The organism is Azospirillum sp. TSH20 (assembly GCF_003115935.1).
GTDB lineage: Bacteria > Pseudomonadota > Alphaproteobacteria > Azospirillales > Azospirillaceae > Azospirillum.
In genome coordinates this window covers 56821-114491 of record NZ_LGQU01000032.1, presented here as the reverse complement: position 1 = coordinate 114491, position 57671 = coordinate 56821, and the positions used below count along the sequence as shown (strand labels likewise).

The 57671-nt window shown below is 68.9% G+C and carries 46 protein-coding genes and 1 pseudogene (2 of these 47 only partly in view); 36 read left to right on the top strand and 11 right to left on the bottom strand.

Annotated features, from left to right (window positions below):
* The 4 genes from treZ to TSH20_RS09680 form a co-directional block, all read left to right on the top strand.
* Positions 1-1264, top strand: partial view of a malto-oligosyltrehalose trehalohydrolase gene (treZ, locus tag TSH20_RS09695; RefSeq protein WP_247871293.1) — the 3' portion only. The gene continues 731 nt to the left of window position 1, outside the view; only the last 1264 of its 1995 coding nucleotides appear in the window; its start codon lies off the left edge, out of view; its stop codon occupies positions 1262-1264.
* Positions 1265-1276: 12 nt separating this feature from the next.
* Positions 1277-3328 (top strand): amylo-alpha-1,6-glucosidase, encoded by a 2052-nt coding sequence (locus TSH20_RS09690; RefSeq protein WP_109074527.1) that lies wholly within the window; start codon positions 1277-1279, stop codon positions 3326-3328.
* Positions 3329-3920: 592 nt separating this feature from the next.
* Entirely contained in the window at positions 3921-4271 is a 351-nt protein-coding gene (locus TSH20_RS09685; RefSeq protein ID WP_109074526.1) for a hypothetical protein, read from the top strand.
* 139 nt (positions 4272-4410) lie between these two features.
* Positions 4411-4773 (top strand): hypothetical protein, encoded by a 363-nt coding sequence (locus TSH20_RS09680; protein ID WP_109074525.1) that lies wholly within the window; start codon positions 4411-4413, stop codon positions 4771-4773.
* A gap of 27 nt (positions 4774-4800) precedes the next feature.
* Here TSH20_RS09680 and TSH20_RS09675 read toward each other — a convergent pair whose 3' ends face one another.
* The gene (locus TSH20_RS09675; protein ID WP_109074524.1) at positions 4801-6438 is read right to left on the bottom strand and encodes a polysaccharide deacetylase family protein; all 1638 of its coding nucleotides are present in this window, start codon (positions 6436-6438) and stop codon (positions 4801-4803) included.
* Between the two features lie 310 nt (positions 6439-6748).
* Between TSH20_RS09675 and TSH20_RS09670 the strand changes: the two genes are divergently transcribed.
* Positions 6749-7135, top strand: a complete 387-nt coding sequence (locus TSH20_RS09670) for a DUF2934 domain-containing protein (RefSeq protein ID WP_247874449.1) — start codon at positions 6749-6751, stop codon at positions 7133-7135.
* A gap of 5 nt (positions 7136-7140) precedes the next feature.
* Here the strand turns inward: TSH20_RS09670 and TSH20_RS09665 are convergent, their stop codons facing one another.
* Positions 7141-8460, bottom strand: coding sequence for a L,D-transpeptidase family protein (locus tag TSH20_RS09665; RefSeq protein WP_109074522.1), 1320 nt, complete (start codon positions 8458-8460; stop codon positions 7141-7143).
* Between the two features lie 380 nt (positions 8461-8840).
* On the opposite strand from TSH20_RS09665, the gene TSH20_RS09660 reads away from it, so the two are divergent.
* On the top strand, positions 8841-9485 hold the full coding sequence (locus TSH20_RS09660; protein ID WP_109074521.1) for a DUF882 domain-containing protein: 645 nt from the start codon (positions 8841-8843) through the stop codon (positions 9483-9485).
* A 631-nt stretch (positions 9486-10116) separates the two neighbouring features.
* On the opposite strand, the pseudogene TSH20_RS09655 reads toward TSH20_RS09660, so the two are convergent.
* Positions 10117-10368, bottom strand: a pseudogene (locus TSH20_RS09655) (helix-turn-helix transcriptional regulator); the annotation flags it as partial.
* Positions 10369-10909: 541 nt separating this feature from the next.
* A complete protein-coding gene (locus tag TSH20_RS09650) occupies positions 10910-11629 on the bottom strand; it encodes a hypothetical protein (protein ID WP_247871285.1) in 720 nt (239 codons plus the stop codon).
* Positions 11630-11778: 149 nt separating this feature from the next.
* Here TSH20_RS09650 and TSH20_RS09645 point away from each other — a divergent pair, with 149 nt between their 5' ends.
* From TSH20_RS09645 to TSH20_RS09580, 14 genes are all read left to right on the top strand, one after another.
* Positions 11779-13251 carry a dynamin family protein gene (locus TSH20_RS09645; RefSeq protein WP_109074519.1) on the top strand — a complete coding sequence of 491 codons (1473 nt, stop codon included), beginning with the start codon at positions 11779-11781 and terminating at the stop codon, positions 13249-13251.
* A gap of 113 nt (positions 13252-13364) precedes the next feature.
* Positions 13365-14222 carry a transporter substrate-binding domain-containing protein gene (locus tag TSH20_RS09640; RefSeq protein ID WP_247874444.1) on the top strand — a complete coding sequence of 286 codons (858 nt, stop codon included), beginning with the start codon at positions 13365-13367 and terminating at the stop codon, positions 14220-14222.
* Positions 14223-14375: 153 nt separating this feature from the next.
* The gene (gene aroQ, locus TSH20_RS09635) at positions 14376-14825 is read left to right on the top strand and encodes a type II 3-dehydroquinate dehydratase (protein WP_014247329.1); all 450 of its coding nucleotides are present in this window, start codon (positions 14376-14378) and stop codon (positions 14823-14825) included.
* A gap of 22 nt (positions 14826-14847) precedes the next feature.
* Positions 14848-15297 (top strand): acetyl-CoA carboxylase biotin carboxyl carrier protein subunit, encoded by a 450-nt coding sequence (locus TSH20_RS09630; protein ID WP_109074517.1) that lies wholly within the window; start codon positions 14848-14850, stop codon positions 15295-15297.
* Positions 15298-15316: 19 nt separating this feature from the next.
* Entirely contained in the window at positions 15317-16657 is a 1341-nt protein-coding gene (accC, locus tag TSH20_RS09625; protein ID WP_109074516.1) for an acetyl-CoA carboxylase biotin carboxylase subunit, read from the top strand.
* A 498-nt stretch (positions 16658-17155) separates the two neighbouring features.
* Entirely contained in the window at positions 17156-19639 is a 2484-nt protein-coding gene (locus TSH20_RS36125) for a methyl-accepting chemotaxis protein (RefSeq protein WP_109074515.1), read from the top strand.
* Positions 19640-19850: 211 nt separating this feature from the next.
* A complete protein-coding gene (locus tag TSH20_RS09615) occupies positions 19851-22358 on the top strand; it encodes a PAS domain S-box protein (RefSeq protein WP_146205376.1) in 2508 nt (835 codons plus the stop codon).
* A complete protein-coding gene (locus TSH20_RS09610; RefSeq protein WP_109074513.1) occupies positions 22355-24016 on the top strand; it encodes an ATP-binding protein in 1662 nt (553 codons plus the stop codon). Before TSH20_RS09615 ends, TSH20_RS09610 begins: the two co-directional genes overlap by 4 nt.
* Positions 24016-24453, top strand: coding sequence for a response regulator (locus tag TSH20_RS09605; RefSeq protein ID WP_085089060.1), 438 nt, complete (start codon positions 24016-24018; stop codon positions 24451-24453). Before TSH20_RS09610 ends, TSH20_RS09605 begins: the two co-directional genes overlap by 1 nt.
* A 12-nt stretch (positions 24454-24465) precedes the next feature.
* A complete protein-coding gene (locus tag TSH20_RS09600; RefSeq protein WP_109074512.1) occupies positions 24466-25869 on the top strand; it encodes a diguanylate cyclase in 1404 nt (467 codons plus the stop codon).
* A gap of 18 nt (positions 25870-25887) precedes the next feature.
* Positions 25888-26874, top strand: coding sequence for a hypothetical protein (locus TSH20_RS09595; protein WP_109074511.1), 987 nt, complete (start codon positions 25888-25890; stop codon positions 26872-26874).
* Positions 26780-27328, top strand: coding sequence for a response regulator (locus TSH20_RS09590; RefSeq protein ID WP_199231946.1), 549 nt, complete (start codon positions 26780-26782; stop codon positions 27326-27328). The genes TSH20_RS09595 and TSH20_RS09590 overlap by 95 nt, the downstream gene beginning before the upstream one ends.
* 135 nt (positions 27329-27463) lie before the next feature.
* A complete protein-coding gene (locus TSH20_RS09585) occupies positions 27464-27868 on the top strand; it encodes a response regulator (protein WP_109074509.1) in 405 nt (134 codons plus the stop codon).
* Entirely contained in the window at positions 27865-28203 is a 339-nt protein-coding gene (locus TSH20_RS09580; RefSeq protein ID WP_109074508.1) for a hypothetical protein, read from the top strand. The genes TSH20_RS09585 and TSH20_RS09580 overlap by 4 nt, the downstream gene beginning before the upstream one ends.
* A 6-nt stretch (positions 28204-28209) precedes the next feature.
* Here TSH20_RS09580 and TSH20_RS09575 read toward each other — a convergent pair whose 3' ends face one another.
* On the bottom strand, positions 28210-28830 hold the full coding sequence (locus TSH20_RS09575) for a nitrogen fixation protein NifQ (protein WP_247871287.1): 621 nt from the start codon (positions 28828-28830) through the stop codon (positions 28210-28212).
* A gap of 109 nt (positions 28831-28939) precedes the next feature.
* Positions 28940-29401: a carbon monoxide dehydrogenase subunit G gene (locus TSH20_RS09570; RefSeq protein ID WP_109074506.1), complete on the bottom strand. Its 462-nt coding sequence runs from the start codon at positions 29399-29401 to the stop codon at positions 28940-28942.
* A gap of 138 nt (positions 29402-29539) precedes the next feature.
* Between TSH20_RS09570 and TSH20_RS09565 the strand changes: the two genes are divergently transcribed.
* From TSH20_RS09565 to TSH20_RS09540, 5 genes are all read left to right on the top strand, one after another.
* Positions 29540-29959 (top strand): secondary thiamine-phosphate synthase enzyme YjbQ, encoded by a 420-nt coding sequence (locus tag TSH20_RS09565; protein ID WP_109074505.1) that lies wholly within the window; start codon positions 29540-29542, stop codon positions 29957-29959.
* Between the two features lie 157 nt (positions 29960-30116).
* A complete protein-coding gene (locus TSH20_RS09560) occupies positions 30117-31703 on the top strand; it encodes a DegQ family serine endoprotease (RefSeq protein ID WP_109074504.1) in 1587 nt (528 codons plus the stop codon).
* 110 nt (positions 31704-31813) lie between these two features.
* Positions 31814-32494, top strand: a complete 681-nt coding sequence (locus TSH20_RS09555) for a response regulator transcription factor (protein ID WP_109074503.1) — start codon at positions 31814-31816, stop codon at positions 32492-32494.
* A gap of 228 nt (positions 32495-32722) precedes the next feature.
* Positions 32723-34153 carry an ATP-binding protein gene (locus tag TSH20_RS09545; protein WP_247871288.1) on the top strand — a complete coding sequence of 477 codons (1431 nt, stop codon included), beginning with the start codon at positions 32723-32725 and terminating at the stop codon, positions 34151-34153.
* Positions 34154-34405: 252 nt separating this feature from the next.
* Entirely contained in the window at positions 34406-35509 is a 1104-nt protein-coding gene (locus tag TSH20_RS09540) for an AI-2E family transporter (RefSeq protein WP_109074500.1), read from the top strand.
* 19 nt (positions 35510-35528) lie between these two features.
* Here the strand turns inward: TSH20_RS09540 and TSH20_RS09535 are convergent, their stop codons facing one another.
* From TSH20_RS09535 to TSH20_RS09525, 3 genes are all read right to left on the bottom strand, one after another.
* Positions 35529-37085, bottom strand: a complete 1557-nt coding sequence (locus TSH20_RS09535; RefSeq protein WP_109074499.1) for an MDR family MFS transporter — start codon at positions 37083-37085, stop codon at positions 35529-35531.
* Between the two features lie 85 nt (positions 37086-37170).
* Positions 37171-38922 (bottom strand): signal peptide peptidase SppA, encoded by a 1752-nt coding sequence (sppA, locus tag TSH20_RS09530; protein WP_109074498.1) that lies wholly within the window; start codon positions 38920-38922, stop codon positions 37171-37173.
* Between the two features lie 42 nt (positions 38923-38964).
* The gene (locus tag TSH20_RS09525) at positions 38965-39537 is read right to left on the bottom strand and encodes a peroxidase-related enzyme (protein WP_109074497.1); all 573 of its coding nucleotides are present in this window, start codon (positions 39535-39537) and stop codon (positions 38965-38967) included.
* Positions 39538-39704: 167 nt separating this feature from the next.
* On the opposite strand from TSH20_RS09525, the gene TSH20_RS09520 reads away from it, so the two are divergent.
* Positions 39705-40772: a response regulator gene (locus TSH20_RS09520; protein ID WP_109074496.1), complete on the top strand. Its 1068-nt coding sequence runs from the start codon at positions 39705-39707 to the stop codon at positions 40770-40772.
* 165 nt (positions 40773-40937) lie between these two features.
* Here TSH20_RS09520 and TSH20_RS09510 read toward each other — a convergent pair whose 3' ends face one another.
* Entirely contained in the window at positions 40938-43010 is a 2073-nt protein-coding gene (locus TSH20_RS09510) for a nitrate- and nitrite sensing domain-containing protein (RefSeq protein WP_109074495.1), read from the bottom strand.
* Positions 43011-43303: 293 nt separating this feature from the next.
* On the opposite strand from TSH20_RS09510, the gene TSH20_RS09505 reads away from it, so the two are divergent.
* From TSH20_RS09505 to TSH20_RS09485, 5 genes are all read left to right on the top strand, one after another.
* Complete coding sequence (locus TSH20_RS09505) at positions 43304-44578, top strand: LL-diaminopimelate aminotransferase (RefSeq protein WP_109074494.1); 1275 nt, start codon at positions 43304-43306, stop codon at positions 44576-44578.
* Complete coding sequence (locus TSH20_RS09500; RefSeq protein WP_109074493.1) at positions 44578-45882, top strand: homoserine dehydrogenase; 1305 nt, start codon at positions 44578-44580, stop codon at positions 45880-45882. Before TSH20_RS09505 ends, TSH20_RS09500 begins: the two co-directional genes overlap by 1 nt.
* Positions 45883-45975: 93 nt before the next feature.
* Positions 45976-46977 (top strand): class II fructose-bisphosphatase, encoded by a 1002-nt coding sequence (glpX, locus tag TSH20_RS09495; protein WP_199230844.1) that lies wholly within the window; start codon positions 45976-45978, stop codon positions 46975-46977.
* 210 nt (positions 46978-47187) lie between these two features.
* Positions 47188-47400, top strand: coding sequence for a DUF1127 domain-containing protein (locus TSH20_RS34920; RefSeq protein WP_158281976.1), 213 nt, complete (start codon positions 47188-47190; stop codon positions 47398-47400).
* A gap of 283 nt (positions 47401-47683) precedes the next feature.
* Positions 47684-48895: a hybrid sensor histidine kinase/response regulator gene (locus tag TSH20_RS09485; protein WP_109074490.1), complete on the top strand. Its 1212-nt coding sequence runs from the start codon at positions 47684-47686 to the stop codon at positions 48893-48895.
* 50 nt (positions 48896-48945) lie between these two features.
* Here the strand turns inward: TSH20_RS09485 and TSH20_RS09480 are convergent, their stop codons facing one another.
* Positions 48946-49263: a hypothetical protein gene (locus tag TSH20_RS09480; RefSeq protein ID WP_109074489.1), complete on the bottom strand. Its 318-nt coding sequence runs from the start codon at positions 49261-49263 to the stop codon at positions 48946-48948.
* 129 nt (positions 49264-49392) lie between these two features.
* Here TSH20_RS09480 and cutA point away from each other — a divergent pair, with 129 nt between their 5' ends.
* The 5 genes from cutA to pbpC all read left to right on the top strand — a co-directional run.
* Entirely contained in the window at positions 49393-49737 is a 345-nt protein-coding gene (cutA, locus tag TSH20_RS09475) for a divalent-cation tolerance protein CutA (protein WP_109074488.1), read from the top strand.
* Between the two features lie 109 nt (positions 49738-49846).
* Positions 49847-51085 carry a gephyrin-like molybdotransferase Glp gene (gene glp, locus TSH20_RS09470; protein ID WP_109074487.1) on the top strand — a complete coding sequence of 413 codons (1239 nt, stop codon included), beginning with the start codon at positions 49847-49849 and terminating at the stop codon, positions 51083-51085.
* On the top strand, positions 51082-52023 hold the full coding sequence (locus TSH20_RS09465; RefSeq protein ID WP_109074486.1) for a LysR family transcriptional regulator: 942 nt from the start codon (positions 51082-51084) through the stop codon (positions 52021-52023). The genes glp and TSH20_RS09465 overlap by 4 nt, the downstream gene beginning before the upstream one ends.
* Positions 52024-52226: 203 nt before the next feature.
* Positions 52227-57440 carry an alpha-2-macroglobulin gene (locus TSH20_RS09455; protein ID WP_109074485.1) on the top strand — a complete coding sequence of 1738 codons (5214 nt, stop codon included), beginning with the start codon at positions 52227-52229 and terminating at the stop codon, positions 57438-57440.
* 3 nt (positions 57441-57443) lie between these two features.
* Positions 57444-57671, top strand: the start of a protein-coding gene (gene pbpC, locus TSH20_RS09450; protein ID WP_247871289.1) for a penicillin-binding protein 1C. Its footprint extends 1857 nt past the window's final position; the window shows 228 of its 2085 coding nt (coding positions 1-228); it begins with the start codon at positions 57444-57446; the stop codon falls past the right edge of the window.

Sequence of the window (57671 nt, the reverse complement as noted above, 5' to 3'; positions counted from 1 at the left end):
CAACTTCGACGGCGCCAACTCCAAACCGGTGCGGGAGTTCTTCCTGTGCAATGCCGCCTTCTGGATCGAGGAATACCATCTGGACGGCCTGCGGCTGGACGCCACCCAGTCGATCCATGACGCCAGCGAAGGCCGCGGTGAACCGCACATCCTGGCCGAGATCTCCCGCGTCGTGCGCAAGGCCGCCGGCGGGCGCGCCACCATCCTGGTGGGCGAGAACGAGCCGCAGCACGCCAGCATGGTGAAGCCGGCCGACGAGGGCGGCTGCGGGCTGTGCGCCATCTGGAACGACGACCTGCACCATTCGGCGATGGTGGCGCTGACCGGCCGGAACGAGGCCTATTACACCGATTATCGTGGCACTCCGCAGGAGTTGGTGTCGGCGATGAAGCACGGCTTCCTCTACCAGGGGCAGTGGTATCGCTGGCAGGGCAAGCGGCGCGGCATGCCCGCCTTCGCCATGCCGCGGCCGGCCTTCGTCAATTTCCTGCAGAACCATGACCAGATCGCCAACTCCGCCCGCGGTTTGAGGCTGCATGCGCTGACCACGCCGGGGCTGCTGCGGGCGATGACCGCACTGATCCTGCTGGGGCCCGGCACGCCGATGCTGTTCCAGGGGCAGGAGTTCGCCGCCGGCGCCCCCTTCCTCTATTTCGCCGACCACAAGCCGGATTTGGCCAAGCTGGTCGAGGCGGGCAGGGCGGAGTTCCTGGCCCAGTTCCCCAGCATCGCCGAGCCGGCGATGCGGACCGGGCTGCCCAAGCCGCAGGCGGAGGACAGCTTCACCCGCTGCAAGCTCGACCACCGCGAGCGGGAGGCCAACGCCGCAGTCTGGACGATGCACTGCGACCTGCTGCGCCTGCGCCGGGAGGACCCGGTGTTCGCCGCCCAGCGCGTCGGCGGGCTGGATGGCGCCGTGCTGGGCGAGGAAGCCTTCGTCCTGCGCGTCTTCGGGGAGGAGGAGGGCGACGACCGGCTGGTCCTGGTCAATCTGGGCCGCGACCTGACTCTCCGCGCGCTGGCGGAGCCGCTGCTGGCCCCGCCACTCGACGGGGCATGGACGGTGCTGTGGTCCAGCGAGGAGCCCGTCTATGGCGGCTGCGGCACGGCGGCGGTGGAACAGCCGGACGGCGCATGGCGGTTGCCCGGCCATGCGGCGCTGGTTCTGGGCCCCGCGCGCGATTTTCCGACGAAAAGCGACGATAGCGGAGGCAACACAACCCCGGTCATCATGGTTTCCCAAGGGTCGGAAACCGATAGCTGAGCGTAGGTCCCCATGGCTGATTTCGTCCGCACCCTGTCGCGCGAGGTTCTGAACACCGGTCCGAAAGGTGCCGAAACCCGTGAATGGCTGGTCGCCAACGGTCTCGGCGGCTATGCCTCCGGGTCGGTATCGGGAGCGGTGACGCGGCGCTACCACGGACTGCTGATCGCGGCATTGCCGGCCCCGCTCGGCCGCGTGCTGATGCTGAGCCAGTTGAGCGACGTGGTCATCGACGGCGACGGCCGCAGTTTTCGCCTGAGCTGCCGCGATACCGGTGGCGATCCGGCGGGCGGCGAAGCGGGGGAGGAGGGGCAGACCGCCGCCCTGCAGGAATTCCGCATGGAGGCCGGACTGCCGGTCTGGCGTTTCCGCGCCGGCGGGGCGGTGATCGAAAAGCAGGTCGTCCTGCCGCACGGCCAGAACATCGTCCATGTCACCTACCGGGTGATGGAGGCGAAGGCGCCGGTGCAGCTGCGCCTGCGGCCGGTGATGGCCTTCCGCACGCTGGAATCGGCGGTCGATCGGCCGCTGGCCGGCGCCTATCGCATCACCGCGGCCGGGCAGCGCTACGAGGTTTCCGCCGGTCCCGACCTGCCGGTGCTGCGCATGGCGATCGAGGGCGGCGATTTCCCGATGACGCTCGACGGCGGCATCCGGCGCGACGTCTATTACCGGGTGGAGGACGAACGCGGCTATCAGGCGCGCGGCTCGTTGTGGACGCCCGGTTATTTCAGCGGCGAGGTCGGTCCCGGCCAGAGCATCACCTTCGCCGCGGCGACCGAGGACTGGTGGCGGCTGGAGGCGCTGCCGCCGGCCGACGTGCTGGTGTTCGAGACGGAGCGCCGCCGCCGCATCATCCAGAACGCCCATCCCGCCCTGCGCGACGGGGCGATGGCGGAACTGGTGCTGTCCGCCGACAGCTTCCTGTTCGTGCCGGCCGGCCGGGTCGCCGACCAGATGCGGGCGCGGGCCGAAGGCGACGAGGTGCGGACGGTGATCGCCGGCTACCACTGGTTCACCGATTGGGGCCGCGACACCATGATCGCGCTGGAAGGGCTGACGCTGGCCACCGGGCGGCATCTGGAGGCGGGCTGGATCCTGCACACCTTCGGCCATTACATCCGCGACGGCCTGATCCCCAACATGTTCCCCGACGGCAAGGACCGCGGGCTGTACCACACCGCCGACGCGACGCTGTGGTTCTTCCACGCGCTGCACCGCTATCTGGGCGCCACCGGCGACCGCGACACGCTGCGCCTGCTGCTGCCCAAGCTGCGCGAGGTGATCGACTTCCACCGCCGTGGCACCCGGTTCGGCATCGGCGTCGATCCGAAGGACGGGCTGCTGCGCCAGGGGCAGGAGGGCTACCAGCTGACCTGGATGGACGCCAAGGTCGACGACTGGGTGGTGACGCCGCGGCGGGGCAAGGCGGTGGAGATCAACGCGCTGTGGCACAACGCCCTGCGGCTGATGGCCGGCTGGCTGCGCGAGGAGGACGGCGAGGCCGCCGCCCGTCCGCTGAGCGAGTTGGCCGATCAGGCCCACGCCTCCTTCAACGCGCGCTTCTGGTGCCCGTCCGCCGGCCACCTGTTCGACGTGGTGGATGGCGAGCATGGCGACGACATCGCCTGCCGGCCCAACCAGATCTTCGCCGTCTCGCTCGACCATCCGGTGCTGGAGCGCGAGCGGTGGGAGCCGGTGGTGGAGACGGTGCGCAGCCGCCTGCTGACCCCGGTGGGCTTGAGGTCGCTGGCGCCGGGCTGCCGCGACTACAAGGCGAAATATTTCGGCGACCTGCGGGCGCGCGACGCCGCCTATCACCAGGGCACCGTCTGGGGCTGGCTGATCGGCCCCTACGTCGATGCGTGGCTGAAGCTGCACCCGGAGGACAAGGCGGGGGCGCGGCGGCTGCTGGAGGGCTTCCTGCCGCATTTGGACGAGGCCGGCATCGGCACCATCAGCGAGATCTTCGACGCCGAGGCACCTTTCACCCCGCGCGGCTGCATCTCCCAGGCCTGGAGCGTGGCGGAGGTTCTGCGCTGTTGGGCGAAGACGGAGAGCTGAAGGGTTCAGGCGGTTGCGGAGACCCCACCTTTCCGAAGGTCATAGGGCGGCCGATCAGGGCCGCCCCACCCGCAACGATGGTGGAATGCCCTTGGGAGCAGTTGTCAACAGGGCACAACAGGGTGTGAAATCGCAGGGTCTGACGGAATGTGACAGATTTCGGTTGACACGCGGCCAGGGCTCCAAGAGCCAAAAAACAGGGTTTTCTTTTATAAATCAGGCGCTTACGTTATTTGCCTGATTTTTGGGCAAACACCGTAGCCCCCTTGAATCGCCTAGCGCGAATCGGGACTGCCCACGGCTTGCCCACACAGTTATCCACAGCCTCTGTGGAGACCGTCGGCTTTGCCGGCGGCCATGCCTCCCGTCGTGCCTGCTGGCCAGACCTATACTTTCGATGCCCATGCTTTGGGCCGGGGCAGGGGTGGGGCTCTGCGCAAGGGGGTAATCGTATTGGATTTTAGCCAGGCCGGAGAAAGCATCCTATAGTTCCCGCATCGGTTCTCTCGGTACTCCGACTGGCGGTAATCCGGGCGGATCTTCGAAATGCGGCCGTACGGAGTGCGGAGAGACAGCCAGAGCGGAGGTGCCAATGCGGAGCGTTGTGCGGGGCGTCGCCGGCATGCCGTACCCGGCGGGCCGGTCGGGATGGGCGGCGGAGGATGCCGCTGCGGCCGGCACTGCCGGGCGTTCGCGGCGTGGCACCCTTGGCCTGCTGCCGGCCGTCGTCGGTCCGCTGCTGGCGGTGTCGGTGCTGGGGGCGCTGATCCTGCATCTTCTGGCCGGGCTGGTGGCCCGGCTTCCCGCCTCCGATGCGCTGGGAGCCTTGTCGGTCATGGTCGGGATGGCGGTGGTCCTGGTGACCCTGCTGCCCTTCGCGCTGCTGTCCGTCAGGCGGGCGCAGCGGGCTTGGGCCGCCATGCAGGAGTCCGTCCGCCGCTGATGCGCTTCCCCAGGATTCCCCAGGATTCCTCCCGATCAGGTTTCCGTTGCTCCACGAAGCATGTCCGCGTTTAATCGCGGGTGAGGGCGGCATTCGCCCTTCCTCCCGGTGATCCGGGGCGGTTTTCCGGGGGCGCGGGATGGGGCTTTTCGATTTCCTGAAGGTCGCGGTGAAGGACAAGAAGCCGTCCAAGCCCGCCGGCCGCATGCCGGTCAGCGTCATCCAGTGCGACGGTAAGAGCTTTCCCATCGTGTCGCTGACGCCGAAGGGCTTCGTTGCCCGCGGCTTCGACGGGTCGCTGATCGTTGGTCAGAACGCCAAGGTGTCGGTGCGGGTCGACGATCCGGCCGGCAAATTCACCTTCAACGCGACCGTCGCGGTGGTGGAGATCAAGGGCGACACCATCGGCGCCACCTGGACGATCCTGCCGACGGAAGTCGATGCGGTGATCCGCCAATACGCCCAGAACCGCAAGAAGCAGGACGGCAAGCCCGCCCGGTAAGGGCCCCGGTAAGGGCGCAAGCGGCCCTTACTGGCGGTCCGTGGGCGTTCCGGCCACCGGCGAGGGCATGCCGGCGTTGACGATCTTCGGCAGTGCCAGGACGCGCGCCCGTTCCAGCCATTCCGACAGGGTGACGAATTCGCAGCCCTTGGCCTTCAGTTCCGCGATCACGCGGGGCAGGGCCTGCGCCGTGCTGGCATAGGTGGAGTGCATCAGGAAGACGTTGCCCGGCAGGCCGCCCAGCTTGATCTGGCTGACGATCTTGTCGGCATTGCGCACCTGCCAGTCGCGCGTGTCCACCGACCACAGGACGGAGCCCATATGCTCCTCCCGCGCGATGGTCAGCAGATCGTCCGAATAGCGGCCGTAGGGCGGGCGGAACAGCACCGGATTGGCGCCGAACTCGCGCAGGATGCGGTTGGTCTCCGTGATCTCGTAGCGGGCCCCGGCGGCGTCCATCTTGCGCAGGTCGGAATGGGTCAGGCTGTGGTTGCCGATCTCATGTCCGCCGGCGACGAAGTCGCGGATCAGATCCCCCTGCCGTTCGGCGATGCGGCCGACCGGGAAATAGGTGGCGCGCACGCCTTCGCGGTTCAGGATGTCCAGAATCTGGCGGGTGACCGTGCGGTGCGGCCCGTCGTCGAAGGTCAGGGCGCAGAGGTTCCAGTTCTCCCGCTTCAGCGTCGCCGGCATCACGTCGTAGCGTGAATCCGGCATCACCGAGCGCAGCCGGCCCTTGCGGCGGCTGTGCTGCTCGATGTCCGCCATGGTGCGGGCATCTTCCTCGTTGTAGATGACCAGACCGTCGGCCGGCGGCAAGGCTGCGGCGACCGACGGCGGCGGCAGCGGAGCGGCGTTGGCGGAGCCGATCGGCGCCAGGACGGAGGTGGTCGTCGTCGTCACCGTCTCGCGCTCGACGGCCGGCTGCGGCGGCTTGTTGTCGGGCAGCGGCGGGGCGACGGCCACGGTCACGGCCGGCGGCTTGGTCGCGGGCGACGGAACGAAGGCCGATTCCGCCGGCGATGCCGCCTGAACGGGGGCAACGTCGGGAGCGGGCCCAATCTTTTCGGAAGCAGTCTTTTCGGAAGCAGTCTTTTCGGGAGCAGTCTTAGCCACCGTGACGGGCGCCGGCGTCGCCGTCGGGGCCGGGCGGTCGACGACGAGGCAGCCGAAGCCGGCGCCGACGATCCGCCGGCACAGCGCCCGTGCATCGGTGCCCTTGGCGACCTGGGCGTAAAGCGCCACGCCGCCGGCCTCGCTCTTGCCGTCCAGCAGCATGACCGAGGCGGTCATCCCGGCCGTCAGATCATGCTCGCGCCGCTGCAGGTTCTTCCAACTCCACCAGGCGTCGCCGTCGCCGGAATAGATGCCCAGCTGCAGGACCGGGCCGTCGGGTATGGCTGCGGCTGGGGCGGCGGCCGGGTTCGGCGCCGGCGCCTTCTGCTCGACCTTGGCGACGGGCTGGCGTTTGGCGGGCGATTCGGCGGCGTGGGAGGGCAGGGCGGGCAAGGCGATCGCGCAGGCCAGCAGGGCGACCTTGAGCAGCCCGCCGGAGCCCTGGCCGCGCGCCGGCAGGACCAGCGCGAGGCCCCGGCCCCGGCGGCTGTCGGCCACCCGGAGGCTGGAACTGTGGGATGCGGCGTTCGGCCAGGAAATGCGCAACATATCGGTCCCGTCGCTTGGCCCAGCCACTATCTGCGGACCGCCGGTTGATGGCGGTGCAATATCATCCCGATGGGGTTAATTCAAACGACAAGCGGCGAAAATGTGGCGGCTCCGCCGCTTTTCACAGGGGCGTTGCCGTTCGGAAACGGTGCCGCCACCGGGCATGCCCAAGGGGTGGGCAAAGGCGGGTGGAGAGGCATGCCGGAACCGGCGGGGGAGCGGCGGGGTTCATTAGGGGACAGGCGGAGCGGCCGGGCGCCGGAACAGGCGCCGTGGGCCGCGTCCGCAACCCCCTCTGGAAGGCCCACCCGTGAAGGAGAAGACCCGTATGGCCGAGGATTTGGAAAGCCGCATCCGTCGGCGCGCGCATGAGATCTGGGAGCGCGAAGGCCGGCCGGAAGGCCGCGACGCCGCCCATTGGGAACTGGCCAGCGAGGAGATCGCGATCCAGGACAATTACCGCGACACGCTGAAGCCCAACCCGGCCGGCGGTCCGGAAGCGACCGCGATGCGCACCGAGCCGGTGGAGCCGGTGCTGAGCATCGCCAATCAGGGCGAACAGCCCGGCCTCGCCGACCAGGGCGACGAGATGGGCATTCCGATGCGCGGCGACCGTGATGCGTGGCCGACGCCGGAAGAAGCGGCCTCCACCGCCGTCCCGCCCAACCGCAGCAAGAAGACGCGCCGCCGGGGATAGCCCCCTCAGACGCGGGACTTTTCCGCCGTGCCGCCGGCCGTCCCCTCTGCCGTGCCGCTCCTGCCCTCGGGCATGGCGGCGCGGCCGGTGTCGGCCGGCGTTACCGCCGGGGCGGTTGCCGGCGCGACGGCCGGAAGCGAGCCGGGCGCCGGCTCCACCGCCGGGGCCGATGCGCCGACCGGCACGTCGTCCAGGCGGTCGTAGATGTCCGGATGCAGGCGGACGGCGCCGTCGGCCTCGACCGTGGCGATCCAATAGACGAACTGAACCGGCATCGGCGTGGGCAGCTTGACCCACTGCGGCTGCGGCTTGTTCAGCATGCGGTCGATCCGCGCCGGGGTCACGCTGGTTCCCTGCAGCAGCAGCTCCGCCAGCCGGCGCGGGTCCTCCAGCCGGACGCAGCCGGAGCTGATGGAGCGCAGCTCGCGTGCGAACAGCCGCGGCTCGTTGGTGCCGTGCAGATAGATGTCGTAGGGGTTGGTCAGGTTGAAGCGGAAGCGGCCGAGCGCGTTGTGGTCGCCCGGCTGCTGCACGATACGGACCCGGCCGGGCGAGACGTCGTGCCAGTCGACCGTTTCCGGCGCCACCTCCTGCCCGTCGAGATAGACGATGGCGTTCTGGATGCCGGGCACGCCCTTCGCCCGCAGCATCGGCAGCTTGTCTTCCTTCAGGACGGTGGGCGGCACGGTCCAGGTCGGGTTGACGATGATGTGGGTGATGCGGTCGGTCAGCAGCGGCGTCTCGCGCGACGGCCGGCCGACGATGGCGCGCATCGTCAGCTCCTCCTCCCCGCCGCGCACCAGCGTGGTGGTCTGGTCGGTCAGGTTCACCACCAGGACATTGTCCGGGGCGGTGTCGCGGAAGCTGCGCATCGCGACGGCGCTCTGCCGCATCAGAGCCGCGGCCTCGGCCGGCGTGCGGTCCAGGGCGGCGCGGGTGCCGGCGCCGATCAGACCGTCCGGCTTCATCCGCTGGGCGAGCTGGAAGGCCTTGACCGCACGATCGATGTCGGTGGTGAAGAGGTTCGACACCTTGTCCGCCGGCAGCAGGCCGAGTTCGACCAGCCGCTGCGACAGCCGGCCGACGCGCTCGCCGCTGCTGCCCAGCTTCATCAGGCCGCCTTCGCCGATCCGGGTCGACGGCTGCACCGGGTTGCGGTCCAACTCCACGGCGGCGGCGTCCAGCCGGTCGGCCCATTGCGTCAGCGTGTCGCGGTAGGGCAGGGCGTCCGCGGGGCCGACGCCGAGCAGCGCCAGAGCCGATGCGGCAGCGAGCGCCAGCATGGCCAGCTTGCGGGGCTTGCGGAGGTCGGCGGAAACGGTCATGTCGGATACCCTCTGTCACAGTGGGCCGGCTGTGCGTACGAATGAACGCGCCGCGGCCCTTTCGAACAATTTATGCAACGCAATAATGGAAGGCGAGGCGTGCAGCGCGAAATTCCGTCGATCATTCTCCCGGTGTGATCTTCCTGCCGCCGTCCTATGACCCGCCTATGCAAGAAGGTCACAGTGCAAAATTTTTTGGTTGCCTCGACCGATGACCTTCCTTATACGGATATCCGTCCGGAGACGATTCACACCAGACGGGACGCTTCGGACCAGCGTTGGTCATAAGGTTATACCAGCCGCGGGCGCCAAGCGACCCGCCAAACGCCGAACGGCCACAGCGTAGAACGGCCAAAAACGTAAAACGACGAGGTTCGGGGATGCATTTGGGGGATGACGAGCGTGCCGCTCCGGCCATCGGTCGGCGCGGGTTCCTGGGTTTTGCCGCCGCGGCGGTAACGTCGGCCCTTCCGGCCGCTTCGGGATTGATGACGGGGGTCGCCACCAGCGTGGCGACGGGTGTGGCGACGGCGCCGGTCCTTCTGGGGTCGGGCAGCGCGGAGGCCGCTCCCCTTGCCGGCAGTGTCCGGCGCATCAGCCTGCACAACATCAACACGCAGGAGCGGTTCGACGGCGTCTATTGGGCCGACGGCCATTACAAGCCGGATGCGCTGCGCAAGCTGGACGTGCTGCTGCGCGACCATCGGGCCAAGCAGGTCTGCCGTTACGATCCGCGCCTGTTCGACCTGCTCGCCCGCGTTCACCAGAGCGTCGGGTCGGACGATCCGTTCGAAGTGATCTGCGGTTACCGCTCCCGCCGCACCAATGCGATGGCGCGGCGCCGGTCGCGCGGGGTGGCGAAGGAAAGCTATCACACCCGCGGCATGGCCATCGACATCCGCCTGCCCGACACCCAATTGCGCGCCATCTCGGAGTTGGCGAAGTCGATGCAGTCGGGCGGCGTCGGTTATTACCCGCGCAGCGGTTTCGTCCATCTCGACGTCGGCCCGGTTCGCAGCTGGTAGGCATCGGATTATCGGCTGTCTCAGCCGACACCCCGGATTCGCCATTCCATGGAAAACCATTCCAAGCAAAAAGGCTCCGCATCGACCGATGCGGAGCCTTTTTGCTATGCGGATGATGTGCCGGCGGCCTGCCGGTCGCCCTGTAGCCCTGCCGCCTTCAGCTTCGCGGCGACGGCTTGGTCGCACGAAGGATGTCGGTCGGGTCCCAAACCGCGCCATGACGGCGGCGCGCCTTGCTCTCGCTGGAGCTGTCGGCGGATTTCACCGGCTTGACCCGTGGCGCATCGCTGCGGACGGTGCGGCCGGCCTTGCGGGCGCTTTCCCTCTCCGGGGCCGCGGCGACGATTTCGCTGCCCGCCAGGCTGCTGCCGCCATTGGATGACTGCATCGGGTCCTGGGACGTCGAGGAGTCGGGATCGCCGTCCTCGCCCTCGTCGGGGCCTTCCGGCGGCTCCTTGATTTCCGGTGACAGGGCGGAGAGCAGCGACAGCATCTCGTCCGACACATGGGAGGGGGCGGCGCGCCACAGGCGCAGAAGCCGCGCCTCGCGCCGGCTGATCTGGGTGTCGTCGTCGTCCGACTCCTGAAAGCCGCCGCGGGAGCGGCGCAGGCCGCCGGCATCGTTGTAGGTGTCGAAGAAAAAGCTCACCGGAACATCCAGCACCTGTCCAAGACGGTACAGGGTTCCGGCCGATATGCGGTTGGAGCCGCGTTCGTATTTCTGAACCTGCTGAAAGGTCAGGCCGATCGCCTCGCCAAGTTTTTCCTGGCTCATTCCCAGAAGGGTCCGGCGCATCCGCACGCGCTGCCCGACATGGGCGTCCACGGACCAGGATTCCGGCGATCCGCGTCGTCCTCTTTTGCGCGCCGTCGGTTCACTCATGTCCATTGGTCTCCGATGCCCAGTCTTTCGCAGCCTCTCTTTGCGAGAATGAAAAGATTGTTCACACATTCCTTGGGGATGTTCAAGAGAAAACTTTTGAATATTGGTACACGGTCGCCATATTCCGATAGGCATCGATGGTGCCGCAGCATTCGCGAGAGTTGTCGTGTTACAGCTTTGTATTATTTCGCAGGCGATGAGGATCAATTGCCAGAAGGGCTTGTCCGATCCCTGCATTCAACCCTTTTGCGGAAATGCCGGAATCTTCCGGTTCGCCCAATGGTTGGGTCGACAGCTTTTTGTTTACAGGAATTCGACGATCGTGACCGGATAGGGTTTTTACCGCCACAAATGGTGATCAGAAAGCTTCTGGTTGTGGTAAATATTCGGACGATTGCAGAACAACTTCTGTTCGACAGGCCGATACACGGCGTCACGCACCGGCGGCCGGCCGCCAGGGGCCGTCATCGTTGGTCGGACCATCGTTAATACATAATTAACTATATTTGCGCGGCGCCGATCGGCATCCGACAGGGCGGAATCAGGGCCGCGAGGGCCGTGGAGCGTGACCATCCGTATCGGCCTTGCCCCCAATCGCCGTCCGGGCAGCAGCGGACCTGGAAGCGGGCGGCACCGCCCACGGGCCACCGGCGGCGGCAAACCCCTCCACATGGTCGCGCAGCTTCTGGACCTGCGACGGAGTGACGCTGCGGCCGAAGCGGGACTTCAGCAGGGCGGCCAGCGCGCCGCGTGTCGGGCGGACACCGTCGGCCGACAGGGTGCGGTAGGCGACGAAGGCCTCGGCATAGAGGCGGATGCGGTCGGGCCGCGCGCGCAGCTGCGCCGCCTGGGCGGAGGCGCAGCGGTTCAGGTGGTCGGCCAGCCGCTCCGCCGCCTGCGCCTGGGTCAGGTCGGGCAGGGCGGTGGCCGGCTGCTCCGGCGGTTCGGGACGGCCGATGGAGTCGCGCCGCCGCCGTCGCCGCTGGCGCTCGCGGTCGCCGGCGCGCAGCCGCTCGGCATAGGCCGGGTCGGCGGCACGGCGTTCGGTGCGGCTGCGGTTGGAGCGGGCGGCGCGCTCCGCCTCGCGCGCCTGCAGCATCGGGTCGCGCAGCAGGAATGCCAGTTCCTCCGCGGTCAGCCGATGCTCCTGCTCCGACCCGGAGGGCACGGAGGTGGAGGGGCTGTCGCGGTTGCCGTCGGTGTCGTCCATCGCGAGGAAACGCAACGGCCGCCCGCCATGTTCCCGCGCCCGGTCGGACACCCCGGCCGGAGTCTCCGCATGGATGATGAGGGAGATTTCATATCCGGTGCCGGTCCCGCCCGTGCTAGAGAAAGGCCGTCCTTGTTCGGGCCGCCGTCCTCTCTCCGGCCCGTCTTCCCGGCCCGTGCAACAGTGGAATTCGCCCGCCCATGACCCCCCGGCAAGCCCTTCAGCAGCGCCTTGCGGCCTTGGATGCCCATCTGCGCGCGGAAAACCCCAACCTGCTGCCGGTCCTTCCGACCTTCCGCGCCTTCGACCGCATCCTGGCCGGGCTTGGGCTGATCGACCGCCATGAATCGCTGACCACCCGCATTCCCTGGTGGCCGATGGTCGCGGTGCTCGGCACCTTCTCGGCCGGCAAGTCGACCTTCCTCAACGGCTATCTGGGCGAGGTGCTGCAGAACACCGGCAATCAGGCGGTCGACGACAAGTTCACCGTGATCTGCCACGGGCCGGAGACCCGCAAGGAGGCGCTGCCCGGCACCGCGCTGAACGCCGACCCGCGCTTTCCGTTCTACCGCATCGCCGACGAGATCGAGAAGGTGGCGGCCGGCGAGGGCAAGCGGATCGACAACTACCTTCAGCTGAAGACGCTGGCCGGCCCGCGGACCAAGGGAAAGATCTTCATCGATTCGCCGGGCTTCGACGCCGACGACCAGCGCCGCTCCGTCCTGCGGCTGGTGGACCATATCGTCGAGCTGTCGGACCTCGTGCTGGTGTTCTTCGACGCCCGCCATCCCGAACCGGGCGCCATGCAGGACACGCTGCGCCATCTGGTCGCCAAGACGGTCAACCGCGCCGACGCCCGCAAGGTCTGCTACATCCTCAATCAGGTCGACACCACCGCCAAGGAGGACAATCTGGAGGCGGTGTTCGGCGCCTGGCAGCGCGCCATCGCCCAGGCCGGGCTGGTGTCGGGCCGCTTCTACGCCATCTATGACCAGCGCTCCGCCGTCGACATCGAGGATGACGGCCGCCGCGCCCGCTACGAGGCGCGCCGCGACCACGACCTCGCCGAGATCCACACCCGCATCAACGAGGTGGAGGTCGCCCGCGCCTACCGCATCATCGGCTCGATCGACAGCCTGACCAAGGAGCTGGAGGGCGAGGTGCTGCCCAAGCTGCGCGAGGCGATGGCGACGTGGCGCCGCCGCGTGCTGACCGGCGACGTGGTCTGGGGCGTCCTGCTCCTGGCTCTGCTGGGAACGGTGGTGCAGACGGTGGGCGGCGGCTTCGGCGCTTTCCTCGGCTGGCTGTTCGAGAATGCCGACGGCGGGCTGCCGCTGCACCTGATCGGCACCGCCGTGCTGGTGGGCGGGCTGTTCCTGGCCGGGCACTTCAAGATCCGCCAGTTCTTCGCCCGCCGCATCGCCGCGTCCCTGAGCGACCGCTTCGGCGACGTCGACCTGAACCTGCGGGCGGCCTTCCTGAAGAACACGCGCTTCTTCCGTTCGATCTTCGCCAAGCAGCCGGCCGGCTGGGGCGGGCGGGCCCGCCGGGCGATCTTCGCCATCCGCGAGGCGACGGCGGTGCATGTCCAGCGCGTCAATGACCTCTACACCGACCCGGCCGGCCGCCGCGCCCGGGAAGCCGCGCCCGGCCCGGCCGCCGCGGCGGAATGACCGCGGGCCGCATAGGACCTCGGCCACCCTTTACAGCGCAACGGATGGGTCGTTAGATCTGCGCTCGCCCGCCGGACGGCGGCGCGGGACTCACCGGTGGACGACCAGTGGACTTGCGGGATTCGGCAGGCGGGGTGAGACGGGCGGCGCTGGGCGCCGTCATGGCCGGGCTGTTTCTGTGCGCGGCGCCGGCTCGGCCATCGGCGCTGGAAACGCAATCCGGCCCGGTGCCGGCGCCCTACACCGGCCTGGATCTGGTGACCGGCAATGACTACGCCCCCTACACCGGCGAGGATCTGCCGGGCGGCGGTCTGGTGACGGAGCTGGTCCGCCAGGCCTTCGCGGTCGGCGGGCGCCGCTACGATGTGCGCTTCATGCCGTGGAAGCGGGGCTATGACGGCGTGGTCCTGGGCCGTTTCCTCGCCACCTTCCCCTATGTCCGCACGCCCGAACGGGAGCGCGAGGTGCTGTTCTCCGACCCGGTGATCGAGGTGCGGCAGTTCGTCTATCTGTCGAAGCGGTCGGCGATGGAGTTCCATGACGGTGGGGCCGCCGGCAAGCCCGGCGGCGACTCCGGTGGCGTGACGGACTTCCGCGGGCGGACGGTCTGCCAGCCGGCCGGCTACGCCCTGCCGGCCGAGCTGGAAGAGCTGGTGCAATTGGGGCGGCTGACCCGGCACACGCCGTCGGACCTCGGCGCCTGCATGCGCATGGTGGCGACGGGCCGGGCCGACGCCCTGGTGATCGACGAATACAGCGCCGCCGCGGCGATCGCCCGTGCCGGTCTGGCCGAAGAAATCCGGGTATCGGAGCGGCCCTTCGCCGTGGTGACCCTGCATCTGGTGGTGGGGCGGGCCACGCCGGGGGCCGAAGCGATGGTCGCCGCCTTCAACGACGGGCTGAAGACGCTGAAACAGCAGGGGGTTTACCTTCGGCTGCTGGCCGCCCACACGGTTCAGCCTCTTCCCTGATTTCCCTCGGTTTTGCGCGGTCTTTGCGGCGACCGGGGCGATTTTCCGGTCCGATGCCGCGCTTTTCCGCGCCATAGGCCCCCGTCGCCATGGACAGGACGGTGCTTCGTGCTATAAACGCGCGGTTTCGATCATGGAAAAGGGGCGCGGGCCGTGGCCATCGACGCGTCGATTCTGGTCCTCAACGGGCCGAACCTCAACATGCTGGGCGTGCGGGAGCCGCAAATCTACGGGTCGATGACCCTGGACGACCTGGAGGCCGCCTGCCACGAGCGTGCCGATCAGCTGGGTCTGACCGTGGATTTCCGGCAGTCCAACCACGAAGGCGAACTGGTCTCGTGGATCCAGCAGGCGCGCACGGAGAATGACGGCATCGTCATCAACGCCGGCGCCTACACCCACACCTCGGTCGCGATCATGGACAGCCTGATCCTGTCGGAGCTGCCGGTGATCGAGGTCCATCTGTCGAACATCTTCAAGCGCGAGCCGGTCCGCCATCACTCCTACATCTCGCCGGTGGCGAGGGGGATGATCTGCGGGTTCGGGCCGCACGGGTATCTTCTGGCGCTGGACGCCATCGCGAACATCATCGACCGCGATTAAGGAAACGGGAACGACTGACATCATGGCGAGCTTCGACATCGACGGCGATCTGGTCCGCAAGCTGGCGGACCTCCTGCGTGAGACGGGCTTGAGCGAGATCGAGTTCGCCGAGGGCGAAAAGCGCATCCGCGTCACCCGCCCGACCGCCGCCCAGACGGTCGCCGTCCAGGCAGCCCCGGTCCTGGCGGCCGCCCCGGTCGTCGCCGCGGCGGCTCCGGCGGGCAAGCCGGTGAACCATCCGGGCGCGGTGACCTCGCCGATGGTCGGCACCGCCTATCTGGCGGCCGAGCCGGGCGGCACGCCCTTCGTCCGTCCGGGCGACGTGGTCAAGGCCGGCCAGACCATCATGATCATCGAGGCGATGAAGGTCATGAACCCGATCAAGGCCCCGCGCGGCGGCACCGTCGCCGAGGTGCTGGTGTCCGACGCCCAGCCGGTCGAGTTCGGCGAAGTTCTCCTCATCATCGAGTAAGCGGGGCATTCCCTTGGCGATGTTCGAAAAGGTCCTGATCGCGAACCGTGGTGAGATCGCTCTGCGCATCCACCGCGCCTGCCGCGAGATGGGGATCCAGACCGTGGCGGTGCATTCCACCGCCGACGCCGACGCCATGCACGTCCGCCTCGCCGACGAAAGCGTGTGCATCGGCCCGGCGTCCGCGCGCGACAGCTACCTCAACATTCCGGCCATCCTGTCGGCGGCGTCGATCACCAATGTCGACGCCATCCACCCCGGCATCGGCTTCCTGTCGGAAAACGCCCAGTTCGCGGAGATGGTGGAGGAGCACGGCTTCACCTTCATCGGCCCGACGCCGGAGCATATCCGGATCATGGGCGACAAGGTCACCGCCAAGAAGACGGTGATGGAGCAGGGGCTGCCGGTGGTGCCCGGCTCCGACGGTCCGGTGACGTCGCTGGAAGATGCGGAGAAGATCGCCCACGAGACCGGCTATCCGGTGCTGATCAAGGCGGCGGCGGGCGGCGGCGGCAAGGGCATGAAGGTCGCCCGCAACCCCGACCAGCTGAAGGAAGCCTATCAGCTGGCCCGTGGCGAGGCGCGCGCCGCCTTCGGCAACGACGAGGTCTATCTGGAGAAGTATCTCGGCCATCCGCGGCACATCGAGATCCAGCTCCTGGGCGACACCCACGGCACCTGCGTGCATTTCGGCGAGCGCGACTGCTCGGTCCAGCGCCGGCACCAGAAGGTGATCGAGGAGGCGCCGAGCCCGGCGCTGAACGCCGAACAGCGCGCCTTCATCGGTGATCTGGCGGCGAAGACGGCGGCGGCCATCGGCTATCGCGGCGTCGGCACGATGGAGTTCCTGTACGAGGACGGGCAGTTCTATTTCATCGAAATGAACACCCGCCTGCAGGTCGAACACACCATCACCGAGATGATCACCGGCATCGATCTGGTGCGCGAGCAGATCCGCGTCGCCGCCGGCGCGCCGCTGGGCTACGGCCAGTCGGACATCCGCTTCGAAGGCCACGCCATCGAATGCCGGGTGAATGCCGAGAACCCGGAGACCTTCATCCCGTCGCCGGGCAAGATCGACGGCTATCACGCGCCGGGCGGCCTGGGCGTGCGCGTCGATTCGGCTCTCTATGACGGCTACCGCGTGCCGTCGCATTACGACAGCCTGATCGCCAAGCTGGTCGTCCACGGCACCACCCGCAACGAGTGCCTGATGCGCCTGCGCCGCTCCATTGAAGAGTATGTGATCGGCGGCATCCAGACGACGCTGCCGCTGCATGACCGCATCATCGCCCAGCAGGCCTTCATCGACGGCAATTACGACATCCATTGGCTGGAACAGCTGATGGCGAAGTCCTGACGCCGCCGCGTCTATATTACATGCCCACAATGCTGCGGCGAACTGTCGCAGTGTTGAAAGCCCCTCCCTCAAGTCGAGAGAGGGGCTTTTCTTTTATGATGTTTCGCTGATACAGCCGGCTTTATTCTCCAGCCACCATCTGGTCTTTTGCAATCTGGCAATCCGGCGGCTCGCCTGCGCTTTTTCTCGCAAATTGCGACGCTGAATGCATATGACCGCCGCCGGGTGGCTGCAATCCCCAGTCCCCCCGGCGTTGCCGTCCATAGGGGTTTTCCCGGAAGTCCGCTTTTCGGTCAACCGCGCGAGCATGGCACACCTCTTGCTGACTTGATCTGCATCAGTGCGGGGCGGTGCCTACCCAGGGTAGACGAAACTCCATTCCGTTAGCTGTGCCGAACCATCGCTTTTTTCCGGCGATGGTGTGTTCCCCTGGTCCGCATCCTGGCTGCGCATCCCTTGCGCCGCCGAACCTGCCCCCTGCCCGACGAGGTTCCGTCCATGCGTCTCAATGAACCGATCACCGACCGCGAAATCGAGATGGAAGACGGCGTGCTGCTGGTGTCGCGAACCGACACGGGCGGCCGCATAACCTTCGTCAACAAGGCCTTCGTCGACATCAGCGGCTATGCCGAGGACGAGCTGATCGGGGCTCCGCACAACCTGATCCGCCATCCCCACATGCCGAAGGAGGCCTTCGCCGACCTGTGGGCGACGATCAAGGGCGGCCGGCCGTGGGAAGGGCTGGTGAAGAACCGGACCAAGACCGGCGACTTCTACTGGGTCCGCGCCAACGTCACCCCGGTGGTGGAGGACGGGACGGTGACCGGCTTCATCTCCATCCGCACCAAGCCGTCGCGCGAGCAGGTGGCGGCGACGGAACGGCTCTACGCCGACATTCGCGAAGGACGGGCGGGCCATCTGTCGGTGCGCGAGGGCCAGGCGATGGCGCGGGGCGGCGCTGCGGCGCTGCGGCGCTGGGTGGCCAGCATCACCGGGCGGCTGACCCTGATCTTCGCCTTCATGGTCCTGTCGATGCTGATTGTGGGCGGCGTCACGCTGCGCGGCATGTCCGACAGCAACGCCTCGCTGAAGACGGTGTATGAGGACCGGACGGTTCCCGCCGTGCAGATCGGCCAGATCCTGGACCATATGCGCGACAATGTGCAGACGTTGCAGCAGCTCATCATCGATACCCGCGACGGCACTGACTCCAAGGTGATCGCTGGCCGGGAGCAACGCATCTCCGGCAATGCCGCAACCATCGACCGGCTGTGGGCGGACTTTCTCACCACCCATCTGACGCCTGAGGAGAAGGAACTGGCGGAGCGTTTCGCCAGGCAGCGCGCCGCGTTCCTGAACGAAGGATTGAAGCCGGCGGTGGAGCTGGCGCGCCAGGGCGATTCGCTGCGGCTGGAGGTGATGGTCCGCGACCGCATCTATCCGCTGTTCCAGGCCGCCTTCCAGACCAACAAGGACCTGCTGCAGCTGCAGCTGACCGTTGCCCGTGGCGAATATGAGGGGGCGCTGGAGGATTTCCGCTGGCATCTGGTCTTCGCGGTGGCCGCCGGGCTGGCGGTGCTGGTGGCGGCGGTGCTCTGCGGCTTCATGCTGCTGCGCACCGTGCGGCGGCCGCTTGCCGACTTCTCGACCGATTTCGACGCCATCGCCCGCAACGACCAGACCCACATCATCGACCTGCCGACGGCGGTCGAGTTCCATCCCATCGCCGGGCAGCTGCGCGGGTTGAAGGCCCGGCTGTGCTACGCCGTGCAGGAGCGCGTCGAACGCGCCCGTCAGGCCGACGAGGAGCGGCGCCGCGCGCTGGAGTCCATGGCCTCCACCGTGGAGCGCGAAGCCGGCCGTGCGGTGGAGGAGGTGGCCCAGCGCACCGGCGCCATGGCCAACGACGCCGAAGGCATGTCCGGCTCGGCCGAGCGGGTCAGCATCAACGCCCAGACCGTGGCGTCGGCTGCGGGCCAGGCGCTGGCCAACGCCCAGACCGTCGCCGCCGCCAGCGAGCAGCTGGCCGCCTCGATCCGCGAGATTTCCTCGCAGATCGCCCATTCCAACGCGGTGACCCGCCGCGCGGTGGAAAGCGGCCACCACACCCAGGCCACCATCCGCTCCCTGTCGGAGACGGTGGCGAAGGTGGGCGAGGTGGTGAACCTGATCCAGTCCATCGCCGGCCAGACCAATCTCCTGGCGCTCAACGCCACCATCGAGGCGGCGCGGGCGGGGGAGGCCGGCAAGGGCTTCGCCGTCGTGGCGCAGGAGGTGAAGAACCTCGCCAACCAGACCGCCTCCTCGACCGAGGAGATCACGCGCCAGATCACCGCCATCCAGTCGGTGACCGATCAGGCGGTGCAGGCGGTGGAGGAGATCGGCCAGACCATCGCCGAGATCGACCACATCGCCGGTTCGATCGCCGCGGCGATGGAGGAGCAGTCGGCCGCCACCCAGGAGATCAGCCGCAACGTGGTGGAGACCTCCACTGCGGCGCAGGAGGTGTCGCACCGCATCGCCGCGGTGTCGGAGGAGGCCGACCGCACCGGCGAGCAGGCCACCCAGGTCAAGCACGGCTCCGGCGACGTCGCCCGCTCCATCGAGAGCCTGCGCATGGTGCTGGTCCGCATCGTCCGCACCTCCACCGGCGACGCCGACCGCCGGCGCAAGCCGCGCTATCAGGTGGAAGAGACGGGGACGCTGCTGATCGGCGGCGATCGACTGGCGGTGACCGTGCGCAACCTGTCCATCGGCGGCGCGATGATCGACCCGGTGACGGCGACCGACGGCGGTTCCCTGGCGGGCGCCACCGGCAAGCTGCGCTTGGACCGCTATGGCGCCGAGACGACGGTCGCGGTCAAGGCGGTGGAGCATAACCGCATCCATCTCGCCTTCGATGGCGAGACGATGTCGCGCGACTTCGTCCGGGCCGTCGAGATCGCCACGAAGGATCGTTCGCCGGTCGACGTGGCGGCCTGAACAGTTCCGGCAGTATCCAGCGCCTTACCAACAGTGGTCGACGCGGAACTTTGCGTGTATTCTCCATTCCCTAGGTTGAGGAATGCTCCCCTGTGACAATTTCGCAAGGGAGTCCTTAGGGGGTGAAGGAGTATTATTGGGCTTGTCGCCGGGATCCTGTGCTCGTTCACGCGTCCCGCCGCCTGCACGGAATCGAGGGCCGGCCCCATCCATGGTCAACACCACAGCCTTGTCCCCCCTGATGGAGTGTCCCGAGCAGGACGCTTCGCGTTCGGGACTGCTCCAGACCGTTGCCGGCCCCCCGAATGCAACGCCGTCGAACGCCGCGGCGGGGGCCGGACGGACGCCCCGCACCCGCCTGCGCTGGCGGCGCGGCCGGCAGGCGGCGGCGGTTCCGCGGCTGTATCAGGCGACCGACGCCGCCGGTGACGGGCTGTGGGATTGGGACATGGCCAGTGGCGCGGTGTGGTACAGCCCGCGATGGCAGACGATGCTGGGCTTCACGCCGGACGAGGTGCCGCCGCATGTCGAATTCTGGCGCTCCCGCGTGCATCCCGATGACCTGCCGCTGGTCGAGGCGTCCCTGGCGGCGCATCTGTCGGGCGAGCGCCCGGTCTATGAATGCGAACACCGGGTCCGCGCCAAGTCGGGGGCGTGGCTCTGGATACTCGACCGCGGCCGGGTGATGAGCTGGGATGCGGAGCGCCGTCCGTCCCGCATGATCGGCACCCATGTCGACATCACCGCCCGCAAACGCATCGAGGAGGAACTGGCCGAAAGCCGGCTGCAGCTGGACGCCATTCTCGACAACGCGCCGGTGGGCGTCCTGCTGGTCGACCGCGACCGGGTGATCCGCCGCGTCAACAAATCGGTGGCCGCCACCTTCCAGCACCGGCTGGAGGACATCGTCGGCTGCAGCGCCCGCGTCATCTACGGCGACGACGGGGTGTTCGAGGAGGTGGGCCGGCGCGCGTATCCCCGGATGGAGGCCGGCGGCCAGTTCGACGAGGAGGTGGCGATGCGCCGCGCCGACGGCGCCGGCATCCGTTGCCGTCTGATCGGCCGGTCGGTGAAGGCGGGCGATCCCGAGCGCGGCTATGTCTGGGTGGTGGAGGACGTGACCGTCCGCTGGCGCGCCGAACAGGCGCTGAACGACCGCGCCGGCTTCCAGCGCGTGCTGCTGGACACGGTGCCGGTGCCGATCTTCGTGCAGGACGTGATGGGCCATTACGTCGACGCCAACAGCGCCTTCGAACGCTGGATGGGCATCGACCGGCAGGCGCTGTTCGGCCGCACCGTCTTCGATCTCGCCCCGCCGCACATCGCCGAGGCCGACGAGGCGGTGGACAAGGCCCTGCTGGCCGACCAGAAGCCGCAGAGCTACGAGACGCAGTTGCGCTGCGCCGACGGGACGCTGCGCGACGTGCTGTTCTCCAAGGCGGTCTATTGCCGGACCGGCGGCAAGCCGGCCGGGATCGTCGGCGCGGTGATGGACATCAGCGAGCGCAAGCATGCCGAACAGGCCCTGCTGGAACGGCAGCAACTGTTCGAGCAGATTTTCGTCGCCAGCTGCGCGGTGAAGCTGCTGGTCGACCCGGCGGATGGGCGGATCGTCGACGCCAACCCGGCGGCGGCGGAGTTCTACGGCTATCCGCTCGACCGGCTGCGCAGCATGCATATCCAGGACATCAATGCCGCCCCGCGCACCGAGGTCGAGCGGGACCTGCATCACGCGGGCAGCGCCGGACAGCGGCATTTCCAGTTCCGTCACCGGCTGGCCTCCGGCGAGGTTCGCGATGTCGAGGTCTATATCAGCAACATCGTCGTGCATGGCCGCACCATGCTGATGTCGCTGATCCACGACATCACCGAACGCTGCCTGGCCGCCGACGCCCTTCGCCGCAAGACGCGCGAGCTTGAACGCTCCAACGCCGAGCTGGAGGCCTTCGCCTACGTCGCCTCGCACGACCTGCGCCAGCCCTTGCGCGTCATCACCAGCTATCTGACCCTGCTGGAGCGGGGCTTGGGCACGTCGCTGGACGAGGAGGCGCGGGAGTGCATCGACTTCGCCCGCGACGGCGCCCAGCGCATGGACCGGCTGATCGTCGACCTGCTGGAATATTCGCGGGTCGGGCGCAAGGCCAAGCCCTTCCGGCCGGTGCCGCTGGAGGAGCCGCTGCGTCTCGCGCTGCTGAACCTGGAGGTGGCGGTCCAGGACGCCGGCGCCACGGTGACTGTCGAGATGGCCGGCGTTGGTATGACCCCGACGGTGGCCGGCGACGACAACGAGCTGATGCGGCTGTTCCAGAACCTGATCGGCAACGCGGTGAAGTACCGCGAGCCCGGCCGTTCGCCCATCGTGCGCGTCGCCGTGGCGGCGGACCGGCAGGATGGCGTCGCCGTCTGGCGGATCGACATCCGCGACAACGGCATCGGCATCGCCGCCGAGGACCGCGAGCGTGTCTTCGGCATCTTCCAGCGGCTGCACCGCCGCGACGAATATGAGGGCACCGGCGTCGGACTGGCGGTCTGCAAGAAGATCGTCGAGCATCACGGCGGCCGGCTGTGGGTCGACGACCTTCCCGGCGAGGGGGCGGACGATCTGCGTGGCGAGGACGGGCGCCCTTGCGGCAGCCTGTTCCGCATGGTCCTGCCGGCCCTGGACGGGCAGGGGAAGAAGGGTGGAGAGCGGGGCGGGGAGGCCCCGAGCCCGCAATGACGATGCAGCCATCGCCCGCGCTGCGCCGGCCGCTTCCGGTGCTTCTGCGCCGGCTGCTGTCCGACGCACGGCGCATCTGGAAGCTCGCCGCCCTCCAGGCCGCGGTGACTCTGGTGCTGGTGCTGAGCTATCTCTGGATGGGCGACGTCTATGTCCGCGTCCTGGTGGCCGAATACCGCGCCAGCGCAGGGCTGACCGCCTCCTCGCTGGCCAGCACCCTGTCCAGCGCGCTGAACGAGCGTCTCGCCCTGGTCCGCGGCCTGACCGCCTTCGTCGAGGTGGCATCCGGCGCCGGCAACCTCGCCGACCAGTTCCCGCGCTATGCGGAGAGCCTGCGGCGCTCGGTGGTGGGGGTGCGCAACATTTCCGCCGCCCCGGATTTCGTCGTCCGCATCGTCTATCCGGTCGAGGGCAACGAGAAGGTCCTGGGCAACGACCTGCTGAAGGATTCCCGTCCCGGCTTCGCGGAGACGGTGCAGCGCGCCATCATCAGCCGTGACGTGACCATCCACGGCCCGGTCGACCTGCTGCAGGGCGGGCGGGGGCTGATCGCCCGCCAGATCGTCTATGGGCTGGATAAGGGAGGGCCGGTCAAGCCCTGGGGCGCGGTCGGACTGGTGTTCGATGTCGACGCCATCCTGAAGGAGGTGCGGTTCGACCGGGTGCCGCCGCATCTGACCTTCGCCCTGGTGACCGACTCCGGGCAGCGGGTGGCCGGCGACGCCCTGGTGATGAGGAACGACCCGCTGGTCGAGCGGATCAACCTGCCGGAAGGCCAGTGGGATCTGGCGCTGGCTCCGCGCAGCAGTTGGGAGGGGCTTGCCCATGCCGACCCGGCCTTCCGCGGGTTCCAGGCCGCCTTCCTGCTGCTGGCCCTGCTGACCGAGGCGATCACCTTCATGGCGGTCAGCCGCCGCTATTCGCTGGAAAGGCAGGTCGACCTGCGCACCGCCGAGCTTGGCCGCGCCAAGAACGAGCTGGAGCAATTCGCCTATGCCGCCGCCCATGACCTGCAGGAGCCGCTGCGCGCCATCGCCAGCTATGCCCAGCTTCTGGAGAAGCAGCAGAAGGGCAAGCTGGACGACGAGAGCGAGGGCTTCATCCGCGAGATCGTCGAGGGCGCCGGACGGCTGAAGATGCTGCTGCGCGACGTCCAGCTGTTCCTGGCGGAGGACCGGGTGCCGCTGGGCGGCGTCGTCGTGCCGGCGGGCGACGCGCTGAGGGCCGCGCTGAGCGCGCTGAAGCGGCGCATCGCCGAAGCGGGGGCCACCGTGACGGCGGCGGACCTGCCGGAGGTGCAGGGCGACGAGCGGCGCCTGCGCGAGATCTTCATCGTGCTGATCGGCAACGCCATCGAATACCGCCATCCCGACCGCCCGGCGGAGGTTCACGTCTCCCACCGGCGGGTCAATGGCCATGACGTGATCGACGTGCGCGACAACGGCATCGGCATCGACCCGCGCTACCGCGACCAGATCTTCGAGGTGTTCCGGCGCCTGCATTCGCGGGACGAGCATCCCGGCACCGGCATGGGGCTGGCCATCGCCCGCAAGATGGTGGAGCGGCTGGGCGGCCGCATCACCGTCGTTTCCAGCCCCGGCATCGGCAGCGTCTTTTCCATCCATCTGCCCACCCCCGCCTTCCGAGGATTCCCGTGATGCAGGACCTGACCACCCCCTTCGAGATCCTGCTGGTCGAGGACGATCCGGCCGACGCCGGCCTCGCCAAGCGCGCTTTGCGCGACGGGCGCATCCTGTGCAACGTCGGCCATGTCCGCGACGGGGTGGAGGCGATGGAGTATCTGCGCCGCCAGGGCTCCTTCGCCGGCGCCGCCCGCCCGGACCTGATCCTGCTCGACCTCAACATGCCGCGGATGGACGGCCGCGAGGTGCTGCAGGAATTGAAGGCGGACGACGAACTGAAGACCATTCCGGTGGTGATCCTCACCACATCCGACGTCGACCGCGACGTGAACGCCAGCTATCTGCTGGGCGCCAACAGCTTCATCACCAAGCCGATGGACATGGACGCCTTCTTCGATGCGGTGAAGAGCATCGAGGAATACTGGTTCCGTGTCGTCCGGCTGCCACGGTGAGGGAGGTCCGCCATGTCCATCGCCTTATCCGGCAAGCCGCTCTTATCCGACACTGCCGACCAGGAGCAGGGCCGCACCGCCATTCTGCTGGTCGAGGATGACGATGCCGACGCGCGTCTGGTCACCCGGTCGCTGACGCCCTATGCCCGCCGCGCCAGCGTTGCGCGCGCCACCTCGCTGAAGGAGGCGCGGGCCTGGCTGCACCGCAATGCCTGCGACGTGGTGCTTCTCGACCTGTCGCTGCCCGACAGTTTCGGGCTGGAGACGGTAACCCGCCTGCATGCCGACGCGCCGTCGCTGCCGCTGGTGGTGCTGACCGGCTATGACGACGAGGATTTCGCGCTGGATATCCTGGCCCACGGCGCGCAGGACTATCTGGTCAAGGGGCAGACCGACGGGCCGCTGATGTGGCGCGCCGTCCAGCACGCCATGGCCCGGAAAAGGCTGGAGGAGGAACTGCGCCTGTCGGAGGAGCGGCTGCAGGGCATCATCGGGCTGGCGCAGGACGCCATCCTGACCACCGACGCCAACCTGAACATCACCCTGTTCAACCGGGCGGCGGAAAGCTTGTTCGGCTATGACGCCGACGACATCCTCGGCCGTCCGCTGTCGCTGCTGATCCCCGAACGCTTCCGGCCGGACCATGACGCGCACATCGCCGACTTCAGCGTGTCGGAGACCCAGGCCCAGGTGATGACCAACCGCCGCGAGGTCCTGGGCCTGACCGCCGATGGCCAGGAATTTCCGGCGGAGGTGTCGATCGCCAAGCTGCACCACGCCCATGGCCTGCTGTTCACCGCCGTGATCCGCGACGTGTCGGAACGCAAGCGGGTGGAGAGCGAACTGCGCCGCATGGCGACCACCGATCCGCTGACCGGGCTGAACAACCGCCGCCGCTTCCTGGAGCTGGCCGAGGTCGAGATGGCGCGGCTGCGCCGCTATGGCCGGCCGGTGTCGGTGCTGATGCTGGACATCGACCGGTTCAAGGCGATCAACGACACCCACGGCCATGCGGTGGGCGACCATGCCCTGGTCAGGCTGGCGGAGGTCTGCCGCGACGAGCTGCGCGACACCGACCATATCGGCCGGCTGGGCGGCGAGGAGTTCGCCATCATCCTGCCGGAAACCCCGCTGGCTTCGGCAACCGAGGTGGCCGAACGGCTGCGTCAGCGTCTGGCGCTGGCCGAGGTGCCGATCGTCCCCGGCGACCATAGGCATGGATGCCTGCGCATGACCGTCAGCATCGGCGTCGCCATGTGCGGCGACGAGGAGTCCAGCATCGAACGCGCGCTGGGCCGCGCCGACCGGGCGCTCTACGAGGCGAAGGCGGCGGGCCGCAACCGCATCGTCGTCAGCGACGGCTATCCGGGCCCGGCCTTCGCCGCCGCGTCCGGCCCCATGTCCATCGCGAGCTGACGGCATCGTCGAGGAAAAATGACCGAAGGAACCTTGACCCAGCGGACCACTGAAATGGCGGCTGCAACGGCGAAGACCCCGGAGCCGGTTCTTCTGGTGTCCTCGCAGGCGGCGCTTGCCCGGCGCTACGCTCCGGTCTTCGGAGCGCCGGCGCGGGTGGAGACCGTGGCCGCGGCGCTGGACCGCCTGCGCGGCGGCGGTGCGGCGTCGGGCGAGACGGTGGTATTGCTGGATGCCCCCACCGTGGCGGCGGTCGAGGCGCTGGCCCGGCTGGACCCGGCACCGGCGGTGGTGGTGCTGCTGCCGGACGCTCTGGGTGGGGGCCAGGGTGATGCGCGGGATGAGGTCGCGGGCTTCATCGCGGCCGGGGCGCAGGACGCCTTGCCGGCCGGCGACCTCACTGCCGAGTGCCTGAGGGCCGCGGTGTCGGCCGCCCGCCGGCGGCAGATGCGGGAGAACCGGCTGCGCGTGGCGCTGGCCGAGGCGGAGCGGGCACGGGGAGAGGCGCAATCGCTGCTCGACGCCGCGGGGGACGCGGTGGCGGCGGCGCTCGACCCGATGATGGCGCTGACCTCCGCCGCGCTGGAATCGCCGCTGTTGCCGCGCCAGCAGGAGCGCCTGATCGCGGTCCAATTGGCGGGGGCCGCCCTGCGCGCCACCCTGTCGGCCCTGCGCCCGGTCGGGCGGGAGGCCGCCGTGGAGGAAAGCCTGACGCTCGCCGCACTGGCGGACGGCGTCGGGGCGGTGACGGTGGAAGGCGGGGCGGAGGAGTGCTTCACCGGCGATGCCGCCGCATTGCGGGCGCTGCTGTCGCTGCTGACGGCGGAGGCGGGGGCTTCGGTGTCGCTGGGGGTGCGCCCGGTCGACGACGGGGCGGAGCTGTCGGTGCGTCGACGGGGCGGAGCTGTCGGTGCGTCGACGGGGCGATCCGCGGCTGCGCCCGCTGCTGCTGGCGGCGATCCAGCCGGCGCTGCGGCGGCTGCGGGGGCGCCTGCTGCCCGATAGTCCGGAGAGCGGGGCGGGGGAGGGGATGGTCATCCGCATCCCCGTCCGCCGGATGGAGCGGCCGGCCGCCCTGTCGGTGCTGCTGGTGGAGGACAATCCGATCGGTCGTCTGGTCGCCGCCGGCTTCTTCAAGGCGCTGGGCCATGGCGTGACGACGGCGGAGGATGGGGCGCAGGGGCTGGCCGCCGCGACGGACAAGCGCTTCGACCTGATCGTGATGGACGTTCAGATGCCGGTGATGGACGGCCTTGAGGCCTCCCGCGCCATCCGCGCCCTGCCGGGGGAGGCCGGCCGCGTGCCGATCGTCGCGCTGACCGCCGGCACCGATGCCGAGGACGACGCGCAGTGCCGCGACGCCGGCATGGACGACTGCCTGCACAAGCCGCTGACCATGGATCGTCTGCGCGCGGTGCTGGAGCGCCTGTTCCCCGGCCGGGTGCAGGTCGGCGGATAGCCGCGGGCGGTGCAAATTGTCGAAAATTTTACAGAAGCAAAACCATATTCCACTCCATGGTAACCGAGCATCGGTTGCCGGCCGCCGGTTCGGACGGTATCAGTGGAAAGCGGTGATCTGGCCGGAGGATTGCGGATGGACATGCAGGTGATCGACTATTCCCGGCATCGTATCCTGGTCGTGGAGGACCAGCCCTTCGTCCGTCGCACCATCGTCCAGATCCTGGCCCAGATCGGTTTCCGCGACGTGGCGGAGGCCGAGGACGGTGAGACGGCGATGCGGGAATCGATCCGCGTCAACCCCGACCTGATCGTCTGCGACATCGACATGAAGCCGGTTTCCGGCCTGCAGTTCCTGGCCCGCCTGCGCGCCAGCACGGAGGCCGCCAACCCGCGCGCCCCTGTGGTGTTCCTGACCAACCACACCGAATCGGAGATCGTGAAGCAGGCGATGGCGCTGGGCGTCAACGGCTTCGTGGTCAAGCCGCCCTCCTTCTCCGCGCTGAAGGAGCGGGTGGACAGGCTGCTGGGGGGACGGTGAGACACGCCATCCTGCTCGCCACGCTGCTGCTCGCCGCCTGCTCCGGCGAGCCGTCGGAGGGCGACATGCGCAAGCTGGTGGAGGCGCACACCCGCCGCACGCTGGAGCGGCAGGGCAATGCCGGCTTCCGCGCCTTCGAGGACTTCCGCAAGCAGGGCTGCGTCGACGCGAAGCTGAAGGGCGGGCAGGACAATGGCGGCCAATATGACTGCTATTACGCCGCCACCTTCGTGCCGCAGCCGGGCCAGCCGCCGCTGACCGTCAACGGCAAGGGTCGCTTCCGCCGCACCGACAAGGGCCTGACCTTCGAGGATCTGGGCGCGCAGCCGCGCTGACTCCCATTACCCCCCACGTGCGAGGCGGGAGAGGGTGGACAGCGGATCGCCGGCCTCCTCGCCGAAGCAGACCTCCACGTCGTCGCACACCTCGCAGTTGGGGGACTTGCACAGCATCAGCCCCTCGCGCTCGCATAGCTGGCGATAGAAGAACTTCTTCCATTTCATGTCGCCGGCATTCATCGCCACCAGCGCCGGGAAATGCCGCTGGAACAGGAGGTTGAGTTCGCCGCGGTCGTGGAAGCCCATATCCTGCCAAAGATGGTTCGGCTCCAGCGACCGGCGGGCCAGGATGGCGGCGAGCCAGCGCTCCTCGTCCGCCCCCCGCGCGCCATGCTCGGCCAGGAAGGCGCGCAGGTCGGCCTCCTCGATGGCGTCCTCGCCGGCTTCGTCCCCGTCGGACAGGGCGGCGACCGTATCGGCAAGTTGCGGGGCGTGACGCGCCGCAAGCTCCGCCAGTTCCGCCTTGGTCAGCGCCAGCGCCTGGGTCATCGTCCGCACCGGATCGGCGGCGGCCAGCGCCAGGATCCGGCCGAAGATCATGCGGTCGGCGGCAACCTCGTCAGCAGCGGGAGTTTGGGCAGCGGTTTGGGCAAGGGCTTGGGCAGTGGGCTGGGACAGGACCACTCGGCATCTCCACCGGCAAAGAGCACCCGCGACGCCTGTTATCCTGACCCATCATGCTGCACCTGCGAAAGGCACTGCTCGCCTGCCGGCACTGCGGCATTGCGCCGCATCAGCCGGCTGGCCCGTCGATCTCCGCCGTGATCTCCGCTGCGAAACGTTCGAAGAAGCCGGCGAGCACACGGTCGGTTTTGGCCTGCACCAGCTTCACCGCCAGCCGGCCGACCGCGCCGCCCAGCGCCACCGACAGGCTGTAGGTCAGCAGGGTGCGCCCGTCCGCCTCTTCCAGCACCACCAGCGCCTCGCCCTTCACCGCTCCGGCCAGCCCGCCGTTGCCCTGGGCGACCAGCCGGTAGCGGTGGGCGCCGTCCTCCGGCTCCAGCCGCAGCCGGCCCGAGAAGCGCGCCTTCATCGGCCCAAGGGTGGTGCGCACCCGCGCGGCATAGTCGGTGGCGGACAGCCGCTCCATCTCTTCCAGAACCGGGATGCAGCGCATCAGCACCCCCGGGTCGCAAAGCGCCGCGAACACGCGGTCGCGCGGTCCGGGGACGCTGTGGGTGCCGGTGATGTCCATGCGCGCTCTTCCTTCCTTGCCGTCCCGGTACAACAGTTTTGCCGGGCCGAATCATCCCGGCCAATCCGTTCGGGCCATGACATCTGGTATTGCTTGGCCCTTGAGCCAAGCCAGTGAAAAAGACGGAGATCGAAAGCCATGCGACAAGCCGCCACGACGCTGACCGTCCCCACCCGCGGCGCCGGGCTGGTCGAGGTGACCGCCCAGGTGCGGCATTGGGTGGCGGAGCAGGGCATGGACACCGGGCTGCTGACGGTGTTCTGCCGCCACACCTCGGCATCCCTGACCGTCCAGGAGAATGCCGATCCCGACGTGCAGGCCGACCTGCTGCGCTTCTTCCGCCGTCTGGTGGCGGAGGACCCGTCGCTCTACGCCCACACCACCGAGGGGCCGGACGACATGCCCGCCCACATCCGCTCGGCCCTGACCGGCGTCAGCCTGTCGATCCCGGTGATGGAAGGGGAGCCGGCGCTGGGCACCTGGCAGGGCATCTACCTGTTCGAACATCGCGCCCGGCCGCACCGGCGCGAGATCGCGCTGCACCTGATCGGCGACTGAATCGCATCCTTGCCTGAAATATCTTTCATCCGGTCGCAAGGCGCCGGTGAAGGGCGGTTCCCTATGTTCAGGACAACAGCGGTGAGGCGGTGCGGCGGTCTGAAGGCCGGCCATCGCCTCCCGGAAGTCGGAATCGCCTGATTGGAGTGTCGCCGTCATGACCACCCTTCCTCCCACCCAGAGCCAGACCCCGAACCAGACCCAGCGTCCGGGCCGTTTTCGCCGGACCGTCGCCGCCCTGCTGCTGGGTTCGACCGTGCTGACGGCTCCGGCGCTGGCCGGCTGGGCGGTGTCGCAGGCCCAGCAGAACGGCGCCACGCCCCCCGCCGTCACGATGACGCAGGACACGCCTTCCACCTTCGCCGACCTCGCGGCGAAGGTCAGCCCCGCCGTCGTCAACATCTCCGCCACCCAGGAGGCCAAGGCCGACCCGCGGGCTCAGCGCGGCCCGCAGATCCCCGGCTTCCCGCCCGGTTCGCCGTTCGAAGAGTTCTTCCGCCAGTTCCAGGACCAGATGGGCCCGAATGGCGGCCCCGGCGGCGGCCAGGATGACCAGGAACAGGCGCCGCGCGGCAAGATGGGTGCGCTCGGCTCCGGCTTCATCATCGACCCGGCCGGCTATGTCGTGACCAACAACCACGTCATCGACGGCGCCAGCGAGATCACCGTCACCCTGCAGGACGGCACCGCCATGCCGGCCAAGCTGATCGGCCGCGACGCCAAGACCGACCTCGCCCTCTTGAAGGTGAAGTCGGACAAGCCGCTGCCCTCGGTCGAATGGGCGGACAGCGACAAGACCCGCGTCGGCGACTGGGTGATGGCGGTCGGCAACCCGTTCGGGCTGGGCGGCACCGTCACCAAGGGCATCGTGTCGGCCCGCGGCCGCGACATCCACAGCGGTCCGTACGACGATTACTTCCAGCTCGACGCCGCCATCAACCGCGGCAATTCGGGCGGCCCGACCTTCGACCTCAGCGGCCATGTGATCGGCATCAACACCGCCATCTATTCGCCCAATGGCGGCTCGGTCGGCATCGGCTTCGCCATTCCCGCCAACCTCGCCAAGGAGGTGGTGGCCCAGCTGAAGGACAGCGGCAAGGTCGAGCGCGGCTGGCTCGGCGTGAAGATCCAGGAGGTGACGCCGGATATTGCTGATAGTGTGGGGTTGCCCAGCGCCAAGGGCGCCCTGGTGGCCGACGTCACCGCCGACAGCCCGGCCCAGCGCGCCGGCCTGCGCCAGGGCGATGTCGTGCTGTCCTATGCCGGCAAGCCGGTCAACACCCTGCGCGACCTGACCCGCAACGTGGCGGAGACCAAGGCCGGCGATACGGTCGAGATGAAGATCCTGCGCGACGGCCGCGAAAAGACGGTTCCGGTGCGCATCGACCGCCTGTCCGACCAGCCGCAGGTCGCCTCGGCCGACACCGGCAACAGCCCTGCCGGGCAGGAGGAGGTCGCGCCGGTGAAGGGGCTGAAGCTCGCCCCGCTGGACCGGGCCGCGCGCAAGCGGCTGGGCATCGACGATGCTGTCCAGGGTGTGGTGGTCACCGGCCTGTCCTCCAGCGTCGATGTGCCGATCCGCCCCGGCGACGTGATCGAACGGGTCGGTGACGCCGAGGTGAAGAGCCCGGCCGACGTCCGCCACCGGGTGGCGGAGGCCGAGAAGGCGGGGCAGAAGGCGCTGCTGATGCTGATCAACCGCCAGGGCAACGAGTCCTTCGTCGCGCTGAAGCTGAAGGCGTGAGGCAAAGTCCGGTCTGTTCTTAACGCCGTAAGAGTCCCCTCTCCCCCCTGGGGAGAGGGGGCATCTTGTCGTGCTTGGCCGGGCTGTTTTGGGAGGCTACACTCGTGCTCATGAAGATTCTCGTCATCGAAGATGATCGCCAGGCCGCCAGCTACCTTGCGAAGGGGCTGAAGGAGGCTGGCCATGTGGTGGACGTCGCCAACGACGGGAAGGAAGGCCTGTTCCTGGCCGGGGCCGAGCATTACGACGTGATGGTCGTCGACCGCATGCTGCCCGGCCGCGACGGGCTGTCACTGGTCCAGGTGCTGCGGGCGGCCGGCAACGACACGCCGGTGCTGTTCCTGTCGGCGCTGGGCAGCGTCGACGACCGGGTGAAGGGGCTGAAGGCCGGCGGCGACGATTACCTGACCAAGCCCTTCGCCTTTTCCGAACTGCTGGCCCGGATCGAGGTGCTGGTGCGCCGGCGCGGCGCCGGCCAGCCGCAGACCCGCCTCAGCGTCGGCGACCTGGAACTCGACCTGCTGTCGCGCAGCGTCAAGCGGGCCGGCAAGGCGATCGACCTGCTGCCGCGTGAATTCTCGCTGCTGGAATATCTGATGCGCAACGCCGGCAGCGTGGTGACCCGCACCATGATGCTGGAGAATGTGTGGGACTATCACTTCGATCCGCAGACCAACGTGATCGACGTGCACATCGCCCGTCTGCGCCAGAAGATCGACAAGGACTTTCCCACCCCCCTGATCCACACCGTGCGCGGCGCCGGCTACAGCCTGCGCGCGGCGGAGGCCTAAAAGACTTTATGGAGTTTGGCTTTTGACGGCGGCGATTCCCCTCTCCCCCCCGGGGAGAGGGCAGGGTGAGGGGGAACCGCCTGCCGGACGCTCCTCGCAATGCATCCCCCTCACCCAACCCTCTCCCCGCTATCGGCGGACCGATGGTCCGCCTGTCGCGTCAGCGCAAACGAAGTTTGCGCGTGAGCGGGGGGGAGAGGGCCTCTTCTCGGAGGGGGAAAACCCTTGTTGAGGGGAGAGACGCATTCCGCCGGCCTGCACGGCTTCGTCGCCGCGGGCTTTCGGCTGGTGCGGGCCACGGCGTTCCGGCTGGCGCTGCTCTATCTGGCGATGTTCGTCCTGTCGGTCGGGCTGATCCTCGGCGTCGTCTATCGCACCACGGCGGGCTTCCTCGAACAGGAGATCGGCGAGACCATCGCGCTGGAGGTCGCCGGCCTGCAGGACCATTACCGCAATTACGGACTGTCCGGGCTCATCGACGTGGTGCGGACGCGCAGCGCGGTCGCCAACAACAACTCCATCTATCTGCTGACGACGCCGGCCGGGACGATCCTGGCCGGCAACCTGTCGGGCTGGCCGGCGGCGGTGCCCAACGCCACCGGCTGGACCCACTTCAAGGTCGCCGACTATGGCGGGGTCACCGACCGCCCGTCGACGGCGCAGGCGGTGACCTTCACGCTGCCGGGGCAGTTCCGCCTGCTGGTCGGCCGCGACATGAGCGAGATCGACCAGCTGCGCACCCGCATGTTCCGCTCGCTGGGCTGGATCCTGGGGTCCACCGCCCTGCTCGGGCTGGGGGGCGGGCTGCTGATGAGCCGCGGCGCCATGCGGCGGATCGAAGCGATCAACCGCACCACCCGCCAGATCATGAGCGGCGACCTGAGCGACCGCGTTCCCCGCTTCGGCGGCGGCGACGAGATGGACCGGCTGGCCGGCAACCTCAACGCCATGCTGGACCGCATCGAACGGCTGATGACCGGCATGCGGCAGGTGACCGACAGCGTCGCCCACGACCTGCGCACGCCGCTGACCCGCCTGCGCTCCCGCATCGAGCTGGCGCTTCTGCACGAGACGGAGGACCCGGAGGTCTACCGCAGCGTCCTGCAGGATACCATCGTCGAGGCCGACCGGCTGCTCGCCACCTTCACCGCCCTGCTGTCGATCGCCGAGGCGGAATCGGGCGCCAAGCGTCAGGACTTCGTTCCGGTCGATCTGGCCGAGGTGGTCGAACTGGCCGCCGACCTCTACGAACCGGTGGCGGATGAGCGCGGGCAGCGCCTGTCGGTGGCCATCCGCGGCAAGCCGACCGTCCGCGGCAACGGCCAGCTTCTGGCGCAGGCGGTGTCGAACCTGCTGGACAACGCCATCAAATACACGCCGGAGGGCGGCGTCATCACGCTGGTGCTCGACGGGTCGGCCCCCGGCCGCGCCGCCAGCATCGAGGTCGCCGACAGCGGCCCCGGCATCCCGGCGGAGATGCGCGACAAGGTCCTGCAGCGCTTCGTGCGGCTGGACACCGCCCGCGCTTCGCCCGGCAACGGGCTGGGGCTCAGTCTGGTGGACGCGGTGGCGACGCTGCACGGCGCCCGGCTGGAGTTGAGCGACAACGAGCCGGGGCTGAAGGTCACCCTGGTCTTCCCGCCGGAAGCCCGGCGGTAAGGGCGGAACGTTCGGCTCCCCGGATGGCGGCCAAAAAAAAGCCCGCCGGGGGGCGGGCTCTTCAAGTGACATCAGCGAGAATGACTCCTTGGCGTCACATTTGATATGGGGCGGCGCCCGGCTGCTTCCATACCCATTTTCGGACTATCGCCGACGACCTAGCCTGTTGACTTTCCGCAACGTCGACGGTCTTTGCGCGTTCTCCCCGAAGGCCGTCCGTCAGGGCGGCGCCAAGTGCGGGAGTTTCGAAAGATGGCGATACCCAGCAGGCCCACCGCTCACCATGTCGCCAAGCCGGGCGGCGGGGCGACGCAGGACGAGCCGCCGGCGCGTGCCGGGCGCGGGGAACTGGCCGTCTTCACCTGGAAGGTGCTGATCGTCGCCGGGGTGGCGGCGCTGGGAATCTTCCTGTGGAAGGTGTCGGGCACGCTCCTGCTGATCTTCACCGGCGTTCTGTTCGCCATCCTGCTGCAGCGGCTGACCGGCTATGTGCGGCGGTGGACCGGGTTGGCCCACGGCTGGGCGCTGGCCATCGTGCTTCTGGTGCTGGTGGTTCTGGTCGGCGGCGGCGCCTGGCTGATGGGCACTTCGATGGCGGCGCAGTTCGACCAGTTGCGCGATCAGGTGGTCAAAGCCAGCGGACTGCTGCCGGACAGCTGGCGCGAGCGCATCGTGGAGCAGGGCAAGGAGTGGCCCTGGATGAACCAGCTCGGCAGCTTCGCCTCCACCCTCGTCTATATCGTCGGCGATGCGGTGGTGGTGATGTTCGCGGCGCTCTATCTGGCGGCATCGCCCGGCGTCTACCAGCGCGGCGTCGTCCTGCTGGTGCCGCCGCGCGGCCAGGAACGGGCCTGCGAGGTGATGGACGTGGTCGGCGACAGCCTGTGGAAATGGCTGATCGGACAGCTGGTGGCGATGGCCGCGGTCGGCACCCTGACGGTCGTCGGGTTGCTGCTGCTGGGGATTCCGTCGGCGCCGGCCCTGGGGCTGGTGGCGGCGCTGCTGGAGTTCATTCCGCTGATTGGCCCCTTCCTGGCGGCGGCGCCGGCGCTGATGATCGCCTTCGCCCAGTCGCCGCAGGACGCGCTGTGGGTCGCCGGGCTCTATCTGGTCATCCAGCAGGTCGAGGGGAACCTCGTCACCCCGCTGCTGCAGAAGCGGGTGGTCGATCTGCCGCCGGTGGTCACCATCGGCGCCATCGCCGCCGGCGGCGTGCTGTTCGGCATCCTTGGCATGTTCCTGGCGACGCCGATGGCGGTGGTCGCGCTGGTGATGGTCAACATGCTCTATATCGAGGACAAGCTGGGGCAGCCCCGGCACTTCCCCAGCGACAAATCGCAGGGGGACAAATCATAGGTCCACCGGTCCCGACCGGTCAGCCTTCCGCCGCCGGGGCGGCTTTGGAACGGCGCGGATCGGCGGACCGCAGCGGCAGCTCCTTCAGGAACAGCGTCATGGCGAAGGAGACGACCGCCAGCGCCGCGGCCAGCAGGAACAGGGTGGCGAAGCCATGCTCCAGCGTCGCCACAACCCCGCTGCGGGCGGCCGGGGGCAGGGTGGCCAGGGCGGCGGCGCCATGGTCCAGAACCGAGCGGCCGGACAGGCCGGCGCCTTCCAGCCGGTCGGACACCACGGCGTTGAAGACGGCGCCGAACACCGCGACGCCGACCGACCCGCCGAGCGAGCGGAAGAAGCCGACCGACGCGGTGGCGGCGCCGAGGTCGCGCTGCTCCACCGCATTCTGAACGGCCACCGTCATCACCGGCATCACCAGCCCCAGCCCCATGCCCAGCGGCACCAGGATCAGCGTCGACCACAGCCCGTCCGCCGCCAGCTCCGGCAGGGTGCCGAGCAGCGCGTACATCGCGCCCGACAGAGCCAGCCCGGCCAGCGGGAAGACCTTGTAGCGGCCGGTCTTCGCGATCAGCCGTCCGCCGCCGACCGACCCGAAGGTCATGCCGAGCACCAGCGGCAGAAGCAGCAGCCCCGACACGGTGGCGCTGGTCCCCTGCACCAGCTGGAGGTGCAGCGGCAGATAGACGATGCCGGCGAACAGCACCATCGCCGACACGGCGACCACCGGCGTCGCCACCGCCACCACCGGACGGCGGAACAGGTGCAGCGGCAGGATCGGCTCCTCGATCCGCCGCTCGTGCCACAGGAAGACCACCAGCATGACGAGGCCGGCCGCCAGCAGGCCGAGCGCCGCCGGGCTGCCCCAGCCCATGGCTTCGCCGCGGGTGGCGACGATCAGCAGGCTGGTCACCGCACCGGTCAGCAGCGCCGCCCCGGCCAGATCGATGCGCGGCTTCGCCCGGCCGGCGGGCAGTCGCGACAGGGTGCTGCGCGTCATGGCGAACGCCGCGACGCCCAGCGGCAGGTTGATGAGGAAGATCCAGTGCCAGCCGATGGTCTCGGTGAAGATGCCGCCCAGCAGCGGCCCGGCGACGCTGGCCAGCGCGAAGACGCCGCCGATCATGCCCTGGTAGCGTCCGCGTTCGCGCGGGGCGACCACGTCGCCGATGATGGTGAAGGCCAGCGACATCAGCCCGCCGCCGCCCAGACCCTGCAGGCCGCGGAACAGGATCAGCTGGGTCATGCTCTGCGCCATCGCGCACAGCAGCGAACCGGCCAGGAACAGCATGATCGCCGTCTGCAGCACCCGCTTGCGGCCATAGAGGTCCGACAGCTTGCCGTAGATCGGCGTCGTGGTGGTCGAGGTCAGCAGATAGGCGGTGACCACCCAGGGCAGCATTTCCAGCCCGCCGAACTGGCTGGCCATCGTCGGCAGCGCGGTGGCGACGATGGTCTGGTCCATCGCCGCCATCAGCATCGCCAGCGCCACCCCGCTGAACACCCGCAGGATTTCCTGGTGGGTGAAGACGGGATGGTCGGCGGCGGCTTGCGACGGGCTGGCGGCGGTCTCTGTCATGATCGGTCGTCTCGGACGTTGAGGTCTTTGAGCGGAAATATCCCCCTCTCCTTCCGGGGAGAGGGGATTTTCTGACTGCTTGGACTCACCGCTCCAGCGTCATCGCCGGCATGCGGGCCTGCACGCCGTCGGCCTGGGTGGCGGTCAGCAGGGGGCGCAGATGGGCCAGCAGCGGGCGCAGTTCCGCCGCCGCGGCCAGCGCGCCGACAAGCTCGCCCTTGCCGGACACCAGATCCAGAAGCTGGTCGGTCATGGATTTCGGCGGCGGGTAGGGGGCCAGCGTCACCGAAGCGTCGGGCGACAGGCCGGCGGCGGTGCGGGCCAGGGTCAGCGCCTGCTCCTGCCCGCCGAGATCGTCGACGAGCCCGAGTTCGCGCGCCTGGGCTCCCGTCCAGACACGGCCCTTGGCGACGCCGCGCGCCTGTTCGGGCGTCATGTGCCGGGCCTCGGCCACCCGCTGCAGGAAGTTGGCGTAGGTGTCGTCGATGATGGCGTTCAGCCGTTCGGTTTCGCTGTCGTCGAAGGGACGCAGCGGCGACCACATGCCGGCATTGCGTCCACCCTGCACCCGGTCCCACTGGATGCCCAGCTTGTCGGACAGGCCGCCGATGGCGAATTTGCCGGCGACGACGCCGATCGACCCGGTGATGGTGGCGGGGGAGGCGACGATGCGGTCGGCGGCGAGCGCGATCCAGTAGCCGCCCGACGCGGCGGTGTCGCCCATGCTGGCGACCACCGGCTTGCCGCTCTGCCGCGCCCGGACCAGCGCCCGGCGGATCGCCTCGGACGCCGAGACGGCGCCGCCGCCGCTGTCGATGCGGAACAGGATGGCGCGCACGTCGGGATCGTCGGCCGCCTCCTCGATGGCGTCGACGATGGTCTCCGACCCGGCGGAGGTGCCGCCCAGTGCCGGCTTGCCGCTCTCGCCGCCGGTGATGGTGCCGACGGCGTGGATCAGGGCGATGGTCGGCCCCTTGCCGTTCGGGCTGCCGGCGACCGACAGGTAATCGGCCGGCTCCATCGCCTCCGCCCCGGCGCCGGCCCGCTTCAGTGCCTCGTCGCGCGCCTCGTCGGCATAGCCGAGCCGGTCGACGAACTTCTGGTCGAGAGCCTCCTTGCTCAGCAGCGGCGCCTTGTCGATGGCGGCCCTGACCATTGCGGGGGCGAGGCGCCGGCTCTTGGCGATGCCGTCGACCAGCTGGTTGCCGAGATCGGTGACCAGCGCCTCCATCATCTCGCGGTTGGCCGGGGTCATGCCGGACTTGGTGAAGGTCTCGGCGAAGCTCTTGTATTGCTCGCGCTGGGCGAAGTCCGGCTGCACGCCCAGCTGGTCGAGGGCGCCGCGCGCGAAGGGCAGCTCCGCCGACAGCCCGGTGATGCCGAGCGTGCCCATCGGCTGCAGCCAGACCTCGTCGAAGGCGCTGGCCAGCAGGTAGGAGCGGTTGCCCGCTCCGGCCCCGCCATATTCCTCGGCGAAGGCGACGGCGAAACGGCCCGACGCCCGGAACCGCTCGATGGCGGTCCGCAGCTCCTGAGTCTGGGCGAAGCCGATGCTGTCGTCGCCGAAGCGGGCCAGCACGCCCTTCACACGCGGGTCGCGCCGGCCGCCGTCCAGCGCGTCCAGCACCTCGCGCAGTGTGGTGTGGTGTTCGAACAGGCTGCCGATCTTGCCGCTGTCGCTCTCCGCCAGCGGCTTGGTCAGGTCGAGGTCCAGCACCACCGCATCGGGCAGGGTGGGTTCATGACGCACCACCAGCACCGCCACCGTCACCGCGCCGGCCACCAGAAGCAGGCCGATGAGCGCGAACAGACGGACGAAGAAACGGACGATCGCCATGATTCCTACCCTGTGTGACCTCGACGAAGGCGATAAGCGGCCTTAACGATCCTGGCTGTGGTACTCGCGGTTCGGGATCATGTCCACCGCGGTCGCCAGACGGTTGGACATGTTGTAGAAGGCGGCCGTGTCGGCAATGTCGAAGATGTCCTCCGCGCTGAATCCGACGGCGCGCAGCGCCTCGCGGTCCGCCTCGCCCACCGACATCGGGTTCTCGGTCAGCTTCCAGGCGAAATCGAGCATGGCGCGCTGGCGCGGTTCCAGCGGGGCGACGCGGTAGTTGGCGACCAGCATCTCGCCCAGTTCCGGATCGCCGGACAGCTTGCGCACCGCCTGCCCATGGGCGACGAGGCAATAATAGCAATGGTTGGCCGAGGAGACGACGACGGCGATCATCTCGCGCTCCAGCTTGCTGAGACCGCTCTCGCCCAGCATCAGTTCGTTGTAGAGCATGGCGAAGTTGCGCAGCTTCTTCGGCCGCAGGCTGTAGGCCTGGAGCACGTTGGGCACGAAACCCAGCTTCTCATTGCACTTGTCGAACAGGACCTGCATGTCGGGGTCGAGGTCCGGCTTCTCCGGCAGGGGCAGGGCCATGACGTGATCGGGTTGCGGCATCGGGCGGTTCCTCTCCTGATTGATTGTTGGGCCTTCCGGCGGGGGGAGGGTAACCGCGGCCGGCCGGTTTGTCTCCCGTTCCGCTTGCCGCTCGCCAATCGGGCGCGGTTGTGCCAGAAGTGGAATTTGAATGCGGCAAAATGGCCCGGTTGGCGAAGCAGAGGGCGATGACCCAGCCGAAGCTCGATCTTCTCTCGGTCCTGGTGGTGGAGGACAGCGGCTTCATCCGCTCGGTCCTGACCGCCACCCTGCGCGCCATCGGCATCGGCCGGGTGGAGGGGGTGGCGAGCGGCGCCGACGCCATCCGCTGGCTGGAGGAGCGCCGCGCGGCGCTGCCGCCGGGGACCGCCCCGGTCGACCTGATCCTGTCCGATCTGGTGATGCCCGAGGTGAACGGGCTGATGCTGCTGCGCTGGATCCGCTACAGCCCGAAGAGCCCGGACAAGTTCCTGCCGGTGCTGATGCTGTCGGGGGCCGCCGACCGCCAGTATGTGGAGCAGGCGCGCGATCTCGGCGCCACCGACTTCATCGCCAAGCCCTTCTCCGCCCAGACCATCGCCAGCCGGCTGCTGTTCGCCATCGCCCGGCCGCGCCGTTTCGTGCTGGCCAAGGGCTATTTCGGTCCCGACCGCCGCCGCGCCGACAAGCCGGTCGCCATGGACTGCCGGACCACCGCACCGTCGGAGATCCTGGTGGTGCACAGCGCGTCGAAGGCGCGCGGCATCGACCGCTTCCCGGTCATCTATTTCGACCTGCCCAACCGTCTGGGCGCCAAGGTCGGCCTCGCCCCGCGCGATCCGGTGCCGACCCTCCCGCCGGAGGTGCTGGCCGCCGCGGAGGAGGAAATCCTGAACCGCGCCGGCGACTATGCCGTGTGGATCGGCTCGGAGGTGGAGGAGATGGGCCGCCGGGTCGACCGCCTGCCGCGCGAGCCGGAGTCGGTGCCCGGCCTGCTGGCCCAGGTCAACCGTTCCGCCCACGAGATGCGCGGGCAGGGCGGCATCTTCGGCTATCCCCTGATCACCCACATCGCCAAGTCGCTCTACGAGGCCACCCGCAGCGGCCTGACCACGGTGACCGCCAACGAACATCTGCTGTTCAAGGCCCATGTCGACGCGATCAAGGCGGTGATGACCGGCCGCGTCAGCGGCGACGGCGGGGCGACCGGTCAGCAGCTGTTGGCGTCGCTGGAGGTGGCGAAGCGGAAATACGCGAAGGCGACCGGGGTGGGGTGAGGGTCGGCTTTGAAGTATGAGTGAGGGCGATGCTTGCCCCCACCCCAACCCTCCCCCGCTGGGCGGGGGAGGGGACCAGTGCTTGGGCGGGAGAGCGGCGGCAGTCCCTCCCCCGCCCAGCGGGGGAGGTTAGGTGGGGGCATCCGGAGCCAAAGCTTCGCCCCGTCACGCCGCCCGGATCTTCCCGATGAAGTCGGCCACGTCGCTGCGCAGGCCGTCGGCGTTCTGCTTCAGCGCATCGGCCATCCACAGCACCTCCTTCGCCATGGCGCCGGCGCGACCGGCTTCGGTGCCGACCAGCGATGCGTTGTGGGAGACCTGATCGGTGCCGTCGGCGGCCTGACGGACGTTGCGGCCGATCTCCGCGGTGGCGGCGTTCTGTTCCTCCACGGCGGCGGCGACGGCGGAAATGTTCTCCTCGATGTGGGTGACGATGGTGCCGATGCCGCCGATCGCGCGGACGGTGTGGTCGGTCGCCAACTGGATTTCCGCGACCTTGGCGGTGATGTCCTCCGTCGCCTTGGCGGTCTGGCTGGCGAGCTGCTTCACCTCCTGCGCCACCACGGCGAAGCCCTTGCCGGCCTCGCCCGCGCGGGCGGCCTCGATGGTGGCGTTGAGGGCCAGCAGGTTGGTCTGGCTTGCGATGTCGGTGATCATCCGCACGATATCGCCCACCTGCTGGGCGGCGCCGCTGAGGTCGGCGATGATGCCGGCGGTGCGGCGGACGTCGGTGACCGCCCGTTCGGCCATCTCGGTCGAGCCCGTCATCTGCCGGCCGATCTCCGAGATGGACGCGGTCAGCTCCTCGGTCGCGGCGGCCACCGCCTGGACATTCTCGGAGGCGCCTTCGGACGCGCGGGCAACCGACAGCACATGGTTTTCGGTTTGCGACGCGATGCTGCTCATCTGCTCGGCATTGCCGCGCAGGCCGCTGGCGGCGCCCGCCAGCTGTTCGGCAACCGCCTCGATGTGACGGTCGAACTCCGCCACCAGCCGTTCCAGCCGCTCGGCCTCACGCAGGCGATCCTCCTGGTGCCGCCGCTGTTCGGCGGCGAGCCGGTCGGCTTCGGCGAGGCCGAGGCGGAAATGATCCAGGCTGCGGGCCATGGCGCCCAGTTCATCGGCGCGTTCGGCGCCATGGATGGCCAGTTCGCGCTCCCCGGCCTGCATCCGCGCCATATCGGCGTTCAGGCGGGCGATCGGCCGGGTGATGTTGCGGGCGACCAGCACGGCGATCACGGTCATCATCGCCAGCAGGACCGTCAAGCCGACGACCATGCCGGTCAGCCGGTTCATCGCGTCCTGCGCGTCGCGGTTGGCAAGCGCGATCAGGTCGTCGGCCACGCGAATCTCGACGCTGCGCAGCATGTCGATGTTGGCGGTGATGGTGTCGAACCACTTTCCGGCGTCGACACCCTGGTTGCCCGCGCCGTAGGCGGAGGCGACGCCGATCCGCCGCATCCGCTCCACCTCCGCAATGGCTGGCCCGGCGACGGTCTGGTCGTGGTAGCGGGCCTGCTCGGCCGTCAGTTTTCCCATCAGGCCGCCCATCAGCGCCTTGTACTCGCCCGACAGTTCGATGAAGCGCTCATGCGTGTCGGCGGGGAAGCGGTCCTTGCGGAAGGCCCCGCCGCCTACGGCGCGCTGCTGGCCCAGCCGCTCCTTCGCCTCCGACAGGGAGACCATGGCGTCGGCGGCGCGCAGCTGGTCGCTGTCGGCGGACAGGTTGCGCGCCTGCCCGGAGGCATCCAGCAGCTTGCGGATCAGGGCGCTGTAGCTCGCCACCACCTCCATGGAGGATTGGGCCGTGCCGTCCACCCCGGACCGCAGCCGCGACAGCTGCGACAGTGCGTCGCGGGCGCCGGCCATCGCGTCGGCGACATGGGGGTCACGGATGCGGGCCTCGGCGAATTGCCGGGTCAGATCGGACAGTTTGGCGTCGGCCGCGCTTCGAACCGTCTCCATGCGGCGGCGGTCGTCATCGCGCTTGCCGCTGATGAAGATGGAGGAGGCTCCGCGTTCCTTCTGCAATTCGTGCACGACGCTGGTCATCCCGACCGAAAGGCGGGTGACGGAGGCGAGATCGGCGGCCCGGCGGCTGGTGTCGACCTGTTCCCACACCAGCAACGACGACAGGACGATCACTCCGCCCATCGGAACCGACAGGGCGAGCGCCATCTTCCGTGAGAAACGCATGTTCCCGAGCAGGCCATCGGCGATCTTCAGAAGCGCTACCATCTCACATCTCCAGCAAACGGAACCATCGCAGCCCGGCGCGATCACTCAGGTTCAGGACTGTATGAAAGCTAATGAGTTAAGACACAGTTAGGTTTAACCATGACGTCGCTAGGGAGATTGTTAAGTCACTCTATTACCAGGGCCCCCAAGCTCATTGTGGCCAAAGCGCCGGGTTGAAAGGCCCGGCAACGAAATTTGCCTCGCTTCCGTCGCGTCGGGGCGGTAGAACGTCAGTCCCGGTCCGCAGGTCTCTTGGGTTCGTGGCGTGACCGGAGCGGTCTTCCGGAGCGTCCATGTCGAACAACGAATTCCATCGCATCAAGCGCCTGCCGCCCTACGTCTTCGCCGAAGTGAACGCGATGAAGGCGCGAGCTAGGGCCAACGGCGCCGACATCATCGACCTCGGCATGGGCAACCCCGACCAGGCGACCCCGCAGCACATCGTCGACAAGCTGGTCGAGGCCGTGCGCGATCCGAAGACGCACCGCTACTCGAACTCCCGCGGCATCCCCGGCCTGCGCAAGGCCCATGCCGCCTATTACAAGCGCCGCTTCAACGTCGATGTCGATCCGGAGACGGAGTGCATCGTCACCATCGGCTCGAAGGAAGGTCTGGCGAACCTCGCCCAGGCGATCACCAGCCCGGGCGACATCATCCTGGTGCCGAACCCCAGCTATCCGATCCATCCGTTCGGCTTCATCCTGGCCGGCGCCTCCGTGCGCCATCTGCCGGTCGGCATGGAGAACGGGGCGTCGACCGACATCGACAGCTTCATGATCATGCTGGAGCGCGCCGTGCGCCACAGCGTGCCGAAGCCGCTGGCGCTGGTGCTGAACTACCCGTCGAACCCGACGGCCGAGGTGGTCGGGCTGGACTTCTACCGCCCGATCGTCGAGTTCTGCCGCAAGCACGGCATCTACATCCTGTCCGATCTGGCCTATGCCGAGATCTTCTTCGACAACGACCCGCCGCCCTCGATCCTGGAGATCCCGGAAGCGCGCGAGATCGCGGTCGAGTTCACCTCGATGTCGAAGACCTATTCGATGGCCGGCTGGCGCATCGGCTTCGCCACCGGCAACAAGACGCTGATCACCGCGCTGGCCCGCATCAAGTCCTATCTGGACTACGGCGCCTTCACGCCGATCCAGGTCGCCGCCGCCGCCGCGCTGAACGGGCCGCAGGACTGCGTGCAGCAGGTCCGCGAGATGTACAAGCAGCGCCGCGACGTGATGATCGAGGGTCTGGCCGCCGCCGGCTGGGAAGTCCCGAGCCCGAAGGCGTCGATGTTCGCCTGGGCGCCGATCCCGCCGCAATTCGCCCATCTCGGCTCGCTGGAATTCTCCAAGCTGCTGCTGCAGCAGGCGGAGGTCGCGGTGGCGCCCGGCATCGGCTTCGGCGAATACGGCGACGGCCATGTCCGTCTGGCGATGGTGGAGAATGTCCACCGCATCCGCCAGGCGACCCGCAACATCAAGGAGTTCTTCCGTTCCAACGCCGGCGGCGTTGCGGCGAGCAAGGACCCGGTGGCCCGCGCCGCCCTTCTGGAATCCGAGAAAGCGAAAGCCTGATGCCGAACGCCCAGCAAGCCCCCCTGAAAATCGCCGTCGCCGGCCTTGGTACGGTCGGCGCCGGTGTCCTGAAGCTGCTGGACACCCAAGCCTCGCTGATCGAACAGCGCTGCGGCCGCCGGATCGAGGTGGTCGCGGTCAGCGCGCGCTCCAAGGGCAAGGACCGCGGTGTCGACCTGTCGCGCGTGCAGTGGTTCGACGATCCGGTCGCGATGGCCGCGCAATCCGGCGCCGATCTGGTGGTGGAGCTGATCGGCGGGTCGGAAGGCCCGGCGCGCGACACCGTCGCCACGGCGCTGGAGACCGGCAAGCATGTGGTCACCGCCAACAAGGCGCTGCTGGCCGTCCACGGCACCGAGATCGCCCAGAAGGCCGAGTCCCGCGGCCTGACCGTCGCCTTCGAGGCGGCGGTGGCCGGCGGCATCCCGATCATCAAGGGGCTGCGTGAGGGTCTGGCCGCCAATTCCGTGTCGGAAATCCACGGCATCCTGAACGGCACCTGCAACTACATCCTGACGGAGATGCGGACCACCGGCCGCGACTTCGCCGATGTGCTGGCCGATGCCCAGGCGCTCGGCTATGCCGAGGCCGATCCCAGCTTCGACATCGACGGCGTCGATGCCGCGCACAAGCTGGCGATCCTGGCCTCCGTCGCCTTCGGCACGCCGGTCGATTTCCCGTCGGTCTATATCGAGGGCATCCGGCAGGTCTCGGCGGTCGATTTCGACTATGCCGACCAGTTGGGCTTCCGCATCAAGCTGCTGGGCATCGCCCGGCGCACCGATGCGGGCGTCGAGCAGCGGGTGCATCCCTGCATGGTGCCGAAGACCGCGCCGATCGCGTCGGTGGACGGCGTGTTCAACGCGGTGGTGGCCCAGGCCGACTTCGCCGACCGGGTGCTGTTCGTCGGCCGCGGCGCCGGCGCCGGCCCGACCGCGTCGGCGGTGGTCGCCGACCTGATCGACATCGCCCGCGGGCGGTCTACGCCCACCTTCGGCGTTCCGGCCGATCGGCTGGGCGCGGCAACCCCCTCGCCGATGGAAGCGCGCCGCGGGTCGTACTACGTCCGCCTGATGGTCGTGGACCGCCCCGGTGTGATAGCGGATATCGCAGCGGCGATGCGCGACCAGAACGTCTCCATGGAGCAGTTCCTGCAGCGCGGCCGTTCGCCGGACGAAGGCGTTCCGGTGGTTCTCACCACCCATGACACCGACGAGGCGGCCATGCAGCGCGCGCTTGCGACCATCGCGGCCAGCGACAACGTGCTGGAGCCGCCGCGGATGATCCGGATTGAACAGTTCTGAGCCCTTTCCCGAACAGGACAGTCCTGACCTGCCCCGTTTCCCACAATAACCAAATTCAGCCTGATACGACCGAAGAGTCGGGGGGAGCACACGATGTCTACGCCGTCTACGCATGTCGATCTGTCCCATATGGACCGCAACCTCGCGCTGGAGGCCGTCCGCGTGACCGAGGCCGCCGCCCTGTCGGCCTCGCTGCTGATGGGCCGTGGCGACGAGAAGCTGGCCGACCAGGCCGCGGTCGACGCCATGCGCCAGGCTCTCAACACGCTCTACATCGACGGCACCGTCGTCATCGGCGAGGGTGAGCGCGACGAAGCCCCAATGCTCTACATCGGCGAGAAAGTCGGTGCCGGCATCGGTTCCGGTCCGAAGGTCGACATCGCGCTCGACCCGCTGGAAGGCACCACCATCTGCGCCACCGGCGGCCCGAACTCGCTGGCCGTGATCGCCATGGCGGAGGAGGGCGGCTTCCTGAACGCCCCCGACGTCTACATGGACAAGATCGCCGTCGGCGCCGGCCTGCCGGACAACATCGTCGACCTGGACGAGACCCCGGCCAACAACCTGAAGGCGCTGGCCGCCGCCAAGGGCACCGAGGTGCAGGAGCTGCTGGTCTGCATCCTGAACCGTCCGCGCCATGCCGAGCTGATCGCCCGCGTCCGTGAAGCCGGCGCCCGCATCATGCTGATCAACGACGGCGACGTGTCGGGTGTCATCGCCACCAGCCAGGCCGGCACCGGCGTCGACATGTATGTCGGCTCCGGCGGTGCGCCGGAAGGCGTGCTGGCTGCCGCGGCCCTGCGCTGCATCGGCGGTCAGTTCCAGGGCCGTCTGCTGTTCCGCAACGACGACGAGAAGGCCCGCGCCGCCAAGTGGGGCGTCACCGACCTCGACAAGAAGTACAGCCTGCATGAGCTGGCGCGCGGCAACGTCATGTTCGCCGCCACCGGCGTGACCGACGGCGCCATGCTGAAGGGCGTCCGCCGCTTCCCGGGCGGCGCCTACACCCACTCGGTCATCATGCGCTCCAAGTCGGGCACCGTCCGCTACATCGAGGCGCACCACAACCTGTCGCGCAAGCCGGGCGTGAAGTAAGCGGACCGGCGGCCAAGCCACTGTTCCGAAAGGCGCGCGGGGGGGAGACCTCCCGCGCGTTTTTTTATGCCCGCGTTGATATGCCCACGAATGTTCTATCGAATTCCCGCAGGTCTGCCGACGCGGGGCCGCAGAGGGTCAACCATTGATTTCGCGGGTGCGAAAGGCAAAATAGGCTCATGTAATCAGCGCCAAACGCAGGAGATCAACATGGCCTACTCTTCGATGCAGTCTTCGTCCGGTGAATTGTTTGCCGCCGGAACAAAGGAAAACACCCTCTTTCAACGTGTCGTTCATTGGGTCCGCGAACGGATTGAACTTCACCGTGCGGAAGATGAGCTGAACCATATGTCCGATGCCGAACTGTCCGATATCGGACTGACCCGCGGCGAGATCCACATGGCGGTCCGCCGGGGGTTCTGAGGGCCGGTCTCTCGAAAGGTTTGCCCACGACGCTTGGCGCAGGACCGCTTATCGAGTCCCGAATGCGGAAAGCCCCGGAAAAATGCCGGGGCTTTCGCATATGAACCACCATTAACCTTTTCTTCATGGACCCTGCCCATGCGGCACATATGCCTGGGAGGGGTTGCGCGCTGCAGCATGATTATGGTTAATGCAGTTTAACATTATCCCCGGTTCTGTTCGAAAATGGAAACGGGGCGCCTTCGGGAACCCCATCATCCTCCGTGAGAGCCGTGGTCGAAGCATGAGTCTCATTCATCGCCTTCAGTCGCTGGAAGCGGAGCGCGATGCCGCCCGGGAGGAAGCCGAGCGCGCGAATCTCGCGAAATCGAAGTTCCTCGCCGCCGCCAGCCACGATCTCCGCCAGCCGCTCCAGGCCCTGTTCTTCCTGTCCGCCGCACTCGCCCGCCATGTCGGCGACCACAACGGTCGCGATCTGCTGTCCCGGCTCGACCAGGGGCTGGACACCATGAAGGGCCTGCTCGACGGGCTGCTGGAGGTGTCGCGGCTGGAAGCGGGCGTGGTGACGCCGGTGCTGGACACTTTCGAGATCGGCGAGATCACCGATGCGCTCGACGCCGCCTATGGCGAGCAGGCGACCGCCAAGGGGCTGGTCTGGCGGGTGGAGAGCTGCGAGGCGGTCCTGCGCAGCGACCGCGGCCTGCTGATGCAACTGCTGCGCAATCTCGTCGACAACGCCCTGCGCTACACCGAGGCCGGCGCGATCCGCATCCGCTGCCGCATCGACGCCGCGCCGGGCGGCGATCGGCTGGCGATCGAGGTCCAGGACACCGGCATCGGCATCCCGCCCGAACATCTCGACCGCATCTTCGACGAGTTCCATCAGGTCAGCAATCCGGAGCGCGACCGGCTGCGCGGGCTGGGGCTGGGGCTCGCCATCGTGCGGCGGCTGTCGCAACTGCTCGACCATCCCGTCGAGGTCCGGTCGGTGCACGGGCAGGGATCGGCCTTCCGCGTCCTGGTGCCGCTGGCTCCGGCCCGTTTCCTGGCCGGACGGCCGGGTGGTCCGGAACGGCCGCCGGCCATCGACCGGCCGCGGCTGGCGGTTCTGGTCGATGACGACGCGGTGGTGCTGCTGGGCTTGCAGTCGGTGCTGACCGAATGGGGTTTCCGCGTCGTCGCCGCCGACAGCGCCGACCGGGCGATGGACCGGCTGGAGTCGCTGGGGCGCGTGCCCGACATCGTCATCGCCGATTACCGTCTGCGCGAAGGGCGTGTCGGCACCGAGGTGATCCGCCGCGTGCGCGCACATTATGGGGCCGAGGTTCCCGCTCTGATTCTGACCGGCGAGACAGGCGCCGATACCCTGGCCGATGCCTCCGCCCACGGCGTCGCCGTCCTGCACAAGCCGGTGACTCCGCGCCAGCTCCAGGCCGAGGTCGACCGCCAGCTGCGGATCAAGCGCGGCAGCGGCTTGGCGGAAGCGGCACAGTAAGCCAGCGGCTCGGCAAACCGCATCGCCGGGCCGATCGCCGCTTTTTTCCTTTAAATCAGCGCGCCTTGCCGAACATCGTCCTGCGGCTCCCTGACCGGGGCGGCGTCGCCGTGGCCATGGCCGTCGAGCGCGGCGCGGCCGGTCTCGGTCAGGCGGCAGACCAGCCAGTCGGGCTTCAGCGGATTGTCGAACCAGCGCTCCGCCCAACCGGCCTTCAGGCAGGCCTCCACCGTCACCTTCTTCACCCGCTGGCCGCGCTCGTCGAACAGCGGCAGCTTGCCGCCCGGCTGGTCCACTCCGCGGCGCAGCCACGCCCCCTGGACGTCGGACGGGGTGCTGCGGGACGACGAACGGCGGGACTTGGCCATGGGACGGGCTGCTCTTGCGGATACGGGATCGGACAGGGGATTGCCGGCCCCCATGGGGGCTGTGGCAAAGTGCGGGCATCCTACGCGAAAGCGCGGCACAGGTGCATCGAAAAGGAGGGGGCTTTCCCCATGCCGGAAACGAGTGCGGAAACCCGTAACGACGATCTGGTCTTCGCCTACATCACCGCCGGTTCGAAGGAGGAGGCCCTGCGCATCGGCCGCAGTCTGGTGGAAGAGCGGCTGGCCGCCTGCGCCAACGTGCTGGACGGCATGACCTCCGTCTATCGCTGGAACGGCGCGGTGGAGCAGGCCGACGAGGCGGTGCTGATCGCCAAGACGCGATCCTCCCTATTCGACCGTCTGACCGCCCGCGTGCGCGAGCTGCACAGCTACGACACCCCCTGCGTCGTCGAACTGGCGCTGGGGCGCGGCAACCCGGCCTATCTGGACTGGCTGCGGGCGGAGACGGCGTAAAGGCTGAATTGCCGCCATGCCCAAACAGAGCCTTGACGTCGATCAAAGTCGTGGGCTGCAGTTGGCGATAGGAAAGGCGCCGCCACACCTCATCAAGGACACCGAGACCATGGACGATTGCTCCGCACACGGCCCCATTCCCCTGTCGCTGGACGAGGCGGTCGCCCGCGTCGCGCAGGGTTATGGCGCGGTGACCGGGACGGAGGAGGTGCCGCTGCGTCAGGCGCTCGGCCGCGTGCTGGCGGAGGAGGTGGTGGCCCCGGTCAATGTGCCGCCGGCCGACGTCTCCGCCATGGACGGCTGGGCCTTCGCCGCCGAGGCGGGGGAGGGGTTCCGGCGGCTGGATGTCGTCGGACGCGTGCCGGCCGGCTCCCGGTTCGAGGGGACCGTCGCGGCGGGGCAGGCGGTGCGCATCTTCACCGGCGCACCGGTTCCCACCGGGGTCGACACCGTGGCGATGCAGGAGGATTGCCGGACCGACGGCGACGCCGTGCTGGTCCCGGCCTCGCTGAAGCGCGGCTCCAACGTCCGTCTGTCCGGGGAGGACATGACCGCCGGCGCGGTGGTTCTGCATCAGGGCCAGCGCCTGCGCGCGCAGGAGGTCGGGCTCGCCGCCGCGGTCGGCCGCTCCAGCCTGATCGTGCGCAAGCGATTGACCGTTGTGCTGTTCTCCACCGGCGACGAGCTGCGGGAGCCGGGGACGCCCAAGCCCGACCACGCCATCTATGACGCCAACCGCTATACGCTGGCCGCCCAGCTCGACGCGCTGGGGGTGGAGGTGCGCGACCTCGGCATCCTGCCCGACCGGCCGGACGCCACCCGCGCCGCCCTGGCCGAGGCCGCCGGCACCGCCGATCTGATCGTCACCAGCGGCGGCGTTTCGGTCGGCGAGGAGGACCATGTCAAGGCGGCGGTCAACGCGCTGGGCTCGATCGATCTGTGGACGCTGGCGATCAAGCCGGGTAAGCCGCTGGCGCTCGGCCGCGTCGGCGATACGCCCTTCCTGGGGCTGCCCGGCAACCCGGTGTCGGCGATGGTGACCTTCCTGCTGGTCGGCAGGCCGCTGGTGCTGCGCCTGTCGGGGGCGACCGGCATCGCCACGCCGCGCAGTCTGGTCGTCGCCGATTTCACCTTCACCAAGAAGCCCGGCCGCCGCGAATTCCTGCGCGCCCGGCTGGAGCGCGGTGCGGATGGCCGCCCGGTCGCCGTGAAGTTCCCCAGCAACAGCTCGGGCGTGCTGACCTCGATGGTGGAGGCCGACGGGCTGGTCGACATGCCGGCGGAGGCCACCGCGGTGAATCCCGGCGATCTGGTCGATTTCCTGCCCTTCACCGGTCTGTTCGCGTGACGCTGGAGCAGCTGCGCATCTTCGCCACGGTGGCGGAGATGCTGCATTTCACCCGTGCCGCCGAGGTGCTGCACCTGTCGCAGCCGGCGGTCAGTGCCGCCATCGCCGCGCTGGAGGCGGAGCATGGCCTGCGCCTGTTCGACCGCATCGGCCGGCGGGTGGAACTGACCGCCGCCGGTCAGCTGCTCCACGGTCAGGCCCGCGCCATCCTGGCGAAGGTGGACGAGGCCGGGACCATGCTGGCCGAGCTGTCGGGACTGTCGCGCGGCGCGCTGCGGCTGGCGGCGAGCCAGACGGTCGGCAATCACTGGCTGCCGACGCGGCTGCTGCGCTTCGCCGCCGCTTATCCCGGCATCCGCGTCGACCTGTCCATCGGCAACACCGAGCAGGTGGCCGAGGCGGTGCGCGACGGCCGGGCCGAGTTGGGCATCGCCGAGGGGGTGGTGACCGATCCGGCTCTGGTCAGCGAACCGGTCGAGGGCGACCGGCTGCGGCTGGTGGTGGGGGGCTCCCATCCCTGGGCCGGGCTTGGCCGGGTGGGGCGGGACGAACTGGCGGCCGGGCGCTGGATCCTGCGCGAACCCGGCTCCGGCACCCGCGCGCTGTTCGAATTGGCGGTGCGTGGCGTCGGTCTTGACCCCGCCGGGCTGGATGTCGCCATGACGCTGCCCGGCGGCGGGATGATCCGCGCGGCGCTGCTCGCCGGTGTCGGGGCGAGCGTTCTGTCCGACCTGATGCTGACCGAGGATTTGGCGGCTGGGCGGATCGTGGCGCTGGAGGGGCTGGAGCTGCCGGCCAGGCCTTTCCATTTGGTTCGCCACCGCGACCGCTACCGCAGCATCGCCGAACGGGCCTTCGTGCGCGTGGCGGTGGAGAATACGCCCTCTCCCGCCCCGGGAGAGGGAGGGGACCCACGAAGTGGGGAGGGTGAGGGGTGATCCAAGGAACCGGAAGCGCATGGTTCCTTGCGTCACCCCTCACCCTTCCCACCGCTTCGCAGTGGGCCCCTTCCCTCTCCCGGGGCGGGAGAGGGAGAGTCCTGTAGGCTACCGAGAGTGCATCGGCGGTTCGGCCTATCGCAACAGCCTGATTATCGGCGCTATAACCGGTTCGATTCGGTTTCCGGTTGTAAGGCGACAAGATGGCACGGCTGTTGACTCTGCTCTCGGTCCTCGTGGTGATGGTTTTTGCGGCCGGTCCGGTCCGTGCCGACTACACGCCGCCGGGGGCGCTGTCCGACGCCACCGCCTATGCCAACGGGCTGCTGCTGAAATCGCCGCCGCAGCCCAAGCCGCAGGTCATCGCCGACCTGCTCAAGCAGGCCCATGCCGCCCGCGACCGCAAGGACATGGCCGGCGCCATCCAGGCCTATGAGAAGACCATCACCCAGGGTGGCGGCTCGCCGTCGGTCTGGCTGGAGCTGAGCGCCGCCTGGACGGCCGCCACCCCGCCGAACAAGGACCGCGCGCTGCAGAGCGCCGTGATGGCCGGGCAGTTCAACCCGAAGGACGAGGAGCGCGTCGCCATCCTCTGGCGCATCGCCACCCTGATGGACGAGGCGTTCGGCAAGCCGGACGAGGCGGTGAAGGCGCTGAATGCGATTCGCGAGCTGGCGCCGAAGCTGGACACGGCGACACTCGATGCCCGCGCGCCGAAGCTGGAGGAACGCTATGTCGCCATGCGCCGCAAGGCCGGGCTGGCGATGACCGGCGTGACCGTGAATGCGGAGGGCAGCAGCCCGCGCGTCTGCTTCCAGTTCAACGACCGGCTGAGCGGCAAGCAGGGCGTGCGCTTCGACGACTATGTCCGGGTGGAGCCGCCGACCAAGACCGCCATCGAGGCGCGTGACAACAGCCTGTGCCTGCGCGGCGTCACCCATGGCAACGGCTATACCGTCACCCTGCGCCAGGGCCTGCCCGGCGAGGACGGCGTGGCGCTGAAGGCCGACGAGACCCAGCGCGTGCGCGTGCCCGACCGGCCCTCCATGGCGGCCTTCCGCGGCTCCGCCTACATCCTGCCGCGCAAGGGCGCCGACGGCATCCCGGTGGTCAGCGTCAACACCGACCGGCTCGACGTGTCGGTCTACCGCATCGCCGACCGCGCGTTGGTCTCCAACAAGTATGACGCCAGCCTGTTCAGCGAGCTGACCGGCTATACCGCCGACCGGCTGGCCCAGGAGAATGGCGAGCTGGTGTGGACCGGCTCGTTGGAGGTGAAGGGCGAGCGCAACCGCGACACGACCGCCGCGATCCCCTTCCGTCAGGCGGTGGGCGACGATCCCAAGGCCGGCCTCTATGTCGTCACCGCCCGCCCGCATGACGTCGAGGAGGGCGACCGCTGGGAGGCGCTGGCGACCCAGTGGGTCCTGCTGTCCGACATCGGCCTGACCAGCTTCCGCGGCGCCGACGGGCTGACCGTGTTCGCCCGCTCCTTCGGCAATGCCAAGCCGCTGCCGGGGGTGGATGTGGCGCTGGTCGCCCGCAACAACACCGAACTGGCTCGGGTGAAGACCGACGAGTTCGGCCGCGCCCGCTTCGCGCCCGGCCTGCTGAAGACCGGCGGCAACGCGCCCGAGATGGTGATGGCCTATCTCGGCACCGATTTCGCCATGCAGGACCTGACCGGCGCCGCCTTCGACCTCAGCGACCGCGGGGTCGGCGGGCGTCCGGCGCCGGGGCCGATGGACGCCTTCGTTTATTCCGACCGCGGCGTCTACCGCCAGGGCGAGACGGTCAACCTGTCGATCCTGCTGCGCGACGACAAGACGGAAGCGGTGAGCGACTTCCCGCTGACCGTGAAGGTCCTGCGCCCCAGCGGAACCGAATATTACAGCGGCGCCCTGAAGGGTCAGGAGGCCGGCGGCTTCTTCCTGCCGCTGAGCCTGACCCGCACCGCGCCGCTCGGCGGCTGGGAGGTGCTGGTCTATGGCGACCCGAAGGGTGAGCCGATCGGTCGCGGCTCCTTCCAGGTCGAGGATTTCGTGCCGGTCAAACTGGCGCTCGACCTGACCGCCAGCGCACCGATCCTGGTGCCGAACCAGCCCTTCGAGGTGACGGCGCAGGGCCGCTTCCTCTACGGCCCGCCGGCCGCCGGGCTGGACGGCACCGCCGAGGTGGCGCTGAAGCCCGACCCGATGCCCTATCCGGCCTTCAAGGACTATCGCTTCGGCCGGGTGCAGGACAACCCGACCGAGCGGCTCGACCCGCTGGAGTTCCCGACCACTGACGAGCAGGGCGTCTCGCACGTCGCCGTGACGCTGCCGGAGGTGCCCGACACCAGCAAGCCGCTGCGCGCCGATATCCGCGTCACCCTGTCGGAGCCGGGCGGGCGCCCGGTGCACAAGTCGGTGAGCGTGCCGGTGCGGCCCAAGACCTATGCGCTGGGCCTGCGCCCGCGCTTTTCCGACGGCCGCATCGGCGAGGGGGGCGAGGCCGCCTTCGATCTGGTCGCCGTCGCGCCGGACGGCAGCGCCATCGCCAAGCCCGGCGTCAAATGGGAGCTGGTGGAGGAGCGCGTTTCCTTCGTCTGGTACCGCCGCGACGGCCGCTACAGCTACAACGCCTCGGTGCGCGACGTGCCGCTGGCCTCCGGGACCGTCGATGTCGGCGCCGACAAGCCGGCGCAGGTGGCGCTCGGCAAGCGCGACTTCGGCCGCTACCGGCTGGAGGTGACGGACAAGGCGGCCGGCGTCGCCAGCTCCTACCGCTTCTATTCCGGCTGGGCGAGCGGCGACGAGACCGCCGATATCCCCGACAAGCTGGAGGTCTCCACCGACAGGCAGTCCTACAAGCCGGGCGAGACCGCGCGCGTCCGCATCGCGCCGCCCTTCGCCGGCGAGTTGCTGGTGACGGTGGCGACCGACCGCATCTTCGACGTCCGCACCCTGTCGGTCCCGGCCGAAGGGGCGACGGTGGAGATTCCGGTCGATGCCGCCTGGGGCCCCGGCGCCTACGTCACCGCCACCGCCTACCGCCCGCCGGTCAAGGGGCGGGAGCGCCAGCCGGTGCGCGCCATGGGCGTTGCCTGGGTCGGCGTCGATCCGTCGGTGCGCACGATGACCGTCGCGCTCGACGCGCCGCAGGTGATCCGCCCGCGCAGCCGGCTGGAGGTCGGGGTGAAGGTCGCCGCCGCCGATGGCGGGTCGATGGAGGACACCTATGTCACGCTGGCCGCGGTGGACGAGGGGATCCTGCGCCTGACCGACTTCGCCAGCCCGCAGCCGGAGAAGCATTATTTCGGCAAGCGCCGGCTCGGCCTCGACATCCGCGATGATTACGGCCGGCTGATCGACCCGTTGGACGGCCCCTATGGCGCGATGCGCCAGGGCGGCGATTCCAGCGGCGCCGGTCTGCCGGTGGTGCCCTTCACCGTGGTCTCGCTGTTCCACGGGCCGGTGAAGGTCGGCGCCGACGGCACCGCCCGCATCGGCTTCGACGTGCCGGACTTCAACGGCGAGCTTCGGCTGATGGCGGTGGCCTACAGCCGCGGCCGGGTCGGCTCCGCCGCCGGTCCGGTGACGGTGCGCGATCCGCTGGTGGCCGACGCCATCCTGCCGCGCTTCCTCGCTCCCGGCGACGACAGCCGCGTGACCCTGTCGCTGCACAATGTCGAGGCGGCGGCCGGCACCTACGAGGTGGCGGTGACCGCGCAGGACGCTGTGGCGGTGGAGGGCGGCACCCTCTCCGTCCCGCTGGCGAAGGGCGAGCGCAAGACGCTGGTCGTCCCGCTGAAGGGCGTTTCCGCCGGCATCGGCCATGTCGCCGTGGCGGTGAAGGGGCCGGAGAACCTGGCGCTGAGCCACGAGTACGGCATCACCGTCCGCCCGGCGCGGTCGGTGGAGACCCAGTTCCTCACCCGCCAGATCGCGCCGGGCGAGAGTGTCCGCTTCGACGGGGCGGAACTGGCGACCTATCTGCCGGGGACGACCAATTGGTCGGCCAGCTTCACCACCGCGCCGCCCTTCGATGTCGGCGGCATCCTGCGGGCGCTCGACCGCTATCCGTTCGGCTGCTTGGAACAGACGGTCAGCCGTGCCCTGCCGCTGCTGGTGGTGCGCGACGTCGAACTGGCGCTGGGCAAGGACCGCAAGCCCGACGACGGGCTGGAGGCGCGGGTCCAGCAGGCGATCTCCCGCACGCTCGACAAGCAGCGCTTCGACGGCGCCTTCGGCCTGTGGGGCGCCCATGACGAGGCCGACGGCTGGCTCACCGCCTACGCCACCGAGTTCCTGGTCCGCGCCAAGCAGAAGGGGGAGGCGGTTCCCGACAAGCCGCTGACCGACGCGCTGTCCTGGCTGCGCCAGCGCGCCATCGCTAGCGCGAGCGAGCCGGAGGAACTGGCGGTGCGCGCCTATGCCCTGCACACGCTGGCGCTGGCCGGCGTGTCGCTGCCGGGACCGGCGCGCTACCTGCACGACACCGCGCTGGAAAAGCTGCCGACGCCGCTTGCCAAGGGGCAGCTCGGCGCAGCGCTCGCCCGCATGGGCGACAAGGAGCGGGCGGCCAGCGCCTTCGACAGCGCGGTCGCCCATCTGGCGCGCGAGGAGTGGCATGTCGATTACGGCTCCACCGTCCGCGACGCCGCGGCGCTGGTGGCGCTGATGACCGAGGTCGACATGGCCGGCACCCGCATCCCGGCGCTGATCGACCGGCTTCCGGCGTCGGCCACCGCCGCCGGCCGCACCAACACGCAGGAAAAGGCGTGGTCGGTGCTGGCCGCCGACGCCCTGCTGCGCGGCGCGCCGGCCAAGGTCGAGGTGACGCTGGGCGGTGCGAAGAAGGACGGCGCGCGGGTCGATCTGACCCCGACGCTGGCCCAGTTGAAGGCCGGCATCCCGGTCGCCAATGCCGGCAAGGCGGCGGTGTGGCAGGCGGTGTCGCTGTCCGGCGTGCCGGTGGCGCCGCAGCCGGCGGCGCGCGAGGGGCTGCGCATCAAGCGCAACTTCTTCACCCGCAAGGGCGAGGTGCTGAACCTCGACAGCATCAAGCAGAACGACGTCTTCGTCGTGGTGCTGGAGGGCGAGGCCAACACCAAGCTGTTCCACCAGGGCATGGTCACCCACGCGCTGCCCGCCGGCTGGGAGATCGAGAACGCCAAGCTGGGCGGCGGCACGCCGGAGGAGATGCAGTGGCTGGGCGACCTCAGCTACACCCGCACGACCGAGGCGCGCGACGACCGCTATGTCGCCGCGGTGGATTTGACGGAGGACCAGCAGACCTTCAAGCTGGCCTTCATCGTCCGCGCCATCACCCCCGGCACCTATGAACTGCCGGGCGCCACGGTGGAGGACATGTACAAGCCGCGCTTCTTCGCCCGCCAGACCACCGGGCGGATCACGGTCCATCCGGCGGAGTGACGATTGGCGCGGGTCTGGATGCGCAAGGCTTGGGTGCGGCGGACGGCGCTTGCCACAGCGGGCGTCGCCGCCCTGATGGGGACGGCGCTGGCGCTCGACCGGCTGTTCCCGCCGCCGCTTGACCGGCTGGCCGACCTGTCGGTGACGGTCACCGACCGCAAGGGCCAACCGCTGCGCGTCTTCACCAACACGGGCGGCGCGTGGCGGCTGCCGGCGACGGTGGACGACGTG

Excerpts from the sequence above, each read along its gene's own strand:
- TSH20_RS09690 (WP_109074527.1), top strand. The coding sequence starts at position 1,277 with ATGGCTGATTTCGTCCGCACCCTGTCGCGCGAGGTTCTGAACACCGGT.
- TSH20_RS09685 (WP_109074526.1), top strand. The coding sequence starts at position 3,921 with ATGCGGAGCGTTGTGCGGGGCGTCGCCGGCATGCCGTACCCGGCGGGC.
- TSH20_RS09680 (WP_109074525.1), top strand. The coding sequence starts at position 4,411 with ATGGGGCTTTTCGATTTCCTGAAGGTCGCGGTGAAGGACAAGAAGCCG.
- TSH20_RS09675 (WP_109074524.1), bottom strand. The coding sequence starts at position 6,438 with ATGTTGCGCATTTCCTGGCCGAACGCCGCATCCCACAGTTCCAGCCTC.
- TSH20_RS09665 (WP_109074522.1), bottom strand. The coding sequence starts at position 8,460 with ATGACCGTTTCCGCCGACCTCCGCAAGCCCCGCAAGCTGGCCATGCTG.
- TSH20_RS09660 (WP_109074521.1), top strand. The coding sequence starts at position 8,841 with ATGCATTTGGGGGATGACGAGCGTGCCGCTCCGGCCATCGGTCGGCGC.
- TSH20_RS09645 (WP_109074519.1), top strand. The coding sequence starts at position 11,779 with ATGACCCCCCGGCAAGCCCTTCAGCAGCGCCTTGCGGCCTTGGATGCC.
- TSH20_RS09630 (WP_109074517.1), top strand. The coding sequence starts at position 14,848 with ATGGCGAGCTTCGACATCGACGGCGATCTGGTCCGCAAGCTGGCGGAC.
- accC (WP_109074516.1), top strand. The coding sequence starts at position 15,317 with ATGTTCGAAAAGGTCCTGATCGCGAACCGTGGTGAGATCGCTCTGCGC.
- TSH20_RS36125 (WP_109074515.1), top strand. The coding sequence starts at position 17,156 with ATGCGTCTCAATGAACCGATCACCGACCGCGAAATCGAGATGGAAGAC.
- TSH20_RS09615 (WP_146205376.1), top strand. The coding sequence starts at position 19,851 with ATGGTCAACACCACAGCCTTGTCCCCCCTGATGGAGTGTCCCGAGCAG.
- TSH20_RS09610 (WP_109074513.1), top strand. The coding sequence starts at position 22,355 with ATGACGATGCAGCCATCGCCCGCGCTGCGCCGGCCGCTTCCGGTGCTT.
- TSH20_RS09605 (WP_085089060.1), top strand. The coding sequence starts at position 24,016 with ATGCAGGACCTGACCACCCCCTTCGAGATCCTGCTGGTCGAGGACGAT.
- TSH20_RS09600 (WP_109074512.1), top strand. The coding sequence starts at position 24,466 with ATGTCCATCGCCTTATCCGGCAAGCCGCTCTTATCCGACACTGCCGAC.
- TSH20_RS09595 (WP_109074511.1), top strand. The coding sequence starts at position 25,888 with ATGACCGAAGGAACCTTGACCCAGCGGACCACTGAAATGGCGGCTGCA.
- TSH20_RS09585 (WP_109074509.1), top strand. The coding sequence starts at position 27,464 with ATGGACATGCAGGTGATCGACTATTCCCGGCATCGTATCCTGGTCGTG.
- TSH20_RS09570 (WP_109074506.1), bottom strand. The coding sequence starts at position 29,401 with ATGGACATCACCGGCACCCACAGCGTCCCCGGACCGCGCGACCGCGTG.
- TSH20_RS09565 (WP_109074505.1), top strand. The coding sequence starts at position 29,540 with ATGCGACAAGCCGCCACGACGCTGACCGTCCCCACCCGCGGCGCCGGG.
- TSH20_RS09560 (WP_109074504.1), top strand. The coding sequence starts at position 30,117 with ATGACCACCCTTCCTCCCACCCAGAGCCAGACCCCGAACCAGACCCAG.
- TSH20_RS09555 (WP_109074503.1), top strand. The coding sequence starts at position 31,814 with ATGAAGATTCTCGTCATCGAAGATGATCGCCAGGCCGCCAGCTACCTT.
- TSH20_RS09540 (WP_109074500.1), top strand. The coding sequence starts at position 34,406 with ATGGCGATACCCAGCAGGCCCACCGCTCACCATGTCGCCAAGCCGGGC.
- TSH20_RS09535 (WP_109074499.1), bottom strand. The coding sequence starts at position 37,085 with ATGACAGAGACCGCCGCCAGCCCGTCGCAAGCCGCCGCCGACCATCCC.
- sppA (WP_109074498.1), bottom strand. The coding sequence starts at position 38,922 with ATGGCGATCGTCCGTTTCTTCGTCCGTCTGTTCGCGCTCATCGGCCTG.
- TSH20_RS09525 (WP_109074497.1), bottom strand. The coding sequence starts at position 39,537 with ATGCCGCAACCCGATCACGTCATGGCCCTGCCCCTGCCGGAGAAGCCG.
- TSH20_RS09520 (WP_109074496.1), top strand. The coding sequence starts at position 39,705 with ATGACCCAGCCGAAGCTCGATCTTCTCTCGGTCCTGGTGGTGGAGGAC.
- TSH20_RS09510 (WP_109074495.1), bottom strand. The coding sequence starts at position 43,010 with ATGGTAGCGCTTCTGAAGATCGCCGATGGCCTGCTCGGGAACATGCGT.
- TSH20_RS09505 (WP_109074494.1), top strand. The coding sequence starts at position 43,304 with ATGTCGAACAACGAATTCCATCGCATCAAGCGCCTGCCGCCCTACGTC.
- TSH20_RS09500 (WP_109074493.1), top strand. The coding sequence starts at position 44,578 with ATGCCGAACGCCCAGCAAGCCCCCCTGAAAATCGCCGTCGCCGGCCTT.
- glpX (WP_199230844.1), top strand. The coding sequence starts at position 45,976 with ATGTCTACGCCGTCTACGCATGTCGATCTGTCCCATATGGACCGCAAC.
- TSH20_RS34920 (WP_158281976.1), top strand. The coding sequence starts at position 47,188 with ATGGCCTACTCTTCGATGCAGTCTTCGTCCGGTGAATTGTTTGCCGCC.
- TSH20_RS09485 (WP_109074490.1), top strand. The coding sequence starts at position 47,684 with ATGAGTCTCATTCATCGCCTTCAGTCGCTGGAAGCGGAGCGCGATGCC.
- TSH20_RS09480 (WP_109074489.1), bottom strand. The coding sequence starts at position 49,263 with ATGGCCAAGTCCCGCCGTTCGTCGTCCCGCAGCACCCCGTCCGACGTC.
- cutA (WP_109074488.1), top strand. The coding sequence starts at position 49,393 with ATGCCGGAAACGAGTGCGGAAACCCGTAACGACGATCTGGTCTTCGCC.
- glp (WP_109074487.1), top strand. The coding sequence starts at position 49,847 with ATGGACGATTGCTCCGCACACGGCCCCATTCCCCTGTCGCTGGACGAG.
- TSH20_RS09455 (WP_109074485.1), top strand. The coding sequence starts at position 52,227 with ATGGCACGGCTGTTGACTCTGCTCTCGGTCCTCGTGGTGATGGTTTTT.